Raw genomic sequence first — 56273 nt, 5'->3', positions numbered from 1 at the left:
TCCGGCTGGGTGCTTTCCTTTTCTTCGGAAGAAGCGCTCCTTCAGGCCGTCCGGACGCTGGTGAAGGAGGAGGGCGTCTTCTGGGAGGTCTGTGCGCCTTATCCCTGCGCCGCCGTCCGGTTTGCCAACCGTCATGCCGGGAGGGCCGTAGGCGCAGGCGTGCGGCTGTGGGCCGCGGCTGGCGGAGTGTGCGGATTCCTGGCCGTGGCCCTGTGGCTTTACTGGACGCAGTTCTGTGCGGATCCTCTCATGACCCAGGGCAGGGTGCAGGGCTGGGACAACTGGCCCGCGTACGTTCCCCCCCTGTTTGAAGGGACCTTGCTCGGGGCCGGACTTCTGACTGCCGCCGGGTTCCTGAAAGGGGCCGTTCTCCCCCGGTGGAACGACTGGGCGTTCGAGTGTGATTTCTTCAGGACGGATGAACACGGGGACGGTTATTTCATTCTGCTGGAAGGCGGCCGTGAAGATCGTGCCGCCGCTCTTGCTGCGGCACTGCATCCGGACGCGAGCGAATACATCCATGAGGAAGGGGGCCGTTCATGAGAGGCGGCATGACGGCGATAGCCGCCCTGGTTCTGCTGGGGGCGCTCTGGTTCATGGTGAGGGATGACGGGGGCAGGAATGCCGCGCCCCATTTGTTTGACAATATGAACGAGCGTCCGCTGGCGGACGCCCAGCAGGTGCGGGAGCCCTTCACTCCCGCAGGCCGGAAGGTCCGCCTGACGCCGCCCCATGCCGTCGCGCAATCCCTGGGAACGGGGGAGGCAGTCCGTGAACGGGGGAATGACCGGGATTCCTTTGCCGCGGAGGGCTCCTATTTTTCCTCCGGCCGCATGCAGGGGGGGGAGGAGGATATCATGCCCCTGGAATTGGGCGGGGTTTCCCGCAGCCGTGACGTGCTGGCGGAGGGGCGCACGCTGTATCTGGCGCATTGCGCCGTCTGCCACGGTGCGGATGGAAACGGACGCGGCAGCATGGCCGCTTATGACACCTACCCTCAGATAGGCTCCTTCCGGGATGAAAAGTATGCGGCCTATTCTCCCGGAAAAATGTTCAGGAGCATTCGGCTGGGGCAGGGGAACATGCCCGCTTTCGGAAACATTCTCACGGCCCGGGAAATCTGGTGCCTGGTGGCGTTCGTCCGCCGGCTTCAGGCGCTCCCGGCGCCCCCGCAGGAAGAGCGACCCGTTACTAGACAGGGGGAACACCGTCCATGAACAGCAATACATCATCAACCGGAAGGGAACGCCGGGACAGGCCGGGATTCGGCTGGGCCGGACGTTCCGCCGCCCTTGCCCTGTGGATCATTTCCGTGCTGCTGTGGTGCGTGCTGATGCGCCAGTCTTTTAACGCCATGCCGTGGGATGAGATGACGGTGGCCGGAACCCGGCTGCATGAATGGAGAAAACCGTTTGCCGCCGCCGGAATGGCGGTGGGCGTCATCGGTACGGGCGTTTGCCTGGGGTGCCTGTTCTGGCTCTGCCTGTCTTCCCTGACGGGAGCCGGGTGGGGTATCACGCTGAGGCGGGTGCTGGCGGCGGCCTGCTGGGGCTTTTTACCCGGCGTTCTGGTGCTGGCGGGAACGGTCGGCTGCCTGACTACCGTCATCTTTCCGGAGGCGGCCCGCTACTGGGGCGTGGCGGATATTTCCTCTCCCGCCGTCCAGGCCTTCGGCGTGCTGGACCTGGCTGATCCCGCGTGGTGGAATCCGGCGTGGCTGTATGTGCGCATGGGAATCATCGTAGTGCTGGCCTGGAGCATGGCCCAGGTATGGGAGACGCTGGCGGCGGAAAAAAACGTCTGGCAGCCTTCCTTCCGCCGGGGGAGCGCCGCTTTCTGCATGATTGTGACGGTGATGATGCTGGGCGTGCTGGGGATTGACATGCTGGCAGGGACGGGAAGGGCCGTTCTTTCCATGTTCCCCGTGTACATGGTTGCGTATGCCCTGCTGGCGTCTCTGGCATTAGCGGTGCTGGCCGCGGCGTGCCTGAGGAAGCTGGACGGAGGGAAGGGATTGCCGTGGCCGCGCCTGGGCGGCATGCTGACGGCCATGGTGCTGGTGAAAGCATACATCACGTACTCCCAGTACATGATTACATGGTATGCCTCCCTTCCGGCTGAAATGTCTTTTTATGACGCCGCCTTCTCCTGGTCCGGGCTCCTGTCCGCGGCTCTGGCGCTCCAGCTTCTGGTGCCTTTCCTCGTTTTGCTCTTTCCCGCGTTGAGACGCCGCCCGTCTGCGCTGGGCGCGGTCTGCGTCTGCATCCTGCTTGGCTCCCTGCTGGAAGCGTGCTGGATGTTCTGCCCCGGCTTTGGGCTGGAACCGGCTGCGTGGGGCACGTGGCTCCCCCTCGTCCTGCTCCTGGTGGCGATGGGCCTGGTCTGCTGTTTTTCCTTCCTGGGGGCCTTGAGCGTCCGCAGGGTATTTCCCGAATCACGATGAATGTTCCCGCCGCCGTTTCTTCCCTGTTCCGCCGCCGTCCGGACGAGTGGCTGCCCCTGTTCTGGCTGGCGGCGGCCTGCGTGCTGGGGCTGGTGTGGTCCCTGGTCCATGCCTCCGGACTGGTGGCGGGTGTTCCGCTGCCGTGGCCGGCTGGGCGCCTCATGTTCTCCTTTTACGGTGCGCTGGTGTACGGATGGGCCCTCCCCGTCCTGTTTTCTTTCATGGCGGAGAACGGATGCAGGCGGCTGAAACCCGCGGAATGGCTCTGGCACCTCTGCGTTGTGCTGGGGATGGCCACGATTATGACGGGAGACGGAAGCGGCCTGCTCCTGATGCCCTTTGACTGGTGGGTTTGCCCGGTGTTTGCCATCCTTGCCGCCGGCAAGGCGTGCGCTGCGTGGTTCCGGCCGTTCCCGTGGCCCGTGCGGCTGCTGTTCAGTTCCTCCGCGGGATGCACGGCGGCGGCCCTTCTGGCGCTGGGTTATACGCAGGCTTTGTCCATGAACGGCCTGCTGGACGCCTCCTCCCTGGAAGGCAGCCTGTCCTGCGGGCTGATGTTTGCCGCGCTGGGAGCGGCGGCGTTCCGCTTGAACATGGCCAAAGGCCGCGGTTTTGGAATACTGGCCGTCTGGATGGCCGCCGTGCTGGCGGCGGCTCCGGTGGTAGGCGGTCTGGGGGGGCTCCGGGGTTTTCCCGTGCCCTGGGCGCTGGCGGAAGCCGGGGCCGTCTGGTCGTGGTGCGCCGCGGTTCCCGCCGTGCTGATGGCGGTGTATCTTTGGATGAAATCCGGTCCGGAGACCGGGACGTGGCTGAAAGCCGCGGTTTCCCTGCTTGCCTTGCTGGCAGTGTGGGACGTGTTTGCCGGGGCGTGGCCGGAGCTGATGCAGTTTTCCCTGTCCGCGTGGCATGAGGCGGAATTGTGGATCCTGCTGGGAGCCGGAGCGCTGATGATGGCCGGAAGGAAGGGGCCCGTGCGGTTTCCTGCGGCATGGTGGCTGTTGGGCGCCGGCGTTTGCGGCGTGCTTCTGGCTTATGCCGTGGGCGTGGTTGCCGCGGTGGATGTTCAGGCTTTTCCGGAAGCCCGGCGCGCGGAACTGATGAGCGGCTGGGTGGGCATGGCGGCCTGCGTCCATGCCGTTGCCATGGCTCTGTGCCTGGCGGGAAGCCTTTGCCTGTGGCGTCCGGCGGATGCCGGGAACCCGGAAATGGAAACTCCGGTTCCGCAGCGTCTTTTCTTCATTGCCGCCGTTGCGGCTGTTCTGTTGCTGGCTACGGCGGCGGCTGTCCTGCTGCATGCTCCCGCGCCGGACTCACTGGAGGTCAGGCGGCCCGTCCAGGATGCGGCAGGAGCCAGGATTTATGCCGCTGAGGGGTGCGCCCTGTGCCACACCCAGATCATCCGGCGTTCCATGTCCGGGAAGGACTGGCAGACGGCAATCGACCGCGGCACGGACCCGGATTTCCCTTACCGGGTCAGCGAGCCGGAAGACATGGATGCCGAATTCAACGGGGAGGGCGCTCCGCAGGCGGGCGTGGCGGCGGTAGGGCCGGATTTGAGCAATGCGGCGGAATACGCCGCAGGCAGGCTGGAATATGAAGACGCGGTATCCGGCGGCACGCGCCGCGCCGCGCAGGTAAGGGAATGGCTGGCCCTTCATCTTTACAACCCGCGGGAACCGCAGTTTAAAAAGCCCTGGACCGTGTGCCCCTCCATGCCCGGCATGTTTGAAGAACGCCCGGTGGAGGGGAATGCCCCTTCCCTGGATGCCCTGCCTGTCCGGATGGAGCAGGGCCGGGAACTGGTGCCTTCCGGGCGCGGGGAACGGCTGTTGAACTATCTTGCTTCCCTCAGGAGAGTGGAACCCTCCCGGAAACGCGACCGGATTCATTCTTTTCCTGGCCTGTCCCACATTCATCCGGACTATGCCGCCCATCCTCCCACGGTGGACATGGAACGCCTGAAAAGAGCCCGTGCGGCCGCCGTCATGGAAAAAGGAAGGGGCGTGTACCTTTCCAAATGCGCCATTTGCCACGGCAACGACGGCATGGGGGACAAGGTGACCTATCCGCCCCTGGCCGGGTCCGAATGGCTGAAGGAAAAGCCTGATGCGGAAATCGTCAAAATCATCCTCCAGGGGCTGACCGGGCCGATCACGGTGAACGGGAAGGAATGGAATTCCACCATGCTGCCGCCCGGCGTGACGAATTCCCGTGACCTGGCGAACCTGCTCACGTTCCTTCGCCGCCAGTTCGGCGGAGTGGAAAAGGCGGCCTACACGCCGGAACAGATGGACGCCATCCGCCGGGAGCTGTAACGGCACATGTCATTACGGTTGCCGGCCGCTCTCCGCGCGGCATGTTTTTTCTGCACGGTTTCAAGCAATGCAGGAGGGCGGTTGCAGAAAAATTCCACGCTTTACGCTTCTTGAATACGCGGCGGAAACAGAGGCAAATGCCATTCCATGAATTTGGAAAATACGTCCGCCATTGCTTCGGACAAAAACGTTGTTATCGGGACAAATGCCAGCGTCGACAATGGCACTGACAATGTCGTGATAGGTTATCAATCTTCCACCAGGGATGACCGGGGCACCATTGCGGGCTCCATGTCCGTCGGAGCCGCCCTGGGGATCATATCAAGGTAGGGAACTCCTGTGTTTCCGTAGGCTCCTGGTCCAATACGGCCCATGGACATGGTTGCCGCCCTAGTGGAAGAACTTGCCGGAGGCTCCGCGGAACTTTCCCCCGCCGCTTTGCCTTCCCGGAAATCCCGGGAAGCGGCGCCTGAACGGACCGTTCCGTCGGAACCCTGCGAACTGACGGAAAAAGGGAGCGTCTGAATGAAAAGAGTTTCCGTGACGGACTGACGCCGTTTCCCAGGAAACATGACGGGGCTGCCGCACCATATCCAAGTGCGGCAGCCCTTTTATTTAAATAGTTCCGGCTTACAGGACGAGCATGTCCCGGTCGTCAAATTCATCGTTCGGTCCCCAGGCAACTTCCCAGTAATAGCCGTCCGGGTCCGCAAAATAGCCATGGAAGCCGCCCCAGAAAACATCCTGGGGTTCCTTGACGATCCTGGCTCCCGCGTTCCGCGCCAGTTCAATGACTTCAACTACCTCCTCCTTCGTTTTTGCATTATAGGCAAGCGTAATTCCTCCGAACCCGGCGCCGATGGGCGGAGGATTCTCTCCGTTGATGTCCTTTGCCAGCAAATCCAGCGGATACAGCTCCAGTTTGGTGCCGGGAGTGCTGAAAAAGACGACGTCCGGATGGTCGCCCGTCTCATCCGTTTTAAAACCGAGTCCGTCACGGTAAAATTGCAGCGCCTTCTTCATGTCCCTGACTCCAAGGCAGACGATGTTCATTCTGTTCATGTTCTTCTTCATGGGATGGTATTTGAAATGTTTGATGGAGATGGCCCGGGTATCGGTTCCTCTGCAAAAAAAAGGCTGCCCTCCGCACCGTGTACCGGGAAGGCAGCCGGATGAAAGTGGCCGGGGAAAAGGTCAGCTCAGGGCTTCCACCAGCTTGTCGCCGTAGGCGGAGCAGGAAAGCTCCGTGGAACCGGGAATCATTTCCGCGAGGTCGAACGTGACCGTTTTTGCGGAAATCACTTGGTCAATGGCCTGAATCAGCAGGTCTGCCGCTTCCGTCCAGCCCATGTAGCGCAGCATCATTTCCGCGGACAGGATGACGGAGCTGGGGTTGGCCTTGTCCAGTCCGGCCAGTTTGGGCCCGGTGCCGTGCGTGGCTTCAAAAATGGAATGGCCCGTCAGGTAATTGATGTTGCCGCCGGGCGCGATGCCGATGCCGCCTACCTGCGCCGCCAGGGCGTCGGAAATATAGTCCCCGTTCAGGTTTAGCGTGGCAACCACGTCGAAATTCTCCGGATGAAGCAGGATTTCCTGAAGGAAGGCGTCCGCAATGCAATCCTTGATCACGATTCCGTTGGGAAGCTTCAGCCAGGGGCCGTCTCCGATGGGCTGGGCGCCGTATTCCCGGCGCGCGACGTCGTACCCCCAGTCGCGGAAGCCGCCTTCCGTGAACTTCATGATATTGCCCTTGTGAACCAGCGTGACGCTCTTGCGGCCGTTCTCCACGGCGTAATCAATGGCGGCGCGCACCAGGCGCTCCGTGCCTTCACGGGAAACGGGCTTGATGCCGAAGCCGGAGCTCTCCGGGAAGCGCACCTTCTTCATGCGCTCCGGGAAGATGCGGCTCATGGTGTCGAAAAACAGTTTGGCGTCCTCGGACCCTTCCTTGAATTCGATGCCGGCGTAAATGTCTTCCGTATTCTCGCGGAAAACGACCATGTCCACCTTTTCCGGAGCCTTCACGGGAGTTTCAATGCCGTTGAAATAGCGCACCGGGCGCAGGCAGACGAACAGGTCCAGATCCTGACGCAGCGTAACGTTCAGGCTGCGGATGCCGCCGCCCACGGGGGTGGTGAGGGGGCCCTTGATGCCGACCAGGTAGGTCCGGAAGGCTTCCACCGTCTCATTCGGGAGCCATGTACCCAGGTTGTCAAAGGACTTCTGCCCGGCAAAAACTTCATACCAGGCAATGGAACGCTTGCCCTGGTAAGCTTTCTTCACGGCCGCGTCAATCACCCGGGAAGCCGCCGCCCAGATTTCAGGCCCGGTTCCGTCACCGATGATGAAGGGAATGATGGGCCTGTCCGGAACGCAAAGCCTGCCGTTCTGCATGGTGACGGCTGCGCCGTCCGTGGGAGGGGTGAATGTTAAATTGGCCATGACGTGCGTTCCTTTATAGGAGCCAGCCCGTTTTGGCAAGATAAAAGAACGGAATGGGGAAGTGCGCATCATGGAGCTCTTGATGGCCGCCAAGCCTCTTGTACGGGCAGTATCAGAACCAGCGGTCCTTTCCGGGCGGTTCTTCCGGCTGTCCGGCTTCTTCCCGGAGGCGGCGCAGGAAATTTTCTTCCGCCTGGCGTATCAAGCCGCTCTCCATGATGTGCTTCCGGGCGCTTTCGTTCAACTGGTTGACGGCAATGGCGGCGTCTTCGGAAGTCAGCCTGTTCCAGATGCCGGCGTCATCCCTCACGATTCTGAGGGAGCCCTCCACCATCTCGCAGGAAACCAGCTTTCCGTGAAGCCCCTCCGCGGTAATGGGTCCTTTGTTCCCTGCGGGAATGATAACCCGGAGCGGCTCGGGTCCCTCCAGGTCAATGCCTCCGTGGGCGCGGTAGGCCGCTTTCAGGATCAGCGTCTTTTTACTCCACCACCACGTGGTGGAATACCGGTATTCATACTCGAACGTCCGTTCCACGGTCACCAGGTTGGCTACCTTCTCGTCCTTCTGCACGATCAGGGCCACGCCGCCGTGGTCGGAGGAAAACCCCTTGTTGATCAGGGTGAGGCCTACCTCCCTGCCTGCTTCAATCAACTTTTCCGCCACCTCCATCGGTTTTTCCACCGGGGCGGTGATGCAGGACCGCACGCCCCAGAACAGCATGGCCAGGGCCCCGATCAGGACGGCGCCTTTAACCAGAACGACGACAGCAGGGGAATGCAGGAAGGAGGATGGTGGGGTATCACTCATGAAACGTTGTACGGGACGGGAACTCAGGGTTCCGGGTCTTCATGGGAACCGTCCTTCTTGAGGGGAGGCATGAACAGGGCCAGGAATGTGAAGGCGATGACGGTCAGGTCGTCTATCTGGCCTACTCCGGGAATGAAATCCGGAATCAGGTCAATGGGGGAAAAGGCATAAAGAGCCGTCAGCACCAGGAGAACAAGCTTGCGTTTAGTGAAAAGGCGCGGTTCTCCTTCCCGGCTGCGGAAATAATTGATGGCCCTGGTCAGGAATTGCTGCCTGGGCCCGTTGGGTGGAATGGGAAGCTTGTTTTTCATGGGGCTGCAAGGGTGAAGTTGCGGGAAATGGAAAAGGAACGCTCCGTTACGGGGAGAAAAGGCATGAATGCAGGCAGGAGAAGATGATACCGCCTATGATAACGAGCGCCACAATCATGGCCTCCCGGCTATTTGTCTGGGAAGCAACATAGAGCAGGGACCGCCTGTAATCGTCTTTGATGGGTGGCTTTTCTTTCATCAGGGAGCTTTTCTGAAATTATCTCATGCGCTTCCGGCTGCGTCCAGAGCAATTCCCGGATGCCGCTGGGAGTATGTGTCCTGCCGTTTAAAAGAGAGTGGAACGTTTACGGCAAATACGTTATATGGGAGAACCTTCTTTCCAGAATATCCCTTCATGACATTCAAACCGGCAGAGGGGAAAGAGAATCAGGCACCAAATAGATGCCGGAAGGAAGAAACGGTATGGCGTGCCGACAAGAGAACGCGGCAGGGAAAGGAAAGGGCTCCATGGGGAATTGCTTCCGTTTCTCCGAATCTTGTTGCACTTCCTTTTGCGATGTGCTGGAATCGTCTGATGAACAAGTGGTTTTTGTTTTCTCTGTACATGTTGTTCGGTGCAGTGCTTTCGCCTTTGCTGGCAGGTGAAGCCGAGAGTTCTCCCCCTGATAGCGGCAGGGAGCAGGTTGATTCTTCCGTCTGGATCAATGATGAATCACCCCATTTGGCTCCCGTTTATTTTACAGGAGTCATGCACAAGCGGAGCAGGTGGGAAATCGATATTATTTCCCTCAACAGTCATGAATTGCCGGAACCGATGACCGTGGCTTTGGAAAAGAAGCCTGCGGGGTTCACTTCTTCTGCAGGAGGCACGCCCTGCTGCGGGATTATTCCCCTCCTGATCCCCTCCGGAGCGGAAGAAGAACCCCGGCGGTGGCGTGATGCGGGAGCTTCTCCCTCTCTGGTGAAGGAAAACACCCCCCAGGCTCTTTCCCTTTTGCAGGAATCAGTTTTACAAAGCTACCAGCATCAAATTATTAAATCCATAAAAATGTCCATCGGCATCCTTGAACGGATGACGGATGAAAACCAGGCGCTGGCACTGGAAAAGAGCTGGGCTTATGAAATTATAGATTATACTTTCTGGATATTGCTGGAGGGAAGCGTTCCCTTCGATGCAAGAATGGCTTATGTCCAACGTAATCCGGACGTCCTGAAGCAATCGCAGAAGGAGTCGGATACCTATTGTGAAAGGGTTCGCATTCTCCGGAACAAGCCGTGGAGCGGCAAATTGCGCCTGTTGCAGGATAAAAAGGAGAATCTTCCGGCGGGGACTCCCAGTTGCCTTAATCCCTAATTATTTTGTTCATGAACCACGGAAACATTGAATTCAGGAAAGTAAGCGGCTTTAAGCGGGGAACGTTGTTTGAATTACTGTCGGACGCCTATTCCTTTGACGGGAGATGGGAAGATTGTTGCGGTGCAGACTGGAAGGAGTTTGATGATTTTTTCTTTGATAACCCGCAGATTGCGGACCGATACGGTTTTATAACCGTCTTGAATGGCAAGGCCGCCGGGCTGGCGTCGTGGGACCCGAGGAAGATGCCCGAATATGTGGAGATAGGCCACAACTGCATCATCACCTCCTGCAAGGGCCATGGGTATGGCAGGATGCAGCTCCGGGAGGCGCTTCAAAGAATCGTGAAAAGGGGGGCGAAAAGAATCATTGTGACCACGAATGGCCGCTCGGTTCCCGCCCGGCGGATGTATGAAGGCGCAGGTTTCAAGGTTTGCGGGAAAAGGAGGAACGAAAGCCATACCGCCTTTTTCGGGGACTACATTGATTATGAAATGATGCTGCCCTAAGGACGTTTGTGCGGAACTGCCAGCCAAACGGATTCCGGGGGCTGAATGATCCCGTGGAAGATGAAACAGGGCGGTTTTCCCTTGATTCGCGGCCATTCCCGGGAACGGGGCCGTCCCGCTCCCGCAAACATGAAGGCGGCATTGACACGGCGGAGGGCACGGGGTACTCTCCTGCGGCATATAATGATCAGTTTTACGAATATCAGCGGGGCCGAGGAGATTGGAGCCAATTGCTATTTGCTTGAAATGGACGGCACCCGGATCGTGCTTGACAGCGGGATGCACCCCAAGAGGGAGGGGATGGCGGCCATGCCGGATTTTGATTCCATGGAGCCCAATTCCGTGGAAGCCGTTTTTTTAAGCCATTCCCACCTGGACCACCTGGGAACGCTGCCCGTGCTTCAGGAGAAGCAGCCCGCGGCGGAAGTATTCATGACGCCCGCCGCAGCCGCCCTGTCTGAAGTGATGCTGCACAATTCCGTGAATGTGATGAGCGCCAAGAGGCTGGACCTGGGCATTGTGGAGTATCCCTTTTTCACCCATAACGACCTGGACAGGCTGAGCGACGCCTGGCATGCCAAGTCCTGCAACGAGGTGTTCCGCGTGGGCTTCCGCCAGAACGTGCTGGCCACGTTTTACGATGCCGGCCACATTCTGGGGTCCGCGGGCGTGATGCTGGAAGGAGAGAGCGGCCATACGGTGTTTTATACGGGGGACGTGCAGTTTGAGGACCAGAGCATGATTCCCGGAGCGGATTTCCCGGAATCCGGCGTGGATACGCTGATTATGGAGTGCACGCGCGGCGGCTTCCAGCGCAGCGCCCATTATTCCCGCCCGGAGGAGATGGTGCGGTTCGGGAAGGCGATTGCGGAGACGCTGGAACGCGGCGGCGCCGTGCTGATTCCGGTATTCGCCATCGGCAAGAGCCAGGAGATGCTGTTCAATATCCACCGTTTCAAGCAGCAGGGGGTGATCCCCGCCAATACGCCCGTGTACTTCGGCGGGTTGAGCGCCAAGGTTTCCCTGCTGTACGACCGCTTTGCCGGGCTGACCCGCAGGCACGACCATGAGTTCAAGCTGAAGGAGGAAATAAAGACCGTGCCCCTGCCGCGCAAGGGAAAAGCCCCGCTGGTGTGTTCCCCCGGGAATATTTACGTGGTTTCCAGCGGCATGATGACGGAGAATACGCTCTCCAACGTGATGGCGGAGCAGGTTCTTCCGCATGAGAAAAACGCCATTCTTTTTGTAGGGTATGCGGACCCGGATTCCCCCGCGGGCCGGCTGCGGGCCGCGCAGGAGGGGGATCTGGTGAAGATGCGGCCCAACGGGCAGCCCGTGCGCCGCAACTGTACGGTGGATTGTTTTGACTTTTCCGGGCACGCTACCCGTGACGCCCTTGTCAATTATGCCGTGAAGCTGAATCCCAGGCAGGTGGTTCTGGTGCACGGTGATCCGGATGCCGTGGAGTGGATGCATGATACGCTGTCCGCCAGAATGCCGGGTTCCACCATCATCGCTCCCGTTCCGGGCCAGCGTTATACGTTTGAGTCATGAGTTTTACCGGAGAGAGAAAAGGCCGCCTGATCGTCTTTGAAGGCATAGACGGCACGGGCAAGTCCACCCACATCGGCCAGTTGCGGAAGTATCTGGAGGGGAAGGGGCTGGAAGTGGTGCAGAGCTTTGAGCCCACGCGCGGGCCGTGGGGCCGGATGTTGCGGGATTCCGCCGTGACGGGGCGCCTTTCCGTAGAGGATGAGGTAGAATTATTCCTGAAAGACAGGCGGGAGCATGTGGAGACGCTGATCGCCCCTGCGCTGGCGCGCGGCGCGTGGGTGTTGCTGGACCGCTATTACCTTTCCATGATGGCTTACCAGGGCGCGCGTGGGGTGGATACTTCCGTCATCCGCGCTGCCAATGAAGAGTTTGCCCCGGTGCCGGACGCCGTGGTCTGGCTGGATATTCCCGTTTCCGTGGCTCTGGAACGCATCGGGAGCCGCGGAGAACGCGATGCCTTTGAGACGGAAGCGGGCCTGACGGCCTGCCGCAACGTGTTCGCCTCCATCCATGAACCCTGGATGCTCCGCGTGGACGCGGACGCCGGGAAGGAGGAAGTGGCGGCAAGAGTGCGGAAGGCCCTTTCCGGGAATTTTCCCGAAGTGATTAGTGAATAGGCGTATTCCACTGGCCGGAGGCCGGGAATTTTCCCTTAATATTTAATCCCCGGTATTTGGTCGCTGCGCCGCAGGCGCATAAACCGTCGGGTCCGGGATTCCGGCTTCCCTGAAGGCTTCCCGGCGCTCCACGCAGGTGGAGCAGGCGCCGCAGTGGACGGGACCTCCCTTGTAGCAGGAGTAGGTGCGGGAGAAGTCCACGCCCAGTTCATGGCCCATGGCGGCGATGCCGCCCTTGGACGTGCGGATGAAGGGACGCAGGATGCCCAGCCCGGCATAGGTCCCCAGGCGGACGGCCTCCGTCATGGCGGCCATGAATTCCTCCCGGCAGTCCGGGTAAATGCTGTGGTCCCCGGAATGGGCGGCAATGACAAGCTGCTGCGCTCCGCAGCTTTCCGCCACCCCGGCCGCGATGGACAGGAAGATGCCGTTGCGGAAGGGGACGACGGTCTGCTTCATCAGCTCCTCGTCATAGGAGCCGTCCGGGATGTCGTCCGCGCCGGAGAGGAGGGCGGATTTCAAATGGGCGGAGATGGGGGAGATGTCAATCACGCGGTGCTCTATGCCCAGGCTGGCGGCCTGCCAGGCGGCGCATTCCAGCTCCCGTTCCGCGTGGTTGGAGGCGTAGTCAAAGCTGAGGGCCACCCGCACGCGGTGGTTCCGGTGCGCCCAGTGCAGGGCTACGCTGGAGTCCAGCCCCCCGCTGAGCAGTACGGCGGTTTCCGTCTTATCCATGGCGCGCGTCAGAGGGGGCGGTTTTCCGGGTTGTGCTCCGCCATGGCGGTCAGCTGGATGCCGCCGCGGGGGGAGAAACGGCCTTCTACTTTCAGCCACCGCGGGGAGATGGCGGCTGCCAGGTCATCCGTGATGCGGTTGACGATCTGTTCGTTGAAGGCCGGGTAGTTGCGGTAGGAGGCCAGGTAGTATTTGAGGGATTTGGTTTCCACGCACTTTTCATCCGGAACGTAGGTGATCGTCAGGTGGCAGGAGTCCGGCTGCCCGGTGACGGGGCAGAGGGAGGAGAATTCATGGGTGTCCAGCGTGATGGTGTAGGGACGCGTGCCGCGGTTGGGGAAGGATTCCAGCTTGGCGTCGTCAGGGCTGGTGAAGAAGGAGCTTTGTGAGCCGAGTAGAGTCAGAGGTTCGGACATGGATGGTTGATGTTGTGTTGTAGTGGAAATTCAGTTTTCCTGCGCGGCGGCGTCTTTTTCCTGAACGGGTTCCCTGCCGGGGAATTCTTTCACGTACAGGTCCTGCTGGGGGAAGGGGATGGAGATGCCGTGCTCGTTGAACGCATTATAGATGTGTTCCCGCACGGAGGAAAGGCTGGAGGCCTTCGTCATGACGGGAACCCAGACCCATACGCCCAGATTGACGGAGCTGTCCCCGAAGCTGTCCAGCACCACGCTGGTTTTTTTCACCTTGGAAAGGAAGGGCAGGGAGGACAGCGTTTCCAGAACGATTTGGCGCGCCCGCTCCACGTCCGTTCCGTAGGAGATGCCCACTTCCACCTTGGAGCATTCGAACTTGTGGTTGCGGGTCATGTTGCGGAAGTTCTTGTTGAAGAGCTGGGAGTTCTGGAAGGCGATGATGGAGCCGTCCAGCGTTTCAATCATGGTGGAGCGGTAGCCCAGGGAGGAGACGCGGCCCCGGTAGCCGTCGCATTCGATCATGTCCCCCTGCCGCAGGCGCCCCAGCATCAGGGACAGGCCGCTGATGATGTTTTCAATAGTGTCTTTCAGGGCGAAGCCGATGCCCATGCTCAAGCCGCCCATGACCATCAGCAGCCCGTTGTAGTTGGCGTTCATGATGATGAGGGCCGTGAAGACGAAGAGCCCCCACAGGAACAGGGAGGAAAGCGTCACGAAGGTGGGGATGATGCCCACTTCATAGTCTTCCCCATAGACTTCATGCAGGGTGTTTTTACCGATGAAGATCAGGTAGTTGAGCACAATGGCAATCAGGATGACCGTGATGACGTGGCTCCAGCTGAAGGTGAGCAGGTCCTTGATTTCCGTGGTGGCGAAGATTTTGTTGATGATGAGGTCCCCCATGTCGAAGGTGGCGGCGGGCCAGATGATGCTGAACAGGATGAGGAAGATGGTCAGGCAGGGGAGCACCAGCTTGGAGACGAAGGGGCGGAACCACAGGATCGCCTGCTTGTTCCGTTCCTTCCGGCGGTTTTCATAGTGGTGGAGCAGGTTCCACAGCCCCACCAGGAGCAGGATGCTGGTCATCAGCATGATCCACGTCATCAGCACCAGGAAGGCCATGAAGCTGAACCCGGCCCAGCACAGGCCGCTGCCCAGGATGGTGAGCACCAGGGAGACGGTGGCGAAGAAGCGGTCCAGACGGGGAAGCTTGTGCCGCTGCCGCACCCAGGTCAGCAGGGAGAAGAGGGAAACCAGCGTGAACAGGACGGGCATGGAAATGTCCACGATGATGTTGGGGGCCATGAACATGCGCAGCAGCATGAAGAAGCCGCCCAGGAGCAGGTAGGGCATGTAGATGCGAATGCCGGAGTTAATGGTGCCGTAGGGGAGGCGCGTCACCAGGGAGAACAGGATGGCGCTGACCAGCAGGAGGAATTCCGCTCCCAGGGAGGCCGCGCTTTTCAGCAGGTAGTCCGGCGTGCGCATGGAGGCGATGACGAGGACGATCGCTACGATGAGGATGGTGGTGACGTTGGTGAAGGCGTGGCGCTTGTTGTAGTGGCCCGTCTTTTCCAGCGTTTTCTTGAAGCCCAGGAAGACGATGAGGCGGGAAAGGCAGTAGGAGCACAGGACGATGCCCAGCAGGATGAGCCCGTAGTGCTTGAGCGTTTCCGGGTCCGACGGGAGCTGGAGCTTGCTGTCTGCGGACGTTTCCCAGGCCCCCATGCAAATTTCATACGTCTTGAGCGGCTTGAGGAAGATGTACCGGGCCGCGTTGGACGGCGTGTAGAATACCCGGTTGAAGAGGGAGGTGAACAGCTTGCCGCTTTCATGGTTCAGGGCGTCTATCTTGCCGCCCAGGCTGTTGAAGAGCTCCTTGAGGTAGCTGATCTGCTCCTTTTCCTTGAGCAGGGATTCTTCCAGGGTGCGGCAGGTGTACAGGGCCTCGTCCCTCTGCACCAGGGAGGGTTCCGACAGGTTGTCCGTGTTGACTTCCTCCAGGGATTCCGCCAGTTTTTTGATGCGCCCTATTTCCTTGTCCAGCCGTTCCTCCTGTCCCTGGAAGTCCGGCCTTTGGGCGTAATACGTCTTGACCAGGCTGGTGGCGGCTTTGCAGTAAAAGGCCAGCGTGAAGATTTTCTGATCGTCCAGGGCGTAAAGCACGGCGGACATTTCATACACCCTGGTGTCAAAGTAATTGTAGGTGGCGTCCGCCTCCTTCACCAGCGCCTCCCGGATGGCCATCCTTTTTTCCTCATTCTTTTTCAGGATGGTGATTTCATGGCACAGGGCCATGATGACGGTGTCCATTTCCGAGTGGTCAGGCTCTGCCTGGGGCTGCTCGGGGTCTGGTTCCTGCACCTGTTCCGGAACGGCGGCAGGCGCGCCCTCCTGCTGTGCCGCAGCATGGCCCGCGGCCAGCACACCTGCCAGGAGGAAGGCGGCGCAGCAGCGGAAAAACGTCCGGTAATCAGGGATGCTCATGAACGGTTCCAGTTCTAGGGGCTGGGGGCATCACGGTCAAGGTTATATTCCCCCGCTGCCTGAGACGGCTTTGCGGGGGGAAGGCGCGCGCTTTCCGGAGCCTCGTCCGGCCACTTTTTTCAGAAACCGGCATTCCCTGCCCGGCGGGTGGCCCTTATTGATTTCATGATTGATTTTTTAACGGAATATTGGGTAATATATAAATAATTTCATGAATTGTATGAAGGAGCCGGAAATTTTAACCATAGACGCCCACTGCCATTTGTTCAACCACGAGGTCCTTTCCTGGAGGCTCCTGGTGGATTTCATTCTTTCCCGCATGCGTCCACGGGGAACGCGGGCGCGTCTGGAAACGGCGGGAGGCATCAGCGAGTTGAAGAGGATCATCCGTTTTTTCAAGACGGGCTTGATGGATACGGAGAACATTTACGGCAAGCTGCTGGCGGAGGGCGGCTGCAATACCGTCGTGCCGCTGATGTTTGACCTGGATTACTGCATGAAGGGCGCCGATGGGGCTGACGGGCTCCGGCGGCGGAAGGCCTGCAAGAGGAATGTAAAAAGGGAGGCGCGGAAGGAATGGGCCGTGCTCCGGAAGGAGCTTGATGAGCTGGCGGAACAGGCCGGGAGGGGGGACAGGAGGGAAATCGGGGAGATGAAGCAGGCGCTCCGCCGCCTGTCCAGAAAGACGGAACGGCTTCCCCTGGGGAAACGGGATGCGTTCCGGATGCAGGAAGAAGAACTGCTCAAACTGGCGGCGGCGCATCCCGGCCGCGTGCTTCCGTTTTACGTGGTGGACCCCCGCCGCCCCGGCAACTGGCTGCATGGTCCGGACGGGACGATAGACATTTCCCCCATGACGGACAGGCTGGTTCCGGAATTGGGAGGGAAGGGCGGTTTTTACGGCTTCAAGCTGTATTGCCCCAACGGCTATTCCCCTACGGACCCGGCGCTGATGGCCCTGTATGAGTATTGCGAACGGCACGGGGCGCCGCTGACGGCCCATTGCTCCGGCGGCGGCTTTGCCAGTTTTTCCACTTCCATCACGGTGCACGGGCATGTTTACCGGAATGGAGAGGTTGTTCCGCATGACGGCGTTCTGGAGTTCAGGCACTACCGCCTGACGGACAAGCTGCGGGTGAAGGAGAAGGCGGAACTCCTGAACCATCCCCGGCTGTGGGAGAAGGTGATGGAGGCTTTTCCGCGCCTCCGGCTGAACCTGGCCCACTTCGGCTGCCAGGACGAAGGCATGGAATGGACGGAGCTGATTTACGGCATGATGGAGAAGTTTCCCGGACTTCATACGGATTTGTCCTGCATCACGGAGACGGCGAAGCTCAGGGAGATGCGGGAGTACTTTCTCAAGGCCCCGGAACAGGTGCGCCGCAAATTCCTGTTCGGGAGCGATTTTTATCTGAACCTTCTTTTTCTGGACGGGATGAAGGAGTACATGGAGAACTTCCGGAATACGTTTACGGAGCAGGAAAGGCAGGAGCTGATGACGGCCAATCCCTCCGCATTCCTGGGATTGTCCTGACGGAAACAGGAAACGCTCCGGAGGGATGTCCGGAGCGTTTGAAAGAAGGACCGTTCCCGGCGGGAATCAGTTCAGGGAGAACGCACGGATTCTCCGCACGGATTCCTCCCGGCCCAGCAGGGAGAAGACGGAGGAAAGGTCCGGTCCGCCGCTCAGCCCGGTGAGGGCCACGCGGGCGGGGAACATGACGGCTCCCATTTTCATGCCGTTTTCCTTGGCAAAGGCTTTCAGCACGCCGATGAGTTCATGGCCGTCCCATTCCGGTTCCCGCTCCAGCCTGTCCGCCAGTTTGGAAAGCAGTTCCAGGGCTTCCGGCTGGACCTTGGCAACGGCTTCCGGGTCCATGCCCAGGTCAAAGAAGAAGCGGATTTTGTCCGGCACCTCCGCCAGCGTCTGCACCTTCGTCTGCACGGTGGCGATGGCGGCGTCCAGAATCGGGGAGTCCGGCAGTCCGGCATTCAGGCAGAAGGGGCGCGCCCTGGCCGTGAATTCCTCCGGAGCCAGCGCAATGATATGCTGCTGGTTGACCCAGCGGCACTTGGTGATGTCAAATTTGGCGGCGGAGTGGTTGACGGCTTCCAGGGAGAAGCGCTCAATGAGCTCCTGCGGGGAGAAGATTTCCGTGTCGTCCTTGGGGGACCAGCCCAGCAGGGCCAGGAAGTTCATCACGCCTTTCGGCAGGAAGCCTTCTTCCGGATACGCGCCCAGGGCCGCGCCTACGTCGCGCTTGGACATCTTGGAACCGTCCTGGTTCAGGATCAGCGGCATGTGGGCGAAGACCGGGGGAGTGACGCCGAAGGCCTCAAACAGTTGGATGTGCTTGGGCGTGTTCATGATGTGGTCTTTCCCGCGGATGACGTGGGTCATCTTCATTTCAATGTCGTCCACCACGTTGACGAAGTGGAAGATGTAGGAGCCGTCCGCCCGGCGGATGGCCATGTCCGGCGTGTTGGAAGCGTCCCGGTAGTCAATGGTGATGTCTCCGCAGATCAGGTCATGGAAGGTGACGGGCTTGGAGCGGTCAAAGCGGAAGCGCCATGCGCCGTCGTCCTCGTACACGCGTCCGGCATCCTGGAGCTTCTTGAAATAGGCGTCGTAAATATCGTTGCGCTGGCTCTGGAAGTAGGGGCCGCAGTCGCCGCCCTTCATGGGGCCTTCATCCCAGTCCAGGCCCAGCCATTCCATGCCGGTGAAGATTGCGCGGGTGGCTTCCTCCGTGTTGCGGGCGTTGTCCGTATCCTCAATGCGGAGAATGAAGGTGCCCCCCATCTTGCGGGCGAACAGCCAGTTGAACAGGGCGGTGCGGGCGCCGCCGATGTGGAGGTAGCCCGTGGGGGAAGGTGCGAATCTTGTTCTGACGTGACTCATGATGGGTAAGAGAGTAAGGGCCAGCCTGCCCGCGTCAAGCAGATACAGGGGGTGCATGCCAAAAAACGGGGCTGCGGCGGCGGGGAGGGGCAACGGGCTTTTTTTAGCGCGTTGTCGGCCTTGCGGCTTGCCTGGAAGGGACTTTTAGGCTTCATTTAACGCCGTGTTCTTTTTAAAGCACATATTCCGTCTGCGGGAGAAGTGGCAGATTCAGAGGGATGATGAGGAAAAGCCCTTTCTGGAGCATCTGGATGACCTGCGGACCATGCTGCTGAGGATGGCGCTGTGCCTGACCGTCAGCACGATTCTGTGCGCCGGGTTTGCGTCCAATCTGATGGACATCCTGAGGCGTCCCGTCAACCAGGTGTGGGACATGTTTGAGGAATCCCACCTGCCCGCGGGAATAGGCCTGGAGGCATGGGGGAAGGCCAAGGAAATGGCTACGGCCATGACGAGCCTGGACGACTCCCAGAAGAAATTGCTTCTGCGGCAGGTTTCCCCGTCCCAGGGGGATTTGACGGAGGCCGCCCTGGTGCTCCGCGGCGCGCAGCCCCTGCCGGAGGACAGGAAGAAGATTTTTATCAGGGACGGCAGCCCCACCTCCTCCGTGCGGGAGCTGGCGGAGGCCCTGGATGCCAAGGAAGCCATTCTGACGGACGGCACCGGGCGGGGCGCCCTTAAGATGATGAGCGCGTTCCAGCCGGGGGAGGCGTTCATGCTGACCATCAAGCTTTCCCTGTATGCCGGGGTGGTGATCTCCTTCCCGCTGTTGCTGTACTTCCTGCTGCAATTCATTATTCCCGGACTGCTGGAGCATGAACGCAGGCTGCTGTACAAGTGCATGGCGATCGGCTTCGGGCTGTTCCTGGCGGGTACGCTGTTCTGCTACTTCATCGTGCTTCCCAGGGTGCTGACGTTCTTCTACACGTATTCCCTGGAATTCGGCATTTCCAATGAATGGCGCATCGGCTACTACCTGTCCTTCGCTACGCAGATGATCCTGATGTTCGGCCTGGCGTTTGAACTGCCCGTGGTGGTGATGCCTTTCGTCAAGCTGGGCGTGCTGACCTACGACATGATGAAGGCCACGCGCCGCTACGCCATTGTGGCGATCGCCATCCTGGCCGCGGTCATCACCCCCACGCCGGACGTGGCCACCATGATGCTGATGGCCGTTCCCATGTATGCGCTGTATGAAATATGCATCATCCTGGCCTGGATGCATGAGCGCAAGGAGGCCGCACGCGCACGGGAGGAAGTCGCCCGGTTTGAAGAAGACTTTGACAACAACAATTCTCCCTACAACCAGTAAATACATCCAACCCGCGCCATTATCATGAATCTCCTGGAAATCATCATCCTGGGCATTGTGGAAGGCCTGACCGAGTACCTGCCGGTCAGCTCCACGGGGCACCTGCTCCTGACGGAATCCCTGCTGAACATGTCCCAGAGCAAGGAAGCTCTGGACGCCCTGGCCGTCTGCATCCAGGGAGGGGCCATCCTGGCGGTGCTGAGCCTGTATTTTCCCCGGGTGAAGGCCATGGCGCAGGGCGTGCGCGGCAATAATCCCGCCGGGCTGAAACTGCTGGTCAACCTCATTCTGGCCTTCCTCCCCGCCGCCGTGGTGGGCCTGTGCTGCGCCTCCCTGATCAAGGAATACCTGTTCAACACCTACACGGTGGCTTATTCCTGGATTGTGGGCGGCGGCGTGATTCTGGCGTACTGCGCCTGGCGCGCCAGGGAAGGCCGTTCCAATGAAGGGAACTCCGGAGCCTCCATTGAGAGCCTGACCCCGGCCAGGGCGCTGACGGTGGGCGCTCTCCAGTGCGTCGCCATGATTCCCGGCACCAGCCGGAGCCTGATGACCATGCTGGGCGGCATGTTCGTGGGGCTGAGCGTGGAGGCGGCCGTGGAATTCAGCTTCCTGCTGGGGCTGATTACCCTGGGCGCGGCCACCGTCCATGATGCGTACAAGGACGGGGCGCTGATGCTGGAATCCTTCGGGTGGGAAGCCCTGGCCGTGGGAACGGTTGTGAGCTGGCTGTCCGCATGGCTGGCTGTGAAGTGGATGGTTTCCTACCTGCAAAAGCACAGTTTTGCCGTATTTGGCTGGTACCGCATCGCCATAGGCATCGTGACCCTGGTGCTCCTGTCCATGGGGCTGATGCATTAAAAAACGTTCTCCGGCAGTTGAATGCCGGAGGCCGCCTCCCCTCCGGGCAGGCGGCCTTTTTTATTATTTTCCGCGGCAGGGAAAGGTTCTTTGAAAATGTAACCTGATTGTAACACACGGGATTGATTTTTCAGGCATCATGGGGACATGAACATCACGTGGTGCCTGATAGCCGTATGGGCGGGAATAGCCGGACTGGCGCATTCCCAGGAAATCCGCGACGAGCTGGGCGCCCGGAATATCATTCTGCCGCAGAGGCGCGTGATTCTTCCGGCGGACCGGACGGTCCGGCAGCCGGTCACGATGGAAAAGGTGAATGCCCGCATCCTGGTGAATGGACGCTCCGCCGTGACCACCCTGGAGCTGGATGTGCGGAATAACGGTTCTTCCCCCGCGGAGGCTGAGCTGCTGCTGCCCGTTCCGGAGGGCGTGGTGGTGAAAGGTTTTTATTATGGGGACGGAAAAGCGGAGTGGAAGGCCTCCCTGATGCCAGCGGACGAGGCGCGGCGCCTGTATGACCGCATTGTGGCGCGCAGAAAGGATCCGGCCCTGCTGGAATTTGCGGGGTTCGGGGCCATCCGGTCCAGCGTGTTTCCGGTTCCGCCCAGGTCTTCCGTAAAGCTGGGGATTGTTTACGAACAACTGCTGACCCCTGTGGAGGGGCGTCTGGATTACGTGCTCCCCAGAACGGAAGCTCTTTCCGGGGATGCTCCGTGGACGGTGAGGGTGGAGCTCGCTTCCGGAAAGGACGGTCCGGGCAACCTCTTCACTCCCTCCCATCAGATGGAGCGCCATCAGCTGGAGAATGGAACCGTGGTTCTGACCCTGGCGGAGGAAAGGATGAACCCGGGCCCTTTCCGCCTGTCATGGCTGGAGGCGCGCGGGAAGAAAGGGGAAGCTTCTTCCGGGCCGGAAGCCAGCGTTTACGCCTCTCCTGACGCCTCCGGCGGGAAAAACGGCTATTTTCTGGCGATGGTGGGCAAGGATGTCCGCCCCGGTGAACACTCCATTCTCCGGGAAGTCACGCTGGTGCTGGACAGGTCCGGGAGCATGCGCGGGAACAAGCTCGCCAGCGTGAAGGAGGCGGCCAAGCAGATCGTTTCCGGCCTGAATCCCGGAGAAAGGTTCAATATCATCACTTATAATGAAGGCGTCAATTTATTTGAAGCGGCCCCGGTGGAAAAAAATGGCGCGTCGGAAAAAGCGGCCCATGCATGGCTGGATGCCGTCGTGGCGCGTGGGGGCACCAACATGCACGAGGCGCTGGCCGCCGCCTTGAGCCAGCCTTCCCACGAGGGGATGCTCCCCGTGGTGCTTTTCCTGACGGACGGCCTTCCCACGATCGGCCGCACTTCGGAAAAATCCATTGCGGCCCTGGCGGGGGAAGGAAACAGGGCGGAAAGGCGCATTTTCACCATCGGGGTGGGGGAGGACGTCAACGCCCCCCTGCTGAGGCGCATGGCGGAGATTTCCGGGGGGCTACCGTGCTACATCCTTTCCGGGGAGAATCTGGAGGTCAAGCTCTCGCAGGTATTCCGGCAGTTATACGGCCCCGTCTTCCGGAAGGTGCGCTATACCGTCTGCTCCCCGGACGGCAGGGAACAGCCGGGAAGGGTGCAGGACGCCATACCCTCCGGGGTTCTTCCGGACATTTATTCCGGCAATCCCGCCGTTCTGGCCGGGAGGTACATAGGGACGGAACCTTTCCTGATTAAGGGTACCTGCCTGGACCGGGATAACAGGGAGCAGGTTTTTGCCATTACCGTGGATCCGCAGCGCATCGCCAGCATGAAGGATGATTTTGTAGCCCGGCTGTGGGCCGCGCGCAAGATAGGCAGTCTGGAAACCGCTCTGATGGATATGGGCGGCAGCTCCCCCGGCACGGAAGCGCTGAGGTCCAATTCCAAAACGGCGGAATTGGTGGAGGAAATCATGCGGCTTTCACGGGACTTCGGGATCATGAGCTCGGCAGCCTCCTTTTTTGCCGATGACGGCAGTTCCGGCCCATGGCGGCGGGATCATGCCTCCATGGGGAGCAGGGGGAACCTGGAGGGGAAGGTGATGGAGGAATTGCGCGAAGGGCTGGGCGCCATTGCCCTGCAGGAAAATGCCGTAGCCAAGAAGCGGGAACTGACCCTCAACAAGTACAACATCCAGATGGACCGGGAGGGCCGTGCCGTGGCCTTTGACAATACGGCCCAGATTGCCCAGAACGGATATTTCAACAGAAATGGAGTCTGGATGGAAAGCACGGTTCTTGCCATGTCGGACGCGGGCCGCGCCGTGAAGACGGTCCAGGTGGGCACGCCGGAATATGCCGACGTGGCGAACAGGCTCATTCAGTCCAACCGCCAGGGGCTGTTGGCTCTGGATGGCTCCGTCATGATTCTCCTGGATGGAGAAACCGTACTGATGCAAAACAGTTTTCCATAAACAAACAACTAGTAATCAACAATCATGAACCGTATCATCGCATGTACTGCATTAGGGTTGCTGGGCGCAGGATCATTCTGCGCCCAGGCCGAACCCACTCCCGTTCCAACGGACGGCAAGCCTGTTCCGGAAGGAAAGGCCAGATACTCCGTCACTCCGGGACCGGAGGGGGAAAAACAGGACGCTAAAACCGGAACCGTCCTGGTTACGGTGAAAAGCGTGGACGCGGAAAAATCCGCATCAGCCGTGACCGTGACCACCACCGGAAACGGGGTTGTCCTGACGAAGGCCGTGAACGCCGGTCCGGAGAAAGCCATGGGAGCGCGGAATGCCGCCTATTCCGTCACTACGGTGAAAGGAACCGCTCCGGGGGAAATGGAAATCCGTGTGACGCCGCGTGCGGAGGGAGCTTCTTCCGGAATTTCAGCCGTTCCGCCGCAGAAAGGGGTGTTCATCACCAGGAAGGCGGCAAGCCTTCCCGGCGGTTCCGGGAAGGAAGGTATTTTCCGTATCAAGCCAAGCGCGGTTGAACCGGTCAGGGAAGCGGCCTATTCCATCAAAACGGAAGGGAGCGGCTCCGAAAAGCTGACCATAAGCGTGGCTCCCGGTCTGGAAAAAACTTCTTCCGGAGGGGCGGCCGTTCCTGCAAAAGGGGATGTGGTCGTTACCCGGGCTGTCGTGACGGGGAATGTCAAAGGGGTGAAAGACGCCGCCTATTCCGTCACTGTTGCGGACAGAACGGCTCCCGGAGAGGCGGAGATCAGCGTAACGCCGAAGCAGGAGGAGGCTTCCTCCGGAACTCCTGCGGCTCCCGTCCAGGGCGCCGCGGAAAAAGATGACCGCGCCGTCGTTCAGATTGCCCTGTTGCTGGATACCTCCAGCAGCATGAACGGCCTCATCGACCAGGCGCGCACTTATTTGTGGAAGATTGTCAATGACATGACGCTGGCGCGCCAGAACGGCAAATTGCCCGATATCCAGCTTGCCCTGTATGAGTATGGAAACGACGGGCTGTCCTCCAGGGACGCCTGGATACGCCGGGTGCTTCCGTTCACGGATGACCTGGACAAGGTCTCCGAGGAATTGTTCAAGCTGAAAACCTACGGCGGCACGGAATGCTGCGGAGCCGTCATTGACCGGGCCGTGAAGGAGTTAAAATGGAATACGGATGATCCCCATGCGCTGAAGCTGGTCTTCATCGCCGGCAATGAACCCTTCAACCAGGGCAGCGTGCCGTATGCGGAAGCGATTGCGCGCGGGCTGGAGAGGGGCATTACCGTCAATACCATTCATTGCGGCAATGCCGGAGACTCGGATACGCGCCTGTGGAAGGACGGAGCTAAAAAGGGGGACGGCAGCTTTCTCAACATTGACCACAACGCGGCTCCCCCGGACCCGGAAACGCCCTTTGACGGAGAACTTGCCAAGTTGAGTTCCTCCCTGAATGCGACTTACCTGGCTTACGGTTCACCGGAAGTTCAGGCTGAAAGGCTGAGCAAGCAGGAACGCCAGGATACGCTGGCGCTGAAACTGTCGCCTGCGGCTGCCGTAGGGCGGGCCAGCGCCAAGGCGAACAAGGCGGCGTACTCCAATACTTCATGGGACCTGGTGGATTTTTATGACCGGAACGGAGTCCAGGCGCTGGGAGATTTGGGGACTGCCGGGCAGCTCCCCAAGGAACTGGAAGGTAAAACCGCGGAGGAAGTGGAAGCCATCGTGAAAAAGAAGGCGGAGGAGCGCGGAGCCCTGCAGAAGAAGGTAAAGGAGCTGGACGCCCGGCGCAATGAATGGCTGGCCAAATGGAAGCAGCAGAGCGCTTCCAGGGACGCCAAACCGAACACCCTGGAGGACGCCATTATCCAGGCTGTCCGGCAGCAGGCCTCCAAAAAGCAGTTTTCCTTTGTTGAAGAGAACGAAACGGAAGGAAAAGATTCCCCTATGAATGATAGAGTGAAGAAATGAGTGCTCCTGCGGGGCTGTCCGGGAGTGCCGGCGGCCCCGCAGAATTTTTCTTCTGAAAAAACCTGTTTTACCGCAACGTTCCTATTTGATAGATTATTCCGCACATGCACCGCTACCGCATTCTGGTCGTAGAAGACGATCATGCCATTAGAAACGGCCTGGCGGACGCCCTGGCGGTGTCCGGCTATGACGTTTTGTCCGCCAGGGACGGTTATGAGGCCATGGAGATGATTCATGCAGAGGAGTATGACCTGGCCCTGCTGGATGTAGTCCTGCCCGGAGCGAACGGTTTTGAACTGCTGAAACGCATCAGGGAAGACCGCTCCACCGTTCCGGTGCTGATGCTCACCGCCAAGGGCGCGGAGGCGGACAAGGTGAAGGGGCTGAAGCTGGGGGCGGACGATTATGTGGTGAAGCCCTTCAGCCTGCTGGAAGTGCTGGCCAGGATAGAGGCCGTGCTGAGGCGGTCCCCGGAAAGGCCTAGCGCCGTCAACCGCGTCATGCTGCCGGAGGGGCATCTGGATTTTGCCGCCCGCGCCCTGGTTCTGGGGGAGGAGCGGGTGGTGCTGACCACCAAGGAATTTGACCTGGCGCGCCATCTGGCGGCCAATGCCGGAAGAATCATCACCCGTGAGGAAATCCTGGCGAGGGTCTGGAAGATGGACCCCCGGCTGGTGGAAACGCGGAGCATTGACACCACGATCGCCCGCCTGCGGGAAAAAATGGGGAAAAGGAACTCCGCCGTCATCCGCACCCTGAGAGGGCGGGGATATGTTTGGGAGGACGGAGCATGAGCAGCCGTTTTTCCTTCCATTTGCTGTTGTGGTCCTGCCTGCTGATTCTGCTGGGGGTGATGGGATGGCTCAGCCATTCCATGCTGGATGCGGAGAAGCGCAGGCTGGCGGAAACGCACCAGATCCGCCTGGTGGAGCAGAGCCGCCTGGCCCTGTGGCGCATGGATTCCCTGCTGGCCTCCATGATCGCAGGGGAGAACAACCGTTCTCCCGGAGAATATTTCCAGGGGAACGCGCTGGCGGAAGTCCGCAAGGAGGAAGGTGCGATGCCGGATTTGTCCGGCTTTGCCAAGCTGTATTTCCAGATAGACCCGCGGGGAAACGTTTCCTCTCCCCAGAAGGACAGGGAACGGCTGGAATATGTCCTGCAACTGGGAAGATCCGGCTGGGGCAGCCGTGTGGTGGATGCCATGAAGAATTTGCCGAGGCCTGCCTCCATCTCCGCGGGGAATGCCGTGCAGCCGGAGACCGCCCCCCCTGCGGAAGAAGCGGTACAGGTGACTTCCGTCGCCATCATGGATGGAAGGGAGCAGCAGAAGAACGGCTTGCAGCAGGAGCTGGCAGTGGAAAGCAGGAAGGCTTTCCAGCAGGGAATGGAAGACTACAACATGCGTAAAAACCTTTCCAACAGCCAGCAGGAGTACAATGTCAGCGTCAAGGTGAAAAAGAAAGCCATGGAGCCTCCCCGGCGGGCAAAGAAGGAGATTGCGGATTCGGGACGGCTGGTCGTTTCAGGGGAGGTGAATGGCATGGAAAGTCCGGAAGGGGAAGGGGATTGCCTGGATGTGGCTGGTTCCTTGAAAAGGACCGGGAAAAAATTGGAAAGCGGGGCCGGCGATATTGCGGCTCTCCTGGATATGGGTGCCGCGGCATTGACTCTGGACGGGAAGATGGTCCAGTTTGAGGTTCATGAACAAAAGGCGAATCCGGTTCCGGTAAAGGAAAGCCTGGCGGAAATGTCCGTCACCCGCCGTGACGGGTTCGCCAAAACTCCGGAAAGTTACAGGGAGTTCTCCATTTCCTCCCTCCAGCCCAGATGGCAGCAGGGGAAGGAATGTTTCCTGACGCGCCGCATCTCGGACCACGGCCAGGTATGGGTGCAGGGAATCTGGCTGGACTGGGGCAAGTTATCCGCCTACCTGCTGGAGTCCGTAGCCGATATTTTGCCGGAGGCCACCCTGTCTCCCGCCGACGGGCGGGAGGAAAGCTATCTGACCCTGGCCGGAATTCCCGCCATGCTGAATCCGGGCAATCTTCCCTCCATGCCCGCCAATTCCCTGCGGACGGTCTGGAATTCCATGGCGATGGCGTGGTTTTGCGGGCTTCTGGCCCTGTGCGGGGTCATTGGCTTCATGATCGGCCTCATCCGCCTGAGCGAACGCCGCGCCGTATTCGTTTCCGCCGTGACGCATGAACTAAGGACGCCTCTGACTACGTTCAACATGTACACGGAAATGCTTTCTTCCGGACTGGTTCCCAAGGGCAGGGAAATGGCCTATGTGGATATTCTGAAAAATGAGGCGGGCAGGCTGACGCACCTGGTGGACAACGTATTGAGCTACGCGCGGGTGGAGAAAAATTCGGTCTCCCTCCAGCCGGAAAAAATTCCGGTGACGGACCTCGCCTCCGCCGTCATTGCCCGCATCTCCCCCCGGCTGGCCGCCGCGGGCATGGACTCCCAGCTTTACGTGGCTCCGGAGCTGCAAGCGGAGGCCGTGACTGCGGACATGACCGCCGTGGAGCAGATCGTGTACAATCTGGCGGACAACGCCGCCAAATACGCATGTTTTGACGGCAGCGTCCTGAAGGTGGAACTGGCACGGGAAAAGCGTTTTCTGGTCATCCGTGTGGAGGATGAAGGGAAAGGCATTTCCGATTCCCTGAAAGGGAAGCTGTTCCGTCCCTTTTCCAGATCCGCGGAGGAGGCCGCCGGAAAACAGCCGGGCGTGGGGCTGGGGCTGGCTTTATCCCGGGAACTGGCGAGAAGCATGGGCGGAGACTTGTGCCTGGAAGAAAGTTCCCACGGATGCCGCTTTGCCCTCAGGATTCCCCTTTCCAGGGCATGAGGGCCTGTTCCGGAAAAACAAAATTCTTTAAATCAGCCGTCATTCAGGTTTTAATCCTTTCCTCACCCTCTTTATTTTTCAAGAACCATTTCCTTTTATGAATACTCCATTCTGCCAAAGCTGCGGCATGCCTCTGGGAAGCAGGGAAGACTGCGGCACCAACCATGACGGAACCTCCAGTGAGGAATATTGCCATTATTGCTTTCAGGACGGCGCATTTACGTCAGAATGCACCATGGAGCAGATGATTGAACATTGCGCCCGGTTTGTGGAGGAATTCAACAAGGAGAATGGTTCCTCCTACACGAAAGAGGAAGCCATTGCCCAAATGACCCTGTTTTTTCCCACGCTGAAACGCTGGAAAAAACAATAGAACGTCTTTTCGTTCCATCCCTTATTCACAGGGAAGGGCCTGTCCTTTTCTCCTTTGTTCGCTGGCCGCCTTCTCCCTGCGGTACGGGATGTCCTGGAATGTTTAAAAACCCCAGGAAGGCGGACGCATATTGTTTAAAGTACCCTTTTTCCTTGTCCGCTTTCGGCTCTCCTGCTGGCCGGAGGCCCGGTTCATAACATGATCCGGGGCTTGTCTTCCTCCGGTTTGCCCGCCTTGCTCAAAACAGCCCCATGGGGAGAACCTTTCAGGGTTTCAGGGGTGGATTATCTCCTCTGCGGTCCATGGGAGCCTCCGGGGCCGGAAGGCCGTGGTGAGGGAGACGGACGGGACGGCGCAGCCGCAGGAGGCGAAGACGGCCTGCTGGGCGCGCTGGCGGACGGCGGCGGGGAAGAAGGCCTGGAAACGGATGGAGGGCTGCTGGGACGGTTCATGCCCGAATGACCCGGACGGGAGGCGGATGGCCTGGAGGAGGGCGTGGATGGACGGCTGGGACGCCCGAAGTCAGGCCTGGAGGGCCGGTTCCCCTCCGGACGGCTGATGCCCGGACGATGCGTGCTCCCGGAATTGCCGGAGCCGGGGCGGTGGGGATTGTTGACGGACGGGCGGGAGGGCTGTCCCGGCTTTCCGAAGTCCGGCCTGCCGTGGCTGCCGCCGGGCTGGCCTATTCCCGGCCGGTTATGGCTGCCGCCCGGATTACTTACGGGCGGACGGTGGGAATTGCCGGGTTTTCCGAAGTCCGGGCGGTGGTTGGGCCTGCCGGGCTGCGGAACCGGCCTGTTGTTGCCCGGGCGGTGGTCCGGACGGAAATGATCCGGCCTGTACTGGGGCTTCATCGGCGGACGCGCCATGGGGCGGCAGTAATGTGGGCGGATGTAGTGCCCGCGGTAATAGGGGGCCGGTCCCCACGTGGGGATGTAGTAATTCGGGCGGATCAGGCTGATGGAATAAATAGGGCTGCCGAACGTGTCATAGGCATAGATGGGCCTGCCTCCGTAATATCCGTAAATGGGATAGCCGGAGTTGTCATACATGTAGGACATGCCGGAGCCGCCGCTGCTGTAGGAGCCTGATACGCTGAAACTGTCATAATAAGGATCATAGCAACTGGACAGGGCGCATCCGAGGGCGGCTGCCAGCAGCGAGTTTTTTAAAATAACGTATGCTTTCATGATGTTGAAACGGGGTGGGGTGTTTTTTCCCTTTGCTTGAAAAGCGGCGGGATAAAAGTACATTTGTTTAAAATTATTTTGCTTGGAAACGGGCTTCCTATTGTCTTAGACTGCAAAAACGTTCTACGTGATGGGAATTCTCTTTCAAGATAAAAAAATCGGCCTGGCCCTGTTGTGTGATAATGCCCCGTATACGCTGGCCATGACGCTGGCGTCCTATGAGAGGTCCGGGCTTCTGAATTATTTTGACGAGGCCTGCGTCGTTTTTCCGGAAAGCGCTGGCAAAGTATGTGAAACGGCGCTTTCATACGGACTTTCCGCGGAGTCTTCTCCGGCGGAGGGCGGCTTCATAGGGGCGCTCCATACGGCGGTCAACGCGCTGGATACGGATTACGTGCTGCTGGCTGAGGATGACTGCATGATCTGGGAGCACCTGCGCGGGGAAACTCTGGAAAACCAGTTGAAACGAGCGGTGGAGCTGCTGATTTCCGGCCAGGCGGACATGGTGCGCCTGCGTCATGCCTGGCGCGGCTGCACGCGCTACAAGGCCGCCTATACGTATTCCTACTTTTATCCCGTGGAGCAGCTGGCCACCATGTGGGTGCATGCGGAAGGCCTGTCGGAAGCACCGGACTGGATCAAGAGCATCCGGCGCTTCTTCCATCCTTTCCGCTCCAAGCGTTCCATCGGCCGATGCGTTTATGTGGAACAAAATCCCCATCTGCGCTTTCCCGAATACATTACCAAGATTGATGAAGGCTACATCATTGACAGTGAGGTTTTCCAATGGACCAACCAGCCCACCCTCATCGCCCGCTCCAGAATCAGGCAGATTCTGACCGGGCTGGCGCAGGCTCCCGGCACCATCGGAAAACTGCCGCAGGACTTTGAAACCGCCGTCAACAACCCGCGGTGGAGGGACGCCCACATGAACATAGGCGTCATCAGGGGAATTTTCACTTAAAGGCGCATGGCGGAAAGCGGAAAGGCGGTGCGGTATGAATGCACTAGGTGCGGCGCATGCTGCCGCTGGGCCGGAGACGTGTGCATTGAGGAGGATGAAGTCCGGGAAATCTCCCGTTTCCTCCACATGGACGAGCAGGCCTTCATTGACGAATGCTGCCGCCTGAGGGCCAACCGGCGCGGATTGTCCATCCGGGATGCGGAGGACGGCGCCTGCATGATGCTGGCGGAAGGCGGCTGCCGGATCAATCCCGTCAAACCGCGCCAGTGCCGGGACTTCCCCAACAAATGGAACTTCCCCGGCTGGCGGGACTTGTGCCGTGCCAGGGAAGTGGAAAAGGAATAAAAGCCTCCGGCGCTTCTTCAGGATTGTTTACAGGAACTGCGCCAGATCCCGTTCAAAGCCGGGATAGGAGGTATTGATGCATTCCGCATCCGCCAGCACGGTATCTCCCTGTGCGCTGAATCCGGCCACCAGGAAGCTCATGGCGATGCGGTGGTCTCCGTAGCTGGGCAATTCCGCGCCTTTCAGGGGAGCGCCTCCGTGGACGACCATTCCGTCGTCAAATTCCTCCACGTCCACCCCCATGAGCCGGAGATTGGCCGCCGTGGTGGCGATGCGGTCCGTTTCCTTGACGCGCAGTTCGCGGGCGTTGCGGACGATGAAGTCTCCCTGGCCCAGGGCTCCGGCCACGGCCAGGATGGGGATTTCATCAATCAGGTTGGGGATTTCTTCCGGAAGCAGGCTGGTGCCGTGCAGGGAATCCGAACCGTACACGGTAATATCCCCGTACGGTTCGCCCGCATCCTCCGGAGAAGTGGTCACAATGTCCATCCGCACCCCCATCCGTTTCAGTGCGCTGATGACGGCGTTCCGCGTGTTGTTCAGGCCCACCTGGCGCAGCGTCAGGCGGGAGCCGGGACGGCTGGCGGCGGCCACCATCCAGAAGGCGGCGGAAGAGATGTCTGCGGGAACCGTCAGGTCATGGGCGGCTGGGAGCGCCGGACCCTGGGTACTGACGGCGAGGCCGTCTACCGTGCAGGGCACGCTGAAATGGCGGAACAGGCGCTCCGTGTGGTCGCGGGTGACGGCGGGCTGATGCACGGTGGTGGCGCCGTCGGCAAACATGGCGGCCAGCAGGATGGCGCTCTTCACCTGGGCGCTCGCCATGGGAAGCGTGTAGGAAATGGGGCGCACCCGGCCGCCGTGGATAAACAGCGGAGCGCAGCCCGGCTTGGCGCCGCGGGCTTCAATCCGAGCGCCCATCTGTTCCAGAGGCTGCATGATGCGGCCCATGGGGCGGGAACTCAGGGAGGCGTCCCCGAACATTTCCGAATCAAAGGGGCAGGCAGCCAGCATGCCGGCCAGCAGCCTCATGCCCGTGCCGGAATTGCCGCAGTCGATGGGCCGTTCCGGAGCCGCGGGCTTCATGGCGACGCCCGTTATGCGGAAGCGGACGGGGCCATACCCCTCCCGTTCTTCCAGCACTTCCACCTTGGCCCCCAACTGCTCCATGGCGCGCAGGGTATTCAGGCAGTCTTCACTGCACAGGAAATTATCCACTTCCGTCACTCCCTTCGCCAGGCCGCCCAGGATGGCGGCGCGGTGGGAAATGCTTTTGTCTCCGGGTACGGTCAGTACCCCTTGCAGGGAAGAAATGGAATGGGAGCGAAGGTTCATGGACGTCCGGAAGAACTACCCTGTATTGGCCGCTGAATCAAGCCAATTACGAGACGGGCGGGAGGGGAGAGGATAGCGCCGGGACTCCGGTAAGGCGCTGGGCGGCGGTCCAGAATGGGGTTGATTTTCCGGAACGGTGACGTATATTAAGGCGCGTTATCGGCTGCATCCGCCTGAAAGGAAGGAGAGAGCTTTTCAGGATCAATGGATCAAGCTGGTTTTCATAGGTAGTAAGTTGGAGCGGCCACGGGAGTGATCCTGTGGCCGCTTTACTTTGTTTCAAAGGATTATTCGATATTGACATTCAATGCAGTATGGAATAAAAAAGGCTGATGAGCTTTATTGTCCGGACTGTCTTTCTCTGTACCGCGCTGAACGTCGTGGCCGCCTGTTCCCAGCGCCAATCCGTGCAGCCCGTTGCGGAAGCGGCCGTACATGTCAGCATCGGTGCTCTTGTGTACGACGTCACGTTGAAAGATGACGGAGTGGAGGTGGAGAGAAGGCCGTTCGCCTTATATGCGAATGCGCTGGGGAAGCAGTACCCTGTTAAAAAGGTATTTCTGAAAGGCGACGCCTACAAGGTGGAATCCCTGGCCAAAATCCTCTTAAAGGAAGGATGGGCTAAAGGCGCCTCTCTTCAGCCGGAAGAGGCGGCCGTTTTTCTGCATGCCCCAGGAGAAAAGAAATTTCATCCGGTACCTGCCGCGAGCGGCAATACCGCCGTTTGCAAGGCACTTAACAAAGCGTGCTATGAGGCGTGCCTGAAGGAGCCTGGGATTTCCTAAGCCCGGATGAGAACAAGCAAGGGAACAAAAATGCCCTCCGTCCTGCTTTGGGCTTTACCGCGCGCCGCTGAAAGCGTATGTAGTCCGTGCCGATCAGGTTCGGGTGGTCGCTGTTCCGGTCTTCGGACCGGGGTAGAGGAAAGTCCGGACATCACAAGGCAGCGTGTCCCGTGAAAGCGGGAGACGGGAACCTCCCAAGGGTTCCCGGACGGAAAGTGCCACAGAAAACAAACCGCCCGGATGGGGTTCATCCCCATGCGGGCAAGGGTGAAAAGGGGAGGTAAGAGCTCACCGCTCCGAGGGCGACCGAGGAGGCATGGTAAACCCCGCGCGATGCAAGACAAACAGGGGAAGGGTTGCCTGCCCGCCGGATCCCCGGGTATTAGTCGCATCCGTTCCGTAAGACGAACGGGCGCGCGGAATGCTTCACCGCAGACCGCGTGAGAAAAATGACCGCACAGCCGGCTTTGGCCGGTGGACAAAATCTGGCTTACAGAACCTGATCGGCCCCTGTCTTTTTTGCCGGGATGTTTTCCGCCTCCTTTTCCGTGAAGGGAAACGTCCGGGAAATTGTCCGGTTCCGGGGGCTCTTTGGGGTTGCATGGGCGTCTCAAATGTGTAGAATCCGTCACCTAATTGCCACCCACTATGGAGAAGCTTGTTGTACACGGAGGTTTTACGCTGAGGGGAGCCGTCAATATCAGCGGGTCCAAAAATGCGTCCCTGCCCATTCTGGCCGCATCCCTGCTGACGGATGAGCCTGTGGTGGTGCGCCGTGTGCCGGATGTCTCCGATACCAATTTCATGGTCCAGATCATGGGCCAGCTGGGCGCCTCCGTGGAGAGGTCCAGCGGCAACGTGCGCGTGGAGGCCAGGAACCTGCATTCCGAAGCCGCCTATGAACAGGTGCGCAAGATGCGCGCCTCCATCTGCCTGATGGGCCCCCTGATGGCCCGCATGCAGCGGTGCGTGATTCCGCTGCCGGGCGGCTGCGTGATCGGCGACCGTCCCGTGGACCTGCACATCCGGGCCATTCAGGCTCTGGGCGCCCAGGTGCAGATTGAACGCGGCAACCTGGTTATCGAAGCGCCCCGGGGGTTGAAGGGAGCCACCATAGATTTGAGGGGCGATCACGGCCCCACCGTTCTGGGAACGGACAACCTGATGATGGCCGCCGTGCTGGCGGAAGGAACCACCGTCATTGAATCCGCCGCATCCGAGCCGGAAGTGGTGGACTTGGCGAACTTCCTGATCAAGATGGGCGCCCATATCCAGGGCGCCGGAACGCGCCGGATCGTCATTGAAGGGGTTGAAAAACTCCGCGGCTGCAACCATACCGTCATTCCGGACCGCATTGAGGCCGGCACCTTCATGGTGGCCGCGGCCATGATGGGGGACGGCGTAACCCTGCGGCGCGTCTGTGAGGAGCACATGACCGTGGTGACGGACCTGCTCCGGAAATGCGGCCACCACGTGGAATTCAACGAACGGGGGGACACGGTCACCATCATTGCCGGGAATACGCCCAAATGCGGGGAAATCAAGACGGCCCCCTATCCCGGCTATCCCACGGACATGCAGGCCCAGATGACGGCCCTCTTTGCCACCACGCCGGGCATCTCCGTGGTGAAGGATACCATTTTTCCGCAGCGCTTCATGCACTGCTCCGAGCTCAAGCGCATGGGCGCGGATATCAAGGTGGACAACGGCACCGCCGTCATCTCCGGCGTGGAAAGCCTGAGCGGCGCGCCCGTCATGGCGTCCGATCTGCGCGCATCCGCCGCGCTGGTGCTGGCCGCCCTGAAGGCGGAAGGCACCACGGAAATCCACCGCCTGTACCACATTGACCGGGGCTATGAAATGATTGACGAAAAGCTCCTGGCGATCGGAGCCGCGGTGGAAAGACAGCCGGATGACGACAATTAACGCCGTTTTTGGGTCCTGATTTGCCGGTGTACCGCATTTTTTCTTTACTGTCAGGGCTCCATATGCTATTCACCGAAGTCCTATGAACAAGGCTCAACTGATCGAATTGATTCAAAACAAGCTGGGTGCCGATACGACCAAGAAGCACGCTGAAGAAGCTCTGGCCGCTGTGCTGGAATCCATCAAGGAAGGCGTGCAGGAATCCGGCAAGGTGCAGATCATCGGCTTTGGTACGTTTGCTACCAAGACCCGTGAAGCCCGTACCGGCCGCAACCCGAAGACCGGCAAGGCGATCAACATTCCCGCCTCCAAGACGGTTGCTTTCAAGGCCTCTTCCGCCCTGAAGGACTAAGACGGCAGCTGCTTCCCAAAAGAGCACTTTTCTTTCAGCACCCCGTCCTCTGCGGACCGGGGTGTTTTTTTATGTCCCGCTGCGGAAGTCCACGGCTTGACCGGATGGACGCCGCCGTCTAGAATGCCGCCATGTCCAGCAGTTTTGGTCAGGTGTTCAGAATCTCCACCTGGGGTGAATCCCATGGAGCCGGGGTAGGCGTGGTGATTGACGGCTGTCCGTCCCTCGTCCCGGTGACGGAAGAAGCCATTCAGCGGGAGCTGGACCGGCGCAGGCCGGGGCAGAGCGACATCGTGACGCCCCGCAAGGAGGAAGACCGCGCGGAAATACTCTCCGGCGTGCTGGACGGCAAAACCCTGGGAACGCCCATCGCCGTCAGCGTGCGGAACAAGGACCACCGTTCCTCCGCCTATGATGAAATGGCCCACACGTACCGCCCCTCCCATGCGGACTACACGTACGACGCCAAATACGGCATCCGCGCCTGGGCGGGCGGCGGCAGGGCCTCCGCACGGGAAACCATCGGGCGCGTCGCCGCCGGGGCCGTGGCCAGGGCCGTGCTCAAGCAGGCCTTTCCCGGCATGGAGATCATAGCCTGGGTGGACCAGGTGCATCATGTGAAAGCCTCCGTGGACTGGGAGGCCGTCACGGCCTCCGTCATTGAAAGCAACATCGTCCGCACGGCGGACCCCTCCGTGGTGGAGGCCATGATTGCCGCCATCAAGGAGGCGCGGGACGCCGGCAACTCCCTGGGCGGCGTGGTCAAATGCGTGGTGCGCGGCTGCCCTCCCGGACTGGGGGACCCCGTCTTTGACAAGCTGGACGCCACGCTGGCCCACGCCATGATGAGCATTCCCGCCACCAAGGCCTTTGCCGTGGGCTCCGGCTTTGAAGCGGCGGACATGACCGGACTGGAACACAACGACCCTTTTTACATGCGGGACGGCCATGTGCATACCGTCACCAACCACTCCGGCGGCATCCAGGGCGGCATCTCCAACGGAGAAGACATCCTGATGCGCATCGGCTTCAAGCCCACCGCCACCTTGATGGTTGACCAGCAGACGGTCAACCAGGCAGGGGAGGACGCCCGGCTCAAGGGCAGGGGACGGCATGACGCCTGCGTGCTGCCGCGCGCCGTGCCCATTGTGGAAGCCATGGCCTGGCTCTGCCTGTGCGACCACTATCTGCGCCAGCGCTGCCAGCGGGCATTGTAACGCGGCTTCTTTCCCGTCATTCATGGACTCCTCCCTCACATTCTACCTGGTTCTGGGCGCGCTGCTGGTCGGCTTCATCGTGCTCGGCATGCTGAAGGGGATGATCAAGATGCTCCTGTTCGGCGCGGCGGTGCTCTCCGCCGTGGCAGCGTACTTCTGGCTGTCCAAATACGGCTTTACCTATCTCTCCTTCATCACCAGCGACCCGCGGGAATGGATGGTCACCGTGCTGTCCGTCGGGGGGGCTGCGGCAGTCTTCTTCATCTTCATGCACGGCCTGTTCTGGTTCAGTGACGTCTTCTCCTGGGGGGGGCGCATGGGCTTCGGCGGGGCCAAGGGCATCGTCACCACCATCCTGATGGCGGTGGTTGTCTGCTGGGTGGGCGTCATGTGCATCTTCTACTACGGCTCCATGGCGGAAATGACCCGCGCCCGCGAACTGGCGCTGTACCACATGGATCCCAGCCGCACCATTTCCCTGCCCGCCATTTACTCCGTCAAGAAGTCCATCACGGACAATCCCCACCTGAACTGGCTGGTGGCCATCTCCCCGGAACACGACCCGGAACGCCTCTCCCTGGCAAAAATGATTGCCTACCTGGTGACGCTCAGCCCGGAACTCTCCGACCAGCGCCGCACCCAGCTGGATTGCTACATGCCCCGCTCCCGCATCACCAGCCGCGTGCTGAGCCTGAAAAGCCTGAGCGAAGACCCCGCCATCCGCCTGCTGGTAGAGAAGGGGGACATGCAGGGCCTTTACAACGACGTCAAGCTCACCCGCTTCCTGGAAGACCAGGACGTGCGCACCGTGCTGTCCCAGCTGGATGTGGACCGCGTCCTTGGCTTCGTCACGGAAACCCGCCAGACGGCCCCCGCCGGGAATGAATACATTCCCGAAGCCACGCCGATTGAGGAATAAAGCGGGGATTCTTTTCTTCCCTGAATTGTTTTCATTCCTATTATCCTCTTTCCAAAGGTTTTCCCGCTGGGTAGTATTGGATATATTCAAGATTGATTTGGCATGGACAAAGAAAAATTGAAGGGGGAATTGGAAAAATGGGAACGAGAGATCGCTCTTGATCCTGAAAATTTCACGGCTTATGTGAAGAAAGGGAATGTCCTGGATGACCTGGGACGCAGCGAGGAAGCGCTGGACAGCTATAACAGGGCTCTGGAAATCAACCCTGCTTACGATAAAGCCTATTGCAACAGGGGCATTGTATTGAAAAAATTAGAAAGGAAGGAGGAAGCTTTATCCAGTTACGATAAAGCGTTGGAAATCAACCCAGGAAATGATGCAACCCATTACAACAGAGGACATATTCTGGACGATCTCGGGAGGAAGGAGGAGGCGTTGCAGAGCTATGACAAAGCGCTGGAAATTAATCCTGGGGACCATGCGGCCTACTACAATAAAGGAAATATCCTGAACGATCTCGGCCGGAAGAAGGAAGCGTTGGACAGCTATAACAAGGCTCTGGAAATCAGACCTGATTATGATAAGGCTTATTGCAACAGGGGCATTATCCTGAAAAGTTTAGGACAAAAGGAAGAGGCCCTTGCCAGCTACAACAAGGCGCTGGAGATCAATCCCGGTTACGATGCGGCCCATTATAACAAGGGAAATGTCCTGGATGACCTGGGAAGAAAGGAGGAAGCTCTGGCCAGCTATAGTAAGGCATTGGAAATCAATCCTGGTTATGGGGCGGCCTGTTACAACATGGGAAATGTCATGGATGACCTGGGACGGAAGGAGGAAGCTCTGGCCTGTTATAACAAGGCGCTGGAAATCAACCCTCATCATGATGCAGCCCTGAACAATAAAGGGCTTTTATTATCCAATCTCGGCAAAAAGGAAGAGGCATTGGCTTGTTATATTCAAGCCATTCAAATCAATGCCGGTAATGAAATAGCCAAACGAAACCGGAGGTCGTTAGTGGGAAGCAAGGAATTCTGGGATGGCCTGTCAGAAAATAGTCAGGTGGATTTATGGAGTGGAGACGAAGATTTCAATGTCCTGGCAAGCAGGGAAAAACTGGGTGGATGCTCCGGCAAAGATTTATCCTGTATTCACCGTCTGTGGGTGGAACAATATAGGCTTCTTTATTTGCTTAGCGCTGACCTTGAGCAGGTAGGGCATTACACTTCCTCTATGGTTTTTGAAACCTTGCTCCAAAAGCAGACGGAAACGGACGGTCACGCAAATCCCCTGTCGTTATGTAGCCTGGCTGCGGCTAATGATCCTACGGAAGGCACCGTTTTTCAGGCATTTCTAAAACAGGATTGTCTGCCTTCCCAGAGAATTCAGAGCCATCTTGCCGTATTGCAGGCTTCCTTTTCTTCTGCCATTGATTCCTTGAACCAGTTCCGCCTTTACGGAAAAAACAAGGGAGAGGAAGGAACCGGGCTGTGCCTGGTATTTAACCGATCCTTTTTTGCCAAACCGGGAGAAACGTCCATGATTGCCGTCCAGAAAGAGGACGACTCCTCCTCCGGAAAAGAGACTGACATGCGCCGCAAGCTCCCTCTTTACTGGGTATTGTATTATGATTGCTCTTCCGGTCGGGTGCATTATACCCCTGCATGTTCTGAATACTCGTTAAACAGGGATTTTAATGTTTGCGAAGACGCATTGAAAGAGTCTGAAAGAAAGAAATTGCAGGAGATAGGCAAATCATTGAAGAATATTCGGATGCTTTTTGAGTGTATCAGCGAAAAGGCTCAAAAAGCTGCCCTGGAGATGCTCATTTACCTGAGGCATCTGGTGAAGGATGCCGCCTTCAAGGATGAAAAGGAATTGAGGATTCTTTCTTTGCATCCTTATAATGACCAGAGTTCCCCTCTCAAGGTACTGGAGGGAAAAAACTGCCTGTCGGTCGGCTATTTGCCGGTTATTCATGAGGGGGAGGAATATCTGGAGAAGGTGATTGCCGGGCCCAAATTGAGAGATTTTGCCAACTTGGTGGATGTGGCCAAATTCAGGCTTCATCGGTTGGGCGGAAAGAAGAAAGTGGAGTTTTGCCAGTCGCGGGCGCCTTTGAGTTGAACTTGACGGGAATTCGGAAGGGGAGGGATAGGAATTTGTAACTTTTTATCTGAGGCGGCAAGATAATGAGGAAAGGAGGGTATTTTAATTTTGAAAGCCTTCGCCTTGCTTCGGAGGGAGCAAGTTGATAAGGGGGCCGGAGTCCCTTATTCCCAGGAGCGGCAAATGGTTTTACTGGGGACCTGTTTTTCAGGAAAAAAGAGCGCCTCTCCCAGCCCTGATGCCGGAAGAAGCGTTTTTTTAAAGGAGTGTCCGATTTGAAGATGAGGCGTTTTACACACCTTAAAAATAAAAAAGGAAGAAACGTCAGGAAAGTTTTTCCGCGAGGGCATCTACCCATTCCGGGAAGGTGGCGTCATAATCCCCATCGGACAGGGCTACCGGCAGCAGCCTTTGCGCCTTCAAACGTTCCAGGAAGGCATCGAAGTCCTTGCCTGCCTGGCAGAAGTTTTCATAAAATTCATCCCCAAGGGCGAAGACGGCATAATTGACTGTAGAAAGGTCTTCCGAGGAGTCCTTCAATGCCTGGTACAGCGCCTCTGCATTGGAGGGAGGTTCGCCGTCTCCCCACGTGCTGGTGACGACCAGCAGCGTTCCCGCATTTTTCAACTGTTCCACCGTCATATCCTCCATATCAACCACTGTTGCCTGATGGCCGAGCTTTGTCAGTTTTTCCCGGGCCTCCCGGGCCAGGCTTTCCGAATTTCCTGTTTCCGTTCCGTAGATAATGGTGATTTCCATGTGTGCTGGTTGTTGTTACGACGCCAGAAGTTAGATTAAACTAACTAATCAGGCAAGGCAAAACAGGATGCGTCTGGTCAAATTTTCCCTCCTTCTGCGGGCTTTCCGGGCGTCAGTTTTTTCAGTCCGTTCATGTTCCATGGCTTAAATCCTTCCAGAGAAAGGAGAGTAATCATGAGAAAAGATCTGAAGCCGGAGACGAGCAAGCCGCAGGGCAGCAAACGGAGCGGCATGTGTGCAGGGAAATTATTCTACCCCGGATTCCTCCCGGCGGATCGTCAATGTGTGCGGGTGCTGGGGAAGGGTAAAGCACCAGCCGAAGAGGCGCACAAAGCGGTAGTAAAGCCCCTTGCGGCTGGCGTGCTGGCTGGTCATGAGGTCGTAGAAGGCCAGGTCAATCTGGTTTCTGGCGATGGGCGCGCCATTCATTTTAGCGTGCAGCATGGCGTCGTGAAACAGGGAAGGGAACAGCATGTCCGGCGGGGTGGTTCCCCAGGTGACGCCGTCCCAGCCGTAGCCGGGTGAGATGGTGAATGTACCGCCCTCCGCTTTCAGGCGGATGGTGGGGTCATACACGCTGACGGCGGTCCAGTGGCCGAAGTCCGCCTTTTTCCTACCGCTGGTCCAGCTGATGGCGTTTTTAGTGATGTAGAAGGGTTTGTCTTCGTAGAGGGTTCCTTCATACCATCCGGCCACGGCTTCCGGAGCCTTGACGGGGACGGAGCACGATTCCAGCGCCACGGCCATGCACGTCACTGTTAATAACAGGTAAATATCATGTGAATAAAAAGGAGAGGGCATAGGAGGGCAGGGAGTGTTCCGAACGATTGTTTTTATTGGATTTCCAGCACGATGATTTCCGGAGGGCAGCAGAAGCGCAGGGGAAGAACGCTGCATCCCAGCCCGCGGGTGATGAGGAAGGGGGTTCCGTTCAGCTGGGACCAGGGATAGGAGAATTTGGCCTTCTCCCGGGAGATGTTCGCCAGGGGCTTGCCGCCGGGCAGGCAGATCTGCCCGCCGTGGGTATGGGCGCTGATGACGGCGTCCGCCGTGCCGGGAGCCAGCAGGGGAAAGATGTCCGGCACGTGGGAGAGCAGGATGTGGGGAATGTCCGGGGAAAAACGCAGCGGCAGTTCCTCCGGCCTGATTCTCAGGTGGTAGTCGTCCCGAACGGAGGAAAGCTGCAAATCTCTGCCTCCGGGGAGGTGCAGCAGCAGGGAATCGTTCCACATGGGCAGGATGCCCAGCTCGGAAAACATGTTCCGCCACAGGTCCCAGCCGTAGTACTGGTCATGGTTGCCCTGTACGGCGAAGATGCCCAGGGGGGCCTTCAGCATCTTGAAGTATTCCCTGGCTGTTTCCGGACTCATGCTGCTCTCCCGGGTGTGGCCGTTGGCGTAGTCCCCCAGCAGGAAGATCATGTCCGGCTGGGCCTCCATGATTTTTTCCATGTACCGGCGCGCCTGGTCGCCGCCGTTCGGGCGCAGGTGGAAGTCTCCGGCGATCACGATCCGGAGCGGGGAGCCGCCTTTTTCCTTCCACTGCGGCACTTCCAGCGCGGTCGTGACGGTTTCCACGCGCCTGGGTTCCACCTGCCACGCCCACATGAATAAGGAAAAGCCGATCATCAGTATTGAGACAGAGATGATTGCAAGTTTGTTGAGAAGGGGATGACGCGGGCGTGACTTCATGCGGGGCGGGCTCCGGACTGATGATGAAGCATTTCGCCCGGTTTTCAATCATTCGTGTTTGCCAATCGGGATTTTGCTGGTATGATCCGTCCCGCTCAAGGTGGGGCTGTCCGATGACTGCAGGCCCATCTTCATATTAACATCCTAATACCATGCAGTTTACACACGAAATCGAACAAATGTGTTGCGTCAAGAAAGGCTGCAACCATGGTCCGGCCCCCATCCCGCAGGAAGGCAACTGGACGCAATCCAAGGAGATCACGGATATTTCCGGCCTGACCCACGGCGTGGGCTGGTGCGCTCCCCAGCAGGGCACCTGCAAGCTGACGCTGAACGTCAAGAACGGCATCGTTGAGGAAGCCCTTGTAGAAACCAGCGGCTGCTCCGGCATGACCCACTCCGCCGCCATGGCCGCGGAAATCCTGCCCGGCAAGACCGTGCTGGAAGCGATGAACACGGACCTCGTGTGCGACGCCATCAACACCGCCATGCGCGAACTGTTCCTGCAGATCGTGTACGGCCGCACCCAGAGCGCTTTCTCCGAAGGCGGCCTGCCCATCGGCGCCGGTCTTGAAGACCTCGGCAAGGGCCTCCGCTCCCAGATCGGCACCCTGTACGGCACCCGCGCCAAGGGCCCCCGCTATCTGGAAATGGCCGAAGGCTACATCACCAAGCTGGCTCTGGACGAAGACGGCGAAATCATCGGCTATGAGTTCGTGCGCATGGGCCCGATGATGGAAATGATCAAGAAGGGCGTGGACGCCAACGAAGCCGTCGCCAAGTGCACGGGCAACTACGGTCGTTTCGACGAGGCCGCCAAGTACATCGATCCTCGTCACGAATGAGATTGAATTAAAAAGAGTATATCAACTTCAAGCACTATTACCATCATGCCTCTTTTCGAATCCTACGACCGCCGCATCAAGCAGATCAATGAAGCCCTGGCCAAATACGGCATCGGCTCCATTGAAGAAGCGGAACAACTCTGCCTTTCCAAGGGCATCAACGTTCGCGAAATCGTGAACGGCATCCAGCCCATCGCGTTTGAAAACGCCGGCTGGGCCTACGTGGTGGGCGCCGCCATCGCCATCAAGAAGGGCTGCACGAAGGCTGCGGACGCCGCCGAAGCCATTGGTGAAGGCCTCCAGTCCTTCTGCATTCCCGGTTCCGTTGCGGACGACCGCAAGGTGGGCCTGGGCCACGGCAACCTGGCCGCCATGCTCCTGCGCGATGAAACGGAATGCTTCTGCTTCCTGGCCGGCCATGAATCCTTTGCCGCCGCTGAAGGCGCCATCGGCATTGCCAAATCCGCCAACCGCGTCCGCAAGCAGGACCTGCGCGTCTGCCTGAACGGCCTCGGCAAGGATGCCGCGTACATCATCTCCCGCATCAATGGCTTCACGTACGTGCAGACCAAGTTCGACTATGCCACGGGCAAGCTGAACATCGTCCAGGAGAAGGCTTTCTCCAAGGGCCCGAAGGCCGCTGTGCGCGTGTACGGCTGCGACGACGTGCGCGAAGGCGTGGCCGTCATGTGGAATGAAGGCGTGGACGTCTCCATCACCGGGAACTCCACCAACCCCACCCGCTTCCAGCACCCGGTAGCCGGCACCTACAAGAAGGAATGCAACGAGAAGGGCAAGAAGTACTTCTCCGTGGCTTCCGGCGGCGGTACGGGCCGCACCCTGCACCCGGACAACATGGCTGCCGGTCCCGCCTCCTACGGCATGACCGATACCATGGGCCGCATGCACTCGGACGCCCAGTTCGCCGGCTCCTCCTCCGTGCCCGCCCACGTGGAAATGATGGGCCTTATCGGCATGGGCAACAACCCGATGGTCGGCGCTTCCGTAGCGGTGGCCGTGGCTGTTGAAGAAGCCGCCAGGCAGAACGCCTGAGAACGCTGTTAAAATTCACAGAGCCGCTTTCCCGATGAATGGGGAAGCGGCTCTTTTTTATGGTTGAAAGGAAAAGGCGAAAAGCAAAACCGGAACTGTTCCGGAAGCTTCCGCTTTTGTTCATATCAGCTCCCGATGCGGAACCTTCCGTCCCGGTCCGTGCGGGGAGGCAGGCCGCGAGAAGGCGCGGATCTTCTGGAAACAACCGTCGGTCTGGCCACGGCTGGCGTGACAACGCGGATTTCCGTGCGGCCGGAAGCTGCGGGAGCGGCAGATTTCCCGGGTTCCGCACCGTGAACGGGGGCGGGAGCAGGAACGGCGCCGACAATCAGTTTTTGCTGTTCATGGGCCTTGTAGGCGCGTTGCAGGGTAAAGTCCCTCCGTTCTCCGGGTTTCAGGGAATAATCCGCCTTCTTGCTCTCCCCGGCCTTTTGGGCCAGAGGCTCCACACGCTGCTGCAACTGCGCGGCGGCGTCCAGCTTCCCGGCCACCCACTCCGGATTCCATTCCGGAGTTGAACTTTTCAGGGACTGAAGCAGCTCCGCGGCTTTTTTGCCGCTTTCCAGGGCTGCCTTGTAATCGCCTTCCTTCTCCAGGCGCGCGGCGCGCGTCAGGGAAAGGTTGGCTTCGTAAAATGTGTCTCCGGGACCGCCCAGGGCCGTTGTTGCCGCCAGGAGCATGCAGAGCAGGGAGCAGGGTAGAAGATGCCTTTTCATGATTGTTGGCACTATAACATGCACGGCTGTTTTGGAAAGGCCTTTCTTCCGGCATGTCCGCATGGAGCAGGGGAGGGACGCTACATAGAGGTTCCGGAAAGGAAGCGGGCGGCCTTCTTCTTTTTTTACGAAGGAAGTCTATCAAATTTGCGGCTAGGCATTTGAAAAACCTCCTGCGAGGTACGGTCAGGCTTCCTGATCCAATCGTATCCATGGCATCAAAGTGTTTTGAGGTGCCGATGTGCATGAATTTTTTCACACAGTAATTCCCAGCGATCAATTTTTTACTATTGATCACGTTTTGAATGATATAGTGCTCTCTAATAGCGTGCCCGCAAATGCATGTACCTTCTTCCTCCTGCAAAAATGTTTCCACGTGTTCCCCCAATTCCCGCAACGCGGACGGAAACCGCTTGGATTCGGACTTAGCTACCAGCTCTGAGCAGAATTGATCCATAGATGAATTATTCATGATTTTATTTTCTATTCATGAGACGTGCGTGAAATGCACCCTCACTATTCAGGGAAATTTTCAAAATGTATTTCCCTTCCATATATTTCCCTCCCGTCTCTTTCAGCAGGTGTGGGTTTCTTCCTTATTCCAAGGGCATATCTTCCATTTCCGTATCCGGCACAACTTGACGGAAAGGCCGGAGTGCCGTATGCTGGTTGAGACCTGTATATGACCCGGAACGAGCCATCATCCCTCCCAGCGTCGCAGATGGAGGAAGATCCCAGATACCTGACGGAACAGATTGTGACGTATCTGGGCAACAAGCGTTCCCTGCTGCACTTCCTGGGGATGGGGCTGGAACAGGTGAAAAGCCGCCTGGGGAAGGACAGGCTGAAGGCCGGGGACCTGTTTTCCGGCAGCGGCATTGTAGCCCGTTTCCTGAAAAAGCATTCGGAAGAGTTGATTGTCAATGATCTGGAAGAGTATAGCCGCATCGTCAACACCTGCTACCTGAGCAATCCGGAGGAAGTGGAGAATCTGGAGCTGGAGAGGCATTACCGGCGTCTGCTGCGGTATATGGAGACGCATGAGTCCCCGGGGTTCATCACGGAGTTGTACGCGCCCAAAAATCCGGACAGCATCACGCCGGAAGACCGCGTTTTTTATACGCGCCGCAACGCCGTGTACCTGGATACGGCCCGGCAGACCATCGATTTGCTTCCGGAAGAGGTAAGGCCCTATTTCATCGCCCCCCTTCTGGCGGAGGCTTCCGTGCATACGAACACATCCGGCGTGTTCAAGGGATTTTACAAGGACAGGCACGGCGTCGGCAAGTTCGGCGGAACGGCCGGCAACGCTCTTTCCCGCATCCTGGGGGATATTTTACTGCCGTTCCCCGTGTTTTCCCGGTTTAACTGCCGGTTTTCCATCCACTGCCGTGACGCCAATGAACTGGCCGCGGAATTGCCGGAGATGGATGTGGTGTACCTGGACCCTCCCTACAATCAGCATCCGTACGGTTCCAACTATTTCATGCTGAACCTGCTGTCCTCCTATGAGAAGCCGGCGGAAACCAGCCGTGTTTCCGGCATTCCCGCGGATTGGAAACGCTCCACGTACAACAGCCGGCAGCATGCCCCAGCGGCCCTGTTCCGGCTGCTGGAGGACTGCCCGGCCAAGTTCATTCTCCTTTCGTACAGTTCGGAGGGCTTCATCAGTTATGAGGAAATGACGAATTTCCTTGGCCGTCTGGGACATATCGTCACGCTGGAAACGCCATACGCCACATTCCGCGGCAGCCGGAATTTGAGGAACCGCCCGCAGAACGTGACAGAGTTCCTGTTCCTGGTGGAACGGTTTTAACGGGCAGGGGAGGTAACACCATGAAAGCCCATCTGGAACGCTTCATCCGTTTTCTGGCCGCAGAGAAAGGCTTGAGCGCCGCCTACCAGCTTTCCGTGAGGCAGACGCTGGAGGAATTCGCCCGGTTTCTGGGTACGGAAGACGCTGATCTTTCCCGTGTGGACATCGGCACGCTTACGGAGTTCCTCCGGCATTTGCAGGCCCGCGGCATGGCCCGCAGCTCCATGCGGGTGGAAATGGTGCATTTGCGCATCTTTTTCCGCTGGCTGGCCGGGATGGGGATGCTGGAAAAAGACCCCTCCGCCTTTCTGGAAATGCCCCGGCAGGGGCTGTCGCTCCCCCATGTGCTGGATCAGCAAACCGTTTCAACACTGCTTGAAAGTGTTGACGTTCAGGATATTCCTCTCGGCTGTAGAGACAGGGCCCTGCTGGAGATGATTTACGCCTGCGGCATGCGCGTAAGTGAGGTAATCAGTTGCAAATTAGAGAGTTTGGATATGAATGATGCCTTTGTCCGCGTGCTGGGGAAGGGAGAGAAAACGCGGCTGGTGCCTGTGGGTAGGTCCGCCTTGGAGGCGTTGAGGACGTATCTGGAGAAAGGGAGGCCCAGGCTGGTCAAGCCGGGGACGAAAAGCCATATTTTCCTGACGGTGCGCGGACGGCCGCTGACCAGGGAACGGGTACGCCAGATTCTCCGGGAACGCGCCAGGGCCGCGGGAATAGAACAGCATGTCTTCCCGCATATCCTCCGGCATTCCTTCGCCACGCATCTGCTGGAGAACGGCGCCGACCTCCGCATCATTCAGGAAATGCTGGGGCATGCCGATATTTCCACCACCCAGATTTATACGCATCTGGAACAGCAGCGGCTGAATGCCATTCATCACCGCTTCCATCCCAGGGGATAATAAAGCTATTCTCATCCATGTGCCTTCTGCGGGCATATATCTTTTAAAATCAAAGTCCAGTGCGTTTATTTCACTAGTTCCATATTTTGCATTACATATATTATGCGAAGTATTAAATCAGGGTGAATCTCCGCCCGTTTTTCCTTCTTCTATAAGAGCATTGCTGGGATTTTCATGCGTCGCTTCCTGCTGTCCGTCCACGCGTCTGTACGAAGGCCGGGAAACCGCTTTGCAGTTGGACGGAAAGCGGAAGGCTTGAAGCCTGAAAGAGGCACGAACCAAACCTCCGTTCTCCAGGGGGACTGCTTCCTGTCAAAAACATGGGAACATTCCATGCACCCTGTATTTTCCAGTGGGCTTCACTTCTGGGAACCAGAGCCTCCCGTCCTGATTAAATATTCTCCATTCAAAGGGGTTTTCAGTATTGCCAACCTTTCTTCCATCCCCATCCGTCGCTGAAAACCCCGTCTAGCCGTCCTCTCCTGCTTTGAAGTATTCTCCATAAAAATAAAAAGTCTTTCACTGACTAACCTATTATAACGCGGCAGAAACGGGAAAATTCCTTTTCCCTCCTTAAAAGTTCATCCGGATACCCCTTCCCCTCGCTTCTCTCTTGCCAGACCGTCATTCATCCGTCATAATAAAAAAAGCATGAATACTTTCGTCTCTCTTTGCGTGATCGGAGGCCTCAGCCTGGGCTCCCTCTGTTATGCGCAGCACATGGATAACGATGCCAAGAAGAAGGTGATCAAGGATTTGGATAACCTGCTCGCCCTGAACAGGTCTGCGGAAACCAAGGTGATCAATGCCGCCATCAGCAAGCTGAATTCCGCCGGCAGGGATCCCAGCGCCGCGTACGACCTGCTGATCCAGTCCAAAAAGTTCCTGATGGAAGCGGAAAAGGAGAAGGACAAGAGCCAGGGCAAGAGCGCCAAGATTGCCTCCAATTCCCTGAAGGACTGGATGGACCGCGAGGCCAAGAAATACCAGGACAAGAATGCCCGTAAGGGATTGATGCTTCAATACCAGTGGGGCGTGCTCGTCCTCAAGGCCCGCCTCAAGGAAAACCTGATGAACGCCACGTCAAGCTCCACCGGCGGAACGGAGGAGGAGACTCTGGACGTTACGGAGTTCCAGAAGCCGGCCATGGATTTGCTGAACGCCTACCTGGCCGCCTGCTCCGACCCTGATTTTGTCGATCCCTCTTCCACTTCTTCCAAAAATAACAATGGAGGGGGAGCCGGGAAAGCCGGAGCCCGCATTGCGGAACAATCCGTTTTGAATACGGAGGTCGGGGAGGCCCTGGGCATCGGCAGCATGTCTTCCAAGGCCTTTCCGGATTCCATGAAAAACCGGGACGAGATTTTCGACAAGCTTTTCTTCACGGGATACCGCAAGACGCGCAATCTTCCCGCCCTCCGGCAGGCATGGGGCAAGAGAATTTCCATGGAAGTGGCTCTCGGCAAGGTAAGCCATGCCATTTCCACCGGCAAGAAGTCCGGCATGCAGGGACGCATTGCCAATGCGTCCGAAGACGAGTTTGACGAACAGGATTCCTCCGTCCTGGACCGCCTGCGCTGGCGCTGCGAACTGGATTGCTTTGACCTGGGCGACCAGGCGAACGCCACGCGGAACATGATGACGCTGATCCGGACGACGGTAGACCCGGTGCGCCGGGAACAAGGTATCCGCACCCTCCGGGACAAGCTGGTCCAGAGCATGAAGAGTATGATCGCTTCCTCGGAAGATGAAACCATGGCGGACGGTTCTTCCTCCTCCTCTTCAGCCTCCCCTCGTCCCGCGGTGCGGCCTCCCAGAAGGAAGACGCCGCCCACCACGATCACGACCAGCCGTGAAATGGACGATCCCGGAGCCATCGGCACGGATGTGCCGAAGCCGCCCAAGCCGGACCCCACCCGGAGCGACGATTTTTTTGAAGACGCATAACGCTTTTCAGTAAAGGCTGTTGCCTGCACGGCGGCTCCGGAGTTGATGGAATGCACAGAGCATCCTTGACGTCCGGAGCCGCTGTTTTATACAGTAGGGCCATGTATCAGCCATTTCAATTTTTCATGCCCGCGCAAATTTTCTTTGGCGCGGGTTCTTTGGACAATCTTGGTTCCGCTCCCCTGCCCGGCGCCAAGGCCCTGATTGTCATCGGCGGCACGTCCGTCAGGCGGCTCGGGTATCTGGACCGGGTGCAGGCTTTGTTGAAGAACCAGGGAGTGGAGAGCGTCGTTTTCGACAAGGTGCAGCCCAACCCCGTGGTGGAGCACGTGATGGAGGCCGCCGCGCTTGCCAGGGAGACAGGTTGTGATTTCGTCGTCGGCCTGGGCGGAGGCAGCAGCATGGATTCCGCCAAGAGCATCGCCGTGATGGCTGCCAATCCGGGAACCTACTGGGATTACATCCAGGGCGGTTCCGGCAAGGGCCTTCCCATTCCCAACAAGCCCCTTCCCATCGTTTGCATCACCACCACGGCAGGGACTGGAACGGAAGCGGATCCGTGGACCGTCATCACGAAGGAGGATACGCAGGAGAAGATCGGCTTCGGCTTCAAGGGCACCTTCCCCACCATGTCCATCGTGGATCCGGAGCTGATGCTTTCCGTACCGCCCAAATTGACGGCCTACCAGGGCTTTGACGCCCTGTTCCACGCCGTGGAGGGGTACATGGCCACGATTGCCTCTCCCATGGGGGACATGTTCGCGCTACAGGCCATTGAATACATCGCCAAATACCTTCCCCGCGCCGTGAGCAACGGGGACGATCTGGAAGCGCGCGCCTACGTCGCCCTGGCCAATACCTATTCCGGCTTTGTGGAGACCATTTCCTGCTGTACGTCGGAACACTCCATTGAACACGCCCTCAGCGCGTTCCATCCCGCTCTCCCGCACGGCGCGGGCCTGATCATGATTTCCTGGGCCTATCATGAAGCCTATGCCCCCGCCTGCCCGGAACGTTACGCCAGGGTAGCCGCCGCCATGGGGCAGGAAGCTTCCGTGGACGGCTTCCTGAACGGCCTGAACAAGCTGAAGGAGGCCTGCGGCGTGGACAAGCTGAAGATGTCCGAGTTCGGCATTACCCCGGATTTGTTTGACGAATACGCCAGAACGGCCTTTTCCACCATGGGCAACCTGTTTGAGCTGGACCGCTGCAAGTTCACTCCGGCGGACGTCGTCAGCATCCTGGAAAAGTCCTATTCCTAGGAGCGGGTACCGCCGACAGGATAAACGCGGACAGGCTGCGTGCACACCAGGCAGCCGTGCGGCAGCCTGTCCAGCCAGCAGGAGATTTTGCCCAGGAACGTTTCAATGCGTTCTGAGGTGTCTACGATTTCAATGATGACGGGCACCTTCTCGACAATTTCCCAGAATGTGGGGCTCATCAGGCGCGTATGCCGCCCGGCCCCCATTAGTCCCTTGTACACGGTGCAGCCCGCCATGCCGTAGCGGCGGGTAGCGTAGGCTACGGCCTCGTGGACGGGTACGTGTCTGACGGTGTCGGTGCTGCTGACGTAGATGCGCAGCATGAGGTTTTCTTCCGGAGTGTTCATGATTGTCTCTTATCTGGCGGCCAGGTATCCCAGGCCAATGGCAATGAGCCCTCCGGCAAAGCTGAGGAGGGTGTAAAGAAAGAAGGCGGGAAAGTTCCCCTCCTTCAACAGGAGGAAGGATTCATTCATCAGCGTGGAAAAGGTGGTGAAGCCGCCGCACAGGCCTACGGTAAGAAAAAGCCGCGTTTCCGTATGCAGCAGCAGACCCCGGCTGAACAGCCCGTAGAGAACGCCAAGGACCAGGCATCCCAGCAAGTTGACCGCCGTCGTTCCCCATGGAAAGGAACTCATGGAGTTGATTTGGACAAAACGGGTCAGCAGGAAGCGCAGCACGCCGCCCGCAAAGCTTCCCAGCCCGACCATCAGCAGTATTTTCATCATAGCGGCTTTTCTCCGGTTGAACGGGAATAAGACTCCGGGCGAGATTCCAGGGATGCCGTTGCCGGATGCTGCCGGGAAAGGCGGCAGAAGGCGGAGGAAATTGGTGTAAAGGCGTTCATGTTCGTATGGGGATGTCCTTCACCGAATACAAAGCTTCTGCATCCGGTGTGATACAGAAGCCATCAGCCTGCCGTGCAGGCGGTTTAGGGTGCGTTCCCAGGGAAGAGCCTCATTTCCTTTAAGCGCGTACAGGTAAAATAACCCGTTTTTTCCATATCTCCAGCCTTTTATTCTTGATCCCGGCGTTTGAATACGTATTTCCTTTTTTCCATGTCCCAGCCCCTCCTTGTCACCGGAACCATTGGAATAGACACCATCCTCACTCCCCGCAACCGGGCGGAGGGAGTTCTGGGCGGCTCGGTGTCCTTTGCGGCGGTGGCCGCCCTGCTTTTTGCGGACCGGGTGGACGCCGTCAGCATCATCGGAGAGGATTTCCCCTCCCATTATGAAGAAGCCCTTGCGGCCAAGGGGCTGTGCATGGACGGCGTGGAACGCAAGAAGGGTCCTTCCTTTTCCTGGACCGGGGAATATTTTGACAACATGAACAAGCGCAGGACCGTCTGCGCCAATGATGCCGTGATGCTGGAATGGAACGTGCACGTTCCGGAGTCCTTGCGTAACCATCCCGTCCTGGTGTGCTGCTGCATGGTTCCGGCCCAGCAGCTCAAGTGCATGGAACAGTGCCCGGACGCGGCACTGGTGCTTTCCGATTCCATGGACAAGTGGCTGCGCCGCCAGCCGGAATTGCTGGACGCCGTCATCAGCCGCTCCCATATCACCATGATGAACGAGGACGAGGCGAAGGAGTACGCCCAGGCGTCCACCGTGCTGGAAGCCGGGGAATTCCTGCTTTCCAAGGGCGCCGCATATGCCGTGGTGAAACAGGGGGAATACGGCGCCACGCTTCTGGGGCGGGATTCCGCAGGCAATCTGCAAATTTTCCGCTGTCCCGCCTATCCCCTGAAAACATTGGTGGACCCCACCGGGGCGGGAGATACGTTCCTGGGGGCGCTGGCCGGCTACCTGGCCACCCTGCCCCCCGTCCTTCCATCCTTTGAGGAAGTGAAGAGGGGGATTGTGTACGGCACGGTGGCGGCCTCCTTCACCTGCGAGTCCTTTTCCGCGGACGCCCTCCTTTCCATGACGGAGGAAACCTTCCGCCGGCGCCTTGAAGAGTATGCGGAGATGTGCCGTCTGCCCGGCGTGTCTTGCTGATGCGGCAGATAGAGGTGCCTCCGCCGCCCCTGGGAATGAGGAACTCCTTCCCCTCATGATTCGTCAAATTGCCGGGGTTTGGTTCCGGTCTCCGTAGTGAAGCCGGCTCTGGCTTTTCTGCTTTCCCTGTTGCATGCGCGTAGCAGCCTTTTTCATAAGGGCCGGGAGGCCCTTATTTCCAAGAGGGGCCAGGAGAAAAACGGCCAAGCGGGATGCAGGACATGGAAAACCCCGGCGTGACGAGCACGGGCCGGGGGTTCCATAAAGACAGGGGCCGGTATCAGCCGGTTCAGATGTCCTGGAGGCCGAATTTGAGTTCGGCTTCCGATACCACCTGGCCGTTCACCAGGCAGCGGCCGAGGGCCTGGCCGATGTTGCCGCGCATCTTGGTCAGCTCCGCCTCAATGATGAGCGTATCGCCGGGGACTACGGGACGGCGGAATTTGATCTTGTCCGCGCTCATGAAGTAGCCGAGCTTGGTGGCATTGCCGGGCTGGCGCAGCATGACGATGGAGGCGACCTGGGCCATGGCTTCCAGCTGCAGGACGCCCGGCATGACCGGATGGCCCGGGAAGTGGCCCTGGAAGAAGAGCTCGTTCATCGTCAGGTTCTTCAGGCCGCGGCACTTGGTTTCCCCTTCAAAGCCGATGATGCGGTCCACCATCAGGAAGGGATAGCGGTGCGGCAGGAGGCTCATCACTTCATTGATGTCCAGCACGGCGTCTCCGTACGGCACGTTGACGGGATTGGGCGCCATCTGCTGGTTGCGGCGGTGTTCCTTCTTCAGCTTGGCGGTCAGCTCGGTGTTCGGGCCGTGGCCCGGCTTGATGGCGATCACGTGGCCCAGGATGGGCTTGCCGCACAGGCTGAGGTCGCCGATGAGGTCCATGGCCTTGTGGCGGGCGAATTCATTGATGAAGCGCATGGGCTCCTTGCTCATGAGCTCCTCCCCGCGGATGACCACGGCGTTTTCCAGGCTGCCGCCCTTGATGAGGCCCTTTTCCAGCAGGGGCTTGATGTCCTCGTAGAACGTGAAGGTGCGGGCCGGGGCCAGTTCCTTTTCATACGTTTCCGGCGTGATGACCGCGTCAAAGTACTGGGTGATGCGGTTTTCCGGTCCCACGCAGGTGACGGAGACGCGGAATTGCTTGGAGGGGAGAATGGTCAGGATGGAACCGCCCTTGGTTTCAATGGTGACGGCCTCGCGCACTTCCAGATAGCGCCGCGGCACTTCCTGTTCCACAATGCCGGCGCTCTTGATCAGTTCCACGTAGGGAGCGGAGGAACCGTCCCCGATGGGCGGTTCGTTGGCGTCCATTTCAATGACGGCGTTGTCAATGCCCATGCCCGTGAGGGCGGAAAGAATGTGTTCCACGGTGTGTACCTTGACGGAGCCTTCCGCCAGGCTGGTGGCGCGCTCCACGGTCTGCACCTTCTCCACGTCCGCGTTGATGAAGGGCTGGTCCGGAATATCCACCCGGCGGAATTTAATGCCGAAGTCGGCGGGGGCCGGCTTCAGGGTCAGGGTAACGGGCTGTCCCGTATGCAAAGAGGTACCGGCCAGAGAGGCCGGAGAGCCGACAGTTCTTTGGTTTCCACATGCCATGCGGGGAATGCTAGTGAATGAGCTCCCGTTTGGAAAGCACGAAATCACGGATTTTCCTGTAAATTCAGGGAAAGGAGGGCATTCCGGCGTGTCATCCGGAGAGGGAGCGGAGAAAGGGCGCTTGAAAAAACGCCTTTCTCCCGTTAGTCATGTTGCATGCACATCACAGCAGGTCCCGGCATTTCCCGCGCATTCATCCTCGGCGCCGGGCTGGGCACCCGCCTGCGGCCCCTTACCCACGTGCTGCCCAAGCCGCTGATTCCCTTTTTCCATGAGCCTCTCGTGCTGCATTCCATGCGCCGCTGCTACGACTGCGGCATCCGGGAGTTCATCATCAATACCCACCATCTGGCGGAAGCCTGGGACCAGGCGTTCCCGGAACGCTCCTGGAACGGCTGCCCCGTCCATTTCAGCCATGAACCCGTGCTGCTGGATTCCGGAGGCGGGGTGAAGAAGATCGAACCCCTGGCCTCCGCGGAAGAACCCCTGCTGGTGATTAACGGGGACATGGCAGCCACCTTCGACCTGCGCCGGGTGATGGAGGACCATGTCAGGCACCGCCCCGCCGTGACGCTGGCCCTGCGGACCTCCGGGGACAAGAGGAACGTGGGTTTTGATTTTTCCTCCGGCCAGGTGACGGATATGCGGCACGCCCTGGGGCGCGATCCGGGCGCCTGCCAGTTTACCGGAGCCTATTGCATGGAGCCGGAGGTGTTCGGCCGCATCCCTCCCCGCGAGATCGTTTCCATCATCCCCGTGTTTCTGGATTACATCCGGCAGGGGCGCCTGCGCGGCGTGCTGGCGGACGACGGCCTGTGGATGGACATGGGCACGCCGGAGGCCTATATCCAGGCCCATCTGGACTTTCCCTCCCCTGCTCCGCGCATCCATCCCGGGGCGGAAGTGTCTTCCGGAGCCTCCGTGGACGCTGCCAGCGTAATCGGCCCCCGCGCCATCGTGGAGGAAGGCTGCCGCCTCAGGGAGTGCGTCGTCTGGCCCGGCGCCCGCGTGCCCGCAGGCACCTGTGCGGAACGGCGGATTTTTCATCTATCCCTTTGACTGTCAACCATGCCTTTTCTGCGTTTTCTCCTTCTCCTTTTATTTTTCTGCGGCTCCGTCCAGGCGGAGCACCGCGTGTTCACCAGAAAAGACGGCTTCCTGTCCATGCGGGACAAGCTGAACGTCTATTTTTTCCAGTCTGACACGCACCGCCTTCTGGTGCGGGATGAGGGGAGCGTCCGGGCGCCCCGGTACGGCTCCCTGGACAAGGCCATGCGCAAGAGCCCCTGTTCGGCAGGCGTCAACGGCGGATTCTTCGGCGCGGATGCGGAGGGAACTCCCCTGGGCCTCGTCGTTCAGGACGGCAAGCGCCTCTCTCCGCTGGCCACGGGCTCCTTCGCCGTGTCCGGAGTGGTGTATGACAACGGAAAGAACGGCTTGTTCCTCATCCGCAGCTCCGCGCTAAAGCGCATGAAAAAACTGCCCGCCATGCAGGCGGCCATTCAGGGAGGGCCTTTCCTGGTGGAGAACGGCACAGCCGTCAAGGGGCTCAACGCCCGGAAATCCACCTACCGCACCTTCATCGCCACGGACGGAGGCAAGCGGTGGTGCATCGGCGTATCCTCCTCCGTCACCCTGAGGGAACTGGCGGAGTGGCTGGCGACCCCCGGCGCACTGGGGAATTTCCGGGTAAAGACGGCCCTGAATCTGGACGGAGGCTCTTCCTCTGCCTTCTGGTGCCATGAGTCCGGCATTTCCTACCCCGCGTTCAAGCAGGTCAGGAATTACCTGGGCGTAGCGCCGCGCCGGTAAACGCCGTCCTTCACGGGTCCGGCGTTTCTCTTTCCCTCATTCATCCTGCGCAGGAGAA

The 56273-nt window shown here is 59.0% G+C and carries 52 protein-coding genes, 1 other RNA gene and 1 riboswitch (2 of these 54 cut by a window edge); of the genes, 35 read left to right on the top strand and 18 right to left on the bottom strand.

Annotated features, from left to right (window positions below; all coding sequences use genetic code 11):
• The 5 genes from M8N44_RS04915 to M8N44_RS04895 all read left to right on the top strand — a co-directional run.
• On the top strand, positions 1-543 hold the 3' portion of the coding sequence (locus tag M8N44_RS04915; protein WP_102728186.1) for a quinol:electron acceptor oxidoreductase subunit ActD. Its footprint begins 18 nt before the window's first position; 543 of the gene's 561 nt are visible here — the last part of the coding sequence; its start codon lies off the left edge, out of view; the stop codon is at positions 541-543.
• Positions 544-551: 8 nt separating this feature from the next.
• Positions 552-1217 carry a c-type cytochrome gene (locus M8N44_RS04910; protein ID WP_146021094.1) on the top strand — a complete coding sequence of 222 codons (666 nt, stop codon included), beginning with the start codon at positions 552-554 and terminating at the stop codon, positions 1215-1217.
• The gene (locus M8N44_RS04905) at positions 1214-2443 is read left to right on the top strand and encodes a hypothetical protein (protein ID WP_102728188.1); all 1230 of its coding nucleotides are present in this window, start codon (positions 1214-1216) and stop codon (positions 2441-2443) included. Before M8N44_RS04910 ends, M8N44_RS04905 begins: the two co-directional genes overlap by 4 nt.
• Positions 2440-4758 carry a c-type cytochrome gene (locus M8N44_RS04900; RefSeq protein ID WP_102726332.1) on the top strand — a complete coding sequence of 773 codons (2319 nt, stop codon included), beginning with the start codon at positions 2440-2442 and terminating at the stop codon, positions 4756-4758. Before M8N44_RS04905 ends, M8N44_RS04900 begins: the two co-directional genes overlap by 4 nt.
• 372 nt (positions 4759-5130) lie before the next feature.
• The gene (locus M8N44_RS04895) at positions 5131-5283 is read left to right on the top strand and encodes a hypothetical protein (protein ID WP_180975158.1); all 153 of its coding nucleotides are present in this window, start codon (positions 5131-5133) and stop codon (positions 5281-5283) included.
• 105 nt (positions 5284-5388) lie between these two features.
• Here the strand turns inward: M8N44_RS04895 and M8N44_RS04890 are convergent, their stop codons facing one another.
• From M8N44_RS04890 to M8N44_RS04875, 4 genes are all read right to left on the bottom strand, one after another.
• A complete protein-coding gene (locus M8N44_RS04890; protein ID WP_102722034.1) occupies positions 5389-5820 on the bottom strand; it encodes a VOC family protein in 432 nt (143 codons plus the stop codon).
• Positions 5821-5952: 132 nt separating this feature from the next.
• Positions 5953-7200 (bottom strand): NADP-dependent isocitrate dehydrogenase, encoded by a 1248-nt coding sequence (gene icd, locus M8N44_RS04885; RefSeq protein ID WP_102726408.1) that lies wholly within the window; start codon positions 7198-7200, stop codon positions 5953-5955.
• Between the two features lie 112 nt (positions 7201-7312).
• Positions 7313-8008, bottom strand: a complete 696-nt coding sequence (locus tag M8N44_RS04880) for a DUF4230 domain-containing protein (protein ID WP_102722036.1) — start codon at positions 8006-8008, stop codon at positions 7313-7315.
• 23 nt (positions 8009-8031) lie between these two features.
• Positions 8032-8319 (bottom strand): YkvA family protein, encoded by a 288-nt coding sequence (locus M8N44_RS04875; protein ID WP_102728190.1) that lies wholly within the window; start codon positions 8317-8319, stop codon positions 8032-8034.
• Between the two features lie 67 nt (positions 8320-8386).
• Between M8N44_RS04875 and M8N44_RS04870 the strand changes: the two genes are divergently transcribed.
• From M8N44_RS04870 to tmk, 4 genes are all read left to right on the top strand, one after another.
• Complete coding sequence (locus M8N44_RS04870) at positions 8387-9634, top strand: hypothetical protein (protein ID WP_146021095.1); 1248 nt, start codon at positions 8387-8389, stop codon at positions 9632-9634.
• Positions 9635-9645: 11 nt separating this feature from the next.
• Positions 9646-10143 carry a GNAT family N-acetyltransferase gene (locus M8N44_RS04865; RefSeq protein ID WP_102728192.1) on the top strand — a complete coding sequence of 166 codons (498 nt, stop codon included), beginning with the start codon at positions 9646-9648 and terminating at the stop codon, positions 10141-10143.
• Between the two features lie 183 nt (positions 10144-10326).
• Entirely contained in the window at positions 10327-11697 is a 1371-nt protein-coding gene (locus M8N44_RS04860; RefSeq protein WP_180971021.1) for an MBL fold metallo-hydrolase, read from the top strand.
• Complete coding sequence (gene tmk, locus M8N44_RS04855; protein ID WP_022398327.1) at positions 11694-12314, top strand: dTMP kinase; 621 nt, start codon at positions 11694-11696, stop codon at positions 12312-12314. Before M8N44_RS04860 ends, tmk begins: the two co-directional genes overlap by 4 nt.
• A gap of 42 nt (positions 12315-12356) precedes the next feature.
• Here tmk and queC read toward each other — a convergent pair whose 3' ends face one another.
• The 3 genes from queC to M8N44_RS04840 are packed head-to-tail and all read right to left on the bottom strand — an operon-like array spanning position 12357 to position 15952.
• A complete protein-coding gene (gene queC, locus M8N44_RS04850; protein ID WP_102722039.1) occupies positions 12357-13049 on the bottom strand; it encodes a 7-cyano-7-deazaguanine synthase QueC in 693 nt (230 codons plus the stop codon).
• Between the two features lie 8 nt (positions 13050-13057).
• On the bottom strand, positions 13058-13465 hold the full coding sequence (queF, locus tag M8N44_RS04845) for a preQ(1) synthase (protein ID WP_022398325.1): 408 nt from the start codon (positions 13463-13465) through the stop codon (positions 13058-13060).
• 30 nt (positions 13466-13495) lie between these two features.
• Positions 13496-15952 (bottom strand): mechanosensitive ion channel family protein, encoded by a 2457-nt coding sequence (locus M8N44_RS04840; protein ID WP_102728194.1) that lies wholly within the window; start codon positions 15950-15952, stop codon positions 13496-13498.
• Between the two features lie 211 nt (positions 15953-16163).
• Here M8N44_RS04840 and M8N44_RS04835 point away from each other — a divergent pair, with 211 nt between their 5' ends.
• Positions 16164-17486 carry an amidohydrolase family protein gene (locus M8N44_RS04835; RefSeq protein WP_102728195.1) on the top strand — a complete coding sequence of 441 codons (1323 nt, stop codon included), beginning with the start codon at positions 16164-16166 and terminating at the stop codon, positions 17484-17486.
• A 66-nt stretch (positions 17487-17552) separates the two neighbouring features.
• Here the strand turns inward: M8N44_RS04835 and M8N44_RS04830 are convergent, their stop codons facing one another.
• Positions 17553-18854 (bottom strand): glutamate--tRNA ligase, encoded by a 1302-nt coding sequence (locus tag M8N44_RS04830; RefSeq protein ID WP_102728249.1) that lies wholly within the window; start codon positions 18852-18854, stop codon positions 17553-17555.
• Between the two features lie 163 nt (positions 18855-19017).
• On the opposite strand from M8N44_RS04830, the gene tatC reads away from it, so the two are divergent.
• The 7 genes from tatC to M8N44_RS04795 all read left to right on the top strand — a co-directional run bounded on the left by tatC (position 19018) and on the right by M8N44_RS04795 (position 28655).
• Entirely contained in the window at positions 19018-20166 is a 1149-nt protein-coding gene (gene tatC, locus M8N44_RS04825) for a twin-arginine translocase subunit TatC (RefSeq protein WP_022398321.1), read from the top strand.
• Between the two features lie 24 nt (positions 20167-20190).
• The gene (locus M8N44_RS04820; protein WP_022398320.1) at positions 20191-21027 is read left to right on the top strand and encodes an undecaprenyl-diphosphate phosphatase; all 837 of its coding nucleotides are present in this window, start codon (positions 20191-20193) and stop codon (positions 21025-21027) included.
• A 147-nt stretch (positions 21028-21174) separates the two neighbouring features.
• Complete coding sequence (locus M8N44_RS04815) at positions 21175-23460, top strand: VWA domain-containing protein (protein ID WP_102728196.1); 2286 nt, start codon at positions 21175-21177, stop codon at positions 23458-23460.
• 24 nt (positions 23461-23484) lie between these two features.
• A complete protein-coding gene (locus M8N44_RS04810; RefSeq protein ID WP_146021096.1) occupies positions 23485-25422 on the top strand; it encodes a vWA domain-containing protein in 1938 nt (645 codons plus the stop codon).
• 104 nt (positions 25423-25526) lie between these two features.
• Positions 25527-26216 carry a response regulator transcription factor gene (locus tag M8N44_RS04805; RefSeq protein WP_022398317.1) on the top strand — a complete coding sequence of 230 codons (690 nt, stop codon included), beginning with the start codon at positions 25527-25529 and terminating at the stop codon, positions 26214-26216.
• Positions 26213-28282 carry a sensor histidine kinase gene (locus M8N44_RS04800; protein WP_102728198.1) on the top strand — a complete coding sequence of 690 codons (2070 nt, stop codon included), beginning with the start codon at positions 26213-26215 and terminating at the stop codon, positions 28280-28282. The genes M8N44_RS04805 and M8N44_RS04800 overlap by 4 nt, the downstream gene beginning before the upstream one ends.
• A gap of 97 nt (positions 28283-28379) precedes the next feature.
• Complete coding sequence (locus M8N44_RS04795) at positions 28380-28655, top strand: zinc ribbon domain-containing protein (protein ID WP_102728199.1); 276 nt, start codon at positions 28380-28382, stop codon at positions 28653-28655.
• Positions 28656-28939: 284 nt separating this feature from the next.
• Here the strand turns inward: M8N44_RS04795 and M8N44_RS04790 are convergent, their stop codons facing one another.
• A complete protein-coding gene (locus tag M8N44_RS04790; RefSeq protein ID WP_146019543.1) occupies positions 28940-29845 on the bottom strand; it encodes a hypothetical protein in 906 nt (301 codons plus the stop codon).
• Between the two features lie 130 nt (positions 29846-29975).
• Between M8N44_RS04790 and M8N44_RS04785 the strand changes: the two genes are divergently transcribed.
• Together M8N44_RS04785 and M8N44_RS04780 are read left to right on the top strand one after the other, a co-directional pair.
• Positions 29976-30809, top strand: a complete 834-nt coding sequence (locus tag M8N44_RS04785; RefSeq protein ID WP_022398312.1) for a hypothetical protein — start codon at positions 29976-29978, stop codon at positions 30807-30809.
• Between the two features lie 6 nt (positions 30810-30815).
• Entirely contained in the window at positions 30816-31154 is a 339-nt protein-coding gene (locus tag M8N44_RS04780) for a YkgJ family cysteine cluster protein (RefSeq protein ID WP_102728201.1), read from the top strand.
• Positions 31155-31181: 27 nt separating this feature from the next.
• Here M8N44_RS04780 and aroA read toward each other — a convergent pair whose 3' ends face one another.
• Positions 31182-32489, bottom strand: coding sequence for a 3-phosphoshikimate 1-carboxyvinyltransferase (gene aroA, locus M8N44_RS04775; protein WP_102728202.1), 1308 nt, complete (start codon positions 32487-32489; stop codon positions 31182-31184).
• Between the two features lie 332 nt (positions 32490-32821).
• On the opposite strand from aroA, the gene M8N44_RS04770 reads away from it, so the two are divergent.
• The 7 genes from M8N44_RS04770 (at position 32822) to M8N44_RS04740 (ending at position 39815) form a co-directional block, all read left to right on the top strand.
• Entirely contained in the window at positions 32822-33274 is a 453-nt protein-coding gene (locus tag M8N44_RS04770) for a hypothetical protein (RefSeq protein WP_102728203.1), read from the top strand.
• A 91-nt stretch (positions 33275-33365) separates the two neighbouring features.
• Positions 33366-33783: RNase P RNA component class A (rnpB, locus tag M8N44_RS04765), an RNA gene on the top strand.
• 139 nt (positions 33784-33922) lie between these two features.
• Entirely contained in the window at positions 33923-35200 is a 1278-nt protein-coding gene (gene murA, locus M8N44_RS04760; RefSeq protein ID WP_102722053.1) for a UDP-N-acetylglucosamine 1-carboxyvinyltransferase, read from the top strand.
• An 82-nt stretch (positions 35201-35282) separates the two neighbouring features.
• On the top strand, positions 35283-35552 hold the full coding sequence (locus M8N44_RS04755; RefSeq protein WP_022398307.1) for an HU family DNA-binding protein: 270 nt from the start codon (positions 35283-35285) through the stop codon (positions 35550-35552).
• A 131-nt stretch (positions 35553-35683) separates the two neighbouring features.
• A complete protein-coding gene (gene aroC / locus M8N44_RS04750; protein ID WP_102728204.1) occupies positions 35684-36769 on the top strand; it encodes a chorismate synthase in 1086 nt (361 codons plus the stop codon).
• Positions 36770-36791: 22 nt separating this feature from the next.
• Positions 36792-37688: a hypothetical protein gene (locus M8N44_RS04745; protein WP_102728205.1), complete on the top strand. Its 897-nt coding sequence runs from the start codon at positions 36792-36794 to the stop codon at positions 37686-37688.
• Between the two features lie 102 nt (positions 37689-37790).
• Positions 37791-39815 carry a tetratricopeptide repeat protein gene (locus M8N44_RS04740; RefSeq protein ID WP_102728206.1) on the top strand — a complete coding sequence of 675 codons (2025 nt, stop codon included), beginning with the start codon at positions 37791-37793 and terminating at the stop codon, positions 39813-39815.
• A gap of 306 nt (positions 39816-40121) precedes the next feature.
• Here the strand turns inward: M8N44_RS04740 and M8N44_RS04735 are convergent, their stop codons facing one another.
• The 3 genes from M8N44_RS04735 to M8N44_RS04725 form a co-directional block, all read right to left on the bottom strand.
• On the bottom strand, positions 40122-40556 hold the full coding sequence (locus M8N44_RS04735; protein WP_102728207.1) for a flavodoxin domain-containing protein: 435 nt from the start codon (positions 40554-40556) through the stop codon (positions 40122-40124).
• Positions 40557-40802: 246 nt separating this feature from the next.
• Positions 40803-41357 (bottom strand): hypothetical protein, encoded by a 555-nt coding sequence (locus tag M8N44_RS04730; RefSeq protein WP_146021097.1) that lies wholly within the window; start codon positions 41355-41357, stop codon positions 40803-40805.
• A gap of 32 nt (positions 41358-41389) precedes the next feature.
• Positions 41390-42184 carry a metallophosphoesterase gene (locus M8N44_RS04725; protein ID WP_180972834.1) on the bottom strand — a complete coding sequence of 265 codons (795 nt, stop codon included), beginning with the start codon at positions 42182-42184 and terminating at the stop codon, positions 41390-41392.
• Positions 42185-42399: 215 nt separating this feature from the next.
• On the opposite strand from M8N44_RS04725, the gene M8N44_RS04720 reads away from it, so the two are divergent.
• Positions 42400-43092 carry an iron-sulfur cluster assembly scaffold protein gene (locus tag M8N44_RS04720; protein ID WP_022398299.1) on the top strand — a complete coding sequence of 231 codons (693 nt, stop codon included), beginning with the start codon at positions 42400-42402 and terminating at the stop codon, positions 43090-43092.
• Positions 43093-43137: 45 nt separating this feature from the next.
• Entirely contained in the window at positions 43138-44145 is a 1008-nt protein-coding gene (locus M8N44_RS04715) for a GGGtGRT protein (RefSeq protein WP_022398298.1), read from the top strand.
• A 125-nt stretch (positions 44146-44270) separates the two neighbouring features.
• Here M8N44_RS04715 and M8N44_RS04710 read toward each other — a convergent pair whose 3' ends face one another.
• Positions 44271-44861, bottom strand: a complete 591-nt coding sequence (locus M8N44_RS04710) for a hypothetical protein (RefSeq protein WP_102749299.1) — start codon at positions 44859-44861, stop codon at positions 44271-44273.
• Positions 44862-45582: 721 nt separating this feature from the next.
• Here M8N44_RS04710 and M8N44_RS04705 point away from each other — a divergent pair.
• The 4 genes from M8N44_RS04705 to M8N44_RS04690 all read left to right on the top strand — a co-directional run bounded on the left by M8N44_RS04705 (position 45583) and on the right by M8N44_RS04690 (position 50794).
• Positions 45583-46677, top strand: a complete 1095-nt coding sequence (locus M8N44_RS04705) for a DNA adenine methylase (RefSeq protein ID WP_102726311.1) — start codon at positions 45583-45585, stop codon at positions 46675-46677.
• Between the two features lie 20 nt (positions 46678-46697).
• Positions 46698-47585, top strand: a complete 888-nt coding sequence (locus M8N44_RS04700) for a tyrosine recombinase (RefSeq protein WP_102726310.1) — start codon at positions 46698-46700, stop codon at positions 47583-47585.
• A gap of 651 nt (positions 47586-48236) precedes the next feature.
• The gene (locus M8N44_RS04695; RefSeq protein WP_022398293.1) at positions 48237-49532 is read left to right on the top strand and encodes a hypothetical protein; all 1296 of its coding nucleotides are present in this window, start codon (positions 48237-48239) and stop codon (positions 49530-49532) included.
• Between the two features lie 101 nt (positions 49533-49633).
• Positions 49634-50794 (top strand): iron-containing alcohol dehydrogenase, encoded by a 1161-nt coding sequence (locus M8N44_RS04690; protein ID WP_102722066.1) that lies wholly within the window; start codon positions 49634-49636, stop codon positions 50792-50794.
• On the opposite strand, the gene M8N44_RS04685 is transcribed toward M8N44_RS04690, so the two are convergent.
• Both M8N44_RS04685 and crcB read right to left on the bottom strand, forming a co-directional pair.
• Positions 50791-51141 carry a DUF190 domain-containing protein gene (locus M8N44_RS04685; protein ID WP_102728210.1) on the bottom strand — a complete coding sequence of 117 codons (351 nt, stop codon included), beginning with the start codon at positions 51139-51141 and terminating at the stop codon, positions 50791-50793. The genes M8N44_RS04690 and M8N44_RS04685 overlap by 4 nt on opposite strands.
• Positions 51142-51150: 9 nt before the next feature.
• Entirely contained in the window at positions 51151-51519 is a 369-nt protein-coding gene (gene crcB, locus M8N44_RS04680; RefSeq protein ID WP_102728250.1) for a fluoride efflux transporter CrcB, read from the bottom strand.
• 169 nt (positions 51520-51688) lie between these two features.
• Positions 51689-51768: riboswitch (Fluoride riboswitch) on the bottom strand.
• A gap of 84 nt (positions 51769-51852) precedes the next feature.
• On the opposite strand from crcB, the gene M8N44_RS04675 reads away from it, so the two are divergent.
• Positions 51853-52797 carry a PfkB family carbohydrate kinase gene (locus M8N44_RS04675; protein WP_102728211.1) on the top strand — a complete coding sequence of 315 codons (945 nt, stop codon included), beginning with the start codon at positions 51853-51855 and terminating at the stop codon, positions 52795-52797.
• 289 nt (positions 52798-53086) lie between these two features.
• On the opposite strand, the gene M8N44_RS04670 is transcribed toward M8N44_RS04675, so the two are convergent.
• Positions 53087-54403, bottom strand: coding sequence for a bifunctional UDP-3-O-[3-hydroxymyristoyl] N-acetylglucosamine deacetylase/3-hydroxyacyl-ACP dehydratase (locus M8N44_RS04670; protein WP_022398288.1), 1317 nt, complete (start codon positions 54401-54403; stop codon positions 53087-53089).
• Between the two features lie 156 nt (positions 54404-54559).
• On the opposite strand from M8N44_RS04670, the gene M8N44_RS04665 reads away from it, so the two are divergent.
• Positions 54560-55462, top strand: a complete 903-nt coding sequence (locus M8N44_RS04665; RefSeq protein ID WP_102728212.1) for a nucleotidyltransferase family protein — start codon at positions 54560-54562, stop codon at positions 55460-55462.
• Positions 55463-55471: 9 nt separating this feature from the next.
• Positions 55472-56215 carry a phosphodiester glycosidase family protein gene (locus M8N44_RS04660; RefSeq protein WP_102728213.1) on the top strand — a complete coding sequence of 248 codons (744 nt, stop codon included), beginning with the start codon at positions 55472-55474 and terminating at the stop codon, positions 56213-56215.
• Here M8N44_RS04660 and lnt read toward each other — a convergent pair.
• Positions 56188-56273: the end of an apolipoprotein N-acyltransferase gene (gene lnt, locus M8N44_RS04655; protein ID WP_102728214.1), read on the bottom strand. The gene runs 1858 nt beyond the window's last position; the window shows 86 of its 1944 coding nt (coding positions 1859-1944); its start codon lies beyond the right edge, outside the window; it ends in the stop codon at positions 56188-56190. The genes M8N44_RS04660 and lnt overlap by 28 nt on opposite strands.

The sequence above is a fragment of the Akkermansia massiliensis genome, from assembly GCF_023516715.1.
GTDB lineage: Bacteria > Verrucomicrobiota > Verrucomicrobiia > Verrucomicrobiales > Akkermansiaceae > Akkermansia > Akkermansia massiliensis.
The sequence above is the reverse complement of the archived record's forward strand: the minus strand, read 5'-3'. Positions and strand labels throughout refer to the sequence as shown.

Excerpts from the sequence above, each read along its gene's own strand:
- M8N44_RS04725 (WP_180972834.1), bottom strand. The coding sequence starts at position 42,184 with ATGATCGGCTTTTCCTTATTCATGTGGGCGTGGCAGGTGGAACCCAGG.
- queC (WP_102722039.1), bottom strand. The coding sequence starts at position 13,049 with ATGGATAAGACGGAAACCGCCGTACTGCTCAGCGGGGGGCTGGACTCC.
- M8N44_RS04800 (WP_102728198.1), top strand. The coding sequence starts at position 26,213 with ATGAGCAGCCGTTTTTCCTTCCATTTGCTGTTGTGGTCCTGCCTGCTG.
- M8N44_RS04840 (WP_102728194.1), bottom strand. The coding sequence starts at position 15,952 with ATGAGCATCCCTGATTACCGGACGTTTTTCCGCTGCTGCGCCGCCTTC.
- M8N44_RS04860 (WP_180971021.1), top strand. The coding sequence starts at position 10,327 with ATGATCAGTTTTACGAATATCAGCGGGGCCGAGGAGATTGGAGCCAAT.
- aroA (WP_102728202.1), bottom strand. The coding sequence starts at position 32,489 with ATGAACCTTCGCTCCCATTCCATTTCTTCCCTGCAAGGGGTACTGACC.
- M8N44_RS04865 (WP_102728192.1), top strand. The coding sequence starts at position 9,646 with ATGAACCACGGAAACATTGAATTCAGGAAAGTAAGCGGCTTTAAGCGG.
- M8N44_RS04810 (WP_146021096.1), top strand. The coding sequence starts at position 23,485 with ATGAACCGTATCATCGCATGTACTGCATTAGGGTTGCTGGGCGCAGGA.
- M8N44_RS04905 (WP_102728188.1), top strand. The coding sequence starts at position 1,214 with ATGAACAGCAATACATCATCAACCGGAAGGGAACGCCGGGACAGGCCG.
- M8N44_RS04665 (WP_102728212.1), top strand. The coding sequence starts at position 54,560 with ATGCACATCACAGCAGGTCCCGGCATTTCCCGCGCATTCATCCTCGGC.
- M8N44_RS04695 (WP_022398293.1), top strand. The coding sequence starts at position 48,237 with ATGAATACTTTCGTCTCTCTTTGCGTGATCGGAGGCCTCAGCCTGGGC.
- M8N44_RS04755 (WP_022398307.1), top strand. The coding sequence starts at position 35,283 with ATGAACAAGGCTCAACTGATCGAATTGATTCAAAACAAGCTGGGTGCC.
- M8N44_RS04705 (WP_102726311.1), top strand. The coding sequence starts at position 45,583 with ATGGAGGAAGATCCCAGATACCTGACGGAACAGATTGTGACGTATCTG.
- M8N44_RS04670 (WP_022398288.1), bottom strand. The coding sequence starts at position 54,403 with ATGGCATGTGGAAACCAAAGAACTGTCGGCTCTCCGGCCTCTCTGGCC.
- M8N44_RS04870 (WP_146021095.1), top strand. The coding sequence starts at position 8,387 with ATGCAGGCAGGAGAAGATGATACCGCCTATGATAACGAGCGCCACAAT.
- tmk (WP_022398327.1), top strand. The coding sequence starts at position 11,694 with ATGAGTTTTACCGGAGAGAGAAAAGGCCGCCTGATCGTCTTTGAAGGC.
- M8N44_RS04770 (WP_102728203.1), top strand. The coding sequence starts at position 32,822 with ATGAGCTTTATTGTCCGGACTGTCTTTCTCTGTACCGCGCTGAACGTC.
- M8N44_RS04780 (WP_102728201.1), top strand. The coding sequence starts at position 30,816 with ATGGCGGAAAGCGGAAAGGCGGTGCGGTATGAATGCACTAGGTGCGGC.
- M8N44_RS04805 (WP_022398317.1), top strand. The coding sequence starts at position 25,527 with ATGCACCGCTACCGCATTCTGGTCGTAGAAGACGATCATGCCATTAGA.
- icd (WP_102726408.1), bottom strand. The coding sequence starts at position 7,200 with ATGGCCAATTTAACATTCACCCCTCCCACGGACGGCGCAGCCGTCACC.
- M8N44_RS04795 (WP_102728199.1), top strand. The coding sequence starts at position 28,380 with ATGAATACTCCATTCTGCCAAAGCTGCGGCATGCCTCTGGGAAGCAGG.
- M8N44_RS04790 (WP_146019543.1), bottom strand. The coding sequence starts at position 29,845 with ATGAAAGCATACGTTATTTTAAAAAACTCGCTGCTGGCAGCCGCCCTC.
- aroC (WP_102728204.1), top strand. The coding sequence starts at position 35,684 with ATGTCCAGCAGTTTTGGTCAGGTGTTCAGAATCTCCACCTGGGGTGAA.
- M8N44_RS04740 (WP_102728206.1), top strand. The coding sequence starts at position 37,791 with ATGGACAAAGAAAAATTGAAGGGGGAATTGGAAAAATGGGAACGAGAG.
- M8N44_RS04745 (WP_102728205.1), top strand. The coding sequence starts at position 36,792 with ATGGACTCCTCCCTCACATTCTACCTGGTTCTGGGCGCGCTGCTGGTC.
- M8N44_RS04875 (WP_102728190.1), bottom strand. The coding sequence starts at position 8,319 with ATGAAAAACAAGCTTCCCATTCCACCCAACGGGCCCAGGCAGCAATTC.
- M8N44_RS04720 (WP_022398299.1), top strand. The coding sequence starts at position 42,400 with ATGCAGTTTACACACGAAATCGAACAAATGTGTTGCGTCAAGAAAGGC.
- M8N44_RS04820 (WP_022398320.1), top strand. The coding sequence starts at position 20,191 with ATGAATCTCCTGGAAATCATCATCCTGGGCATTGTGGAAGGCCTGACC.
- M8N44_RS04675 (WP_102728211.1), top strand. The coding sequence starts at position 51,853 with ATGTCCCAGCCCCTCCTTGTCACCGGAACCATTGGAATAGACACCATC.
- M8N44_RS04690 (WP_102722066.1), top strand. The coding sequence starts at position 49,634 with ATGTATCAGCCATTTCAATTTTTCATGCCCGCGCAAATTTTCTTTGGC.
- M8N44_RS04890 (WP_102722034.1), bottom strand. The coding sequence starts at position 5,820 with ATGAACAGAATGAACATCGTCTGCCTTGGAGTCAGGGACATGAAGAAG.
- M8N44_RS04735 (WP_102728207.1), bottom strand. The coding sequence starts at position 40,556 with ATGGAAATCACCATTATCTACGGAACGGAAACAGGAAATTCGGAAAGC.
- queF (WP_022398325.1), bottom strand. The coding sequence starts at position 13,465 with ATGTCCGAACCTCTGACTCTACTCGGCTCACAAAGCTCCTTCTTCACC.
- M8N44_RS04730 (WP_146021097.1), bottom strand. The coding sequence starts at position 41,357 with ATGCCCTCTCCTTTTTATTCACATGATATTTACCTGTTATTAACAGTG.
- M8N44_RS04880 (WP_102722036.1), bottom strand. The coding sequence starts at position 8,008 with ATGAGTGATACCCCACCATCCTCCTTCCTGCATTCCCCTGCTGTCGTC.
- M8N44_RS04660 (WP_102728213.1), top strand. The coding sequence starts at position 55,472 with ATGCCTTTTCTGCGTTTTCTCCTTCTCCTTTTATTTTTCTGCGGCTCC.
- M8N44_RS04900 (WP_102726332.1), top strand. The coding sequence starts at position 2,440 with ATGAATGTTCCCGCCGCCGTTTCTTCCCTGTTCCGCCGCCGTCCGGAC.
- M8N44_RS04700 (WP_102726310.1), top strand. The coding sequence starts at position 46,698 with ATGAAAGCCCATCTGGAACGCTTCATCCGTTTTCTGGCCGCAGAGAAA.
- M8N44_RS04715 (WP_022398298.1), top strand. The coding sequence starts at position 43,138 with ATGCCTCTTTTCGAATCCTACGACCGCCGCATCAAGCAGATCAATGAA.
- M8N44_RS04910 (WP_146021094.1), top strand. The coding sequence starts at position 552 with ATGACGGCGATAGCCGCCCTGGTTCTGCTGGGGGCGCTCTGGTTCATG.
- M8N44_RS04830 (WP_102728249.1), bottom strand. The coding sequence starts at position 18,854 with ATGAGTCACGTCAGAACAAGATTCGCACCTTCCCCCACGGGCTACCTC.
- M8N44_RS04895 (WP_180975158.1), top strand. The coding sequence starts at position 5,131 with ATGGACATGGTTGCCGCCCTAGTGGAAGAACTTGCCGGAGGCTCCGCG.
- M8N44_RS04710 (WP_102749299.1), bottom strand. The coding sequence starts at position 44,861 with ATGAAAAGGCATCTTCTACCCTGCTCCCTGCTCTGCATGCTCCTGGCG.
- M8N44_RS04835 (WP_102728195.1), top strand. The coding sequence starts at position 16,164 with ATGAATTGTATGAAGGAGCCGGAAATTTTAACCATAGACGCCCACTGC.
- murA (WP_102722053.1), top strand. The coding sequence starts at position 33,923 with ATGGAGAAGCTTGTTGTACACGGAGGTTTTACGCTGAGGGGAGCCGTC.
- M8N44_RS04785 (WP_022398312.1), top strand. The coding sequence starts at position 29,976 with ATGGGAATTCTCTTTCAAGATAAAAAAATCGGCCTGGCCCTGTTGTGT.
- M8N44_RS04815 (WP_102728196.1), top strand. The coding sequence starts at position 21,175 with ATGAACATCACGTGGTGCCTGATAGCCGTATGGGCGGGAATAGCCGGA.
- crcB (WP_102728250.1), bottom strand. The coding sequence starts at position 51,519 with ATGAAAATACTGCTGATGGTCGGGCTGGGAAGCTTTGCGGGCGGCGTG.
- M8N44_RS04685 (WP_102728210.1), bottom strand. The coding sequence starts at position 51,141 with ATGAACACTCCGGAAGAAAACCTCATGCTGCGCATCTACGTCAGCAGC.